We start from the raw sequence: 56,250 nt of genomic DNA, 5'->3' as shown, positions 1-56,250 counted from the left end.
TGGTGGAATACATCCAGTACTACAACCAGGAGCGCATCAAATTGAAATTGAAGGGCCTGAGCCCGGTACAGTACCGGGAGCAGGCCCAACAGGCCCAATCGGCCGCCTGACCCCTGTCCAAGTCTCGGGGGTCACTTCACCTTGGGGGCTTGGGCGCGCCATCCATGGCGCTTACACCACCGCAAACCCACCTCGCCCGGCCTCTGACAGGCTATAGGCGTGCCAGCCGCGCGATGAAAGAATGAAAAAGCGAAGCCCGCGCTGCGCGCGTGAGTCGAGCGTGGCTCGACTCTACAAGGGCTGCGTGCGGGTATGGGTCTACGCTGCGGCTGTCAGGTCCGCCTTGTCGCGAGCCGAGCACCGCAGGTCCGGCGAGGGCGAAGAGGCGCGGGTGTCTGAGCGCAGCGAGTTCCGCGCCGCCCCTCGGCGGACCGAGGAGCGCAGGGTACCGGCGCGCAGCGCCGGCTCGCGGATGGCGGCGTGTTTCTTTGGTTACTTTCTTTGCACGAGCAAAGAAAGTGACGAGCCCACTCATCGCAGGGAAGCGACGGCGCCGACCAAGCACCCGGCGCCGCCGAACCGCCGTCAGCGCAGGCGGTCCAGCGCCTCAACCAGCTCATCCGCCAGCGGCGCGTTCAGCACGTATGGGCTCTTGCCGTCATCCAGCGCGAACTCCAGCGAAGCCGCGTGCAGAAACAGGCGCTTCAGCCCGATCTGCTCACGAAGCCGCTTGTTCACCGCCGGATCGCCGTACTTGTCGTCACCGGCCACCGGGTGGCCCAGATGCTGGGCGTGCACGCGGATCTGATGGGTGCGGCCAGTCTCGATGCGCACCTCGCAGTACGAATGGCCGCCGCGGCGCTCCAGCACCCGGAAGTGGCTGATCGATTCCTTGCCGATCGCGTTGACCTGCACATGGCGCTCGCCGCCCTGGCGCAGGCCCACGTGCAGCGGCGCGTCCACCGTCATCACGCCATCGGGCATGCGCCCGGCCAGCAGGGTCAGGTAGCGCTTGCGGATGCCAGCGCCATGGTCTTCACGCAGCAGGGCCTGCAGTTCACTCAGCGCCGAGCGCTTCTTGGCCACGATCAGCAGGCCGGAGGTGTCGCGATCCAGCCGATGGACCAGCTCCAGGGTCTGCCCCGGGCGCAGCGCGCGCAGGGTCTCGATCGCCCCGAAGCTGATGCCGCTGCCGCCATGACTGGCCACGCCAGAGGGCTTGTTCAGGGCCAGCAGGCGGGCATCCTCGAACACGATGGCCTGCTCCAGGCGGCGCATGAACGCCTCAGGTGGACCGGCCTTGTCTCCCTCCTCGCTGAGACGCACGGGTGGTACACGCACCTCATCGCCCGCCTCCAGCTTGCGCTCGGCCTTGGCGCGACCGCCGTTGACCCGCACCTGGCCACTGCGCACCAGCTTGTAGACCAGGCTGCGCGGGGCCCCCTTCAGCTGGCCGAGCAGGAAGTTGTCCAGGCGCTGGCCGGCACGGTCGGCGGGAACGGTGATCATGCGCACGGAAGGCTTGTCGCCTGCGGGCTTGGTGGGGTCTTGGGCGGTCATCAGGCTGTTTATTCTGTTACACTCGGGGGGCGAGATAAGGGATTGATTTCGTTGGAAGTTACTCAGGGCCAGAAGCCCAGCTTCCGACGAATCCGGCACAGTGCGCGACCACCGCCCGCGGGGCGGCCATGTTAGCGGCTCACCGGCCTTCCCGGCCATCGCCGGATGCCTGACACGCAACCGTGCTGAACATGTCCCGCGTGGCGCTCCAGCCTGGCTGACAGCTGCCTGCGGCCCTGCAACACCCAAAACCCATAAGAGTGAAGCGCTCCCGCGGCCTGCCGTGGTGTCGTAGCGCTGGAAACCCAAGCCGCCCTCCCCGCGCTTGCGCGAATGGGCGGCGAGCCGTGTCCAGAGGCGAAACCCCATGGCGTTCCGCGCGGTAGCCGCTTGCGAGGAACGCAACAATGAAGCGAATGCTGATCAACGCAACGCAGGCTGAAGAGCTGCGTGTTGCCATCGTGGATGGCCAGTCGTTGTATGACATCGACATCGAGCAGCCGTCGAAGGAACAGAAGAAGTCCAACATCTACAAGGGCCGGATCTTCCGCATCGAGCCCTCGCTGGAAGCGGCCTTCGTCGAATACGGCGGTGGCCGCCATGGCTTCCTGCCGTTGAAGGAAATCTCCCGCGACTACTTCCAGGCCGGCGTCGACCACAACAAGGCCGGCATCCGCGAACTGCTGAAGGAAGGCCAGGAGATCGTCGTCCAGGTCGACAAGGAAGAGCGTGGCAACAAGGGCGCCGCCCTGACCACGTTCATCTCGCTGGCCGGCCGCTACATGGTGCTGATGCCGAACTCGCCCAGCGCCGGTGGTGTGTCCCGCCGCATCGAGGGCGAAGACCGGGCCGCGCTGAAGGACGCGCTGGACAAGCTGAACATTCCCGACGACATGGGCGTGATCATCCGTACCGCCGGCGTCGGCCGCGATGCGGAAGAACTGCAGTGGGACCTGGACTACCTGCTCAACGTCTGGCGCGCCATTGCCGAAGCCGCGCTGAGCAAGCCCGCTCCGTTCCTGATCTACCAGGAATCGCGCCTGATCGTGCGCGCCCTGCGTGACTACCTGCGCGCCGACATCGGCGAGATCCTGGTGGACACCGAGGAGATGTACGAGCACGCCCGCGAGTTCATGCAGCAGGTGATGCCGCAGACCCTGCGCAAGCTCAAGCACTACAAGGACGACATCCCACTGTTCAACCGCTTCCAGATCGAGTCGCAGATCGAAGGTGCATACGAGCGCAACGTGCGCCTGCCGTCGGGCGGCTCGATCGTGGTCGACCAGACCGAAGCACTGACCGCGGTCGACGTGAACTCCTCGCGCGCCACCAAGGGCAGCGACATCGAGGACACCGCGTTCCAGACGAACCTGGAAGCGGCCGAGGAAGTGGCCCGCCAGCTGCGCCTGCGCGACCTGGGTGGCCTGGTGGTCATCGATTTCATCGACATGGCCTCCAACAAGCACCAGCGCGAGGTCGAGAACCGCTTGGCCAACGCGCTGAAGTACGACCGGGCCCGCGTCCAGGTCGGCCGCATCTCGCGCTTCGGCCTGCTGGAAATGAGCCGCCAGCGCCTGCGCCCGAGCCTGGGCGAGTCCAGCCAGATCGTCTGCCCGCGCTGTGACGGCCACGGCCGCATGCGCAGCGTCGAGTCGCTGTCGCTGTCGATCATCCGCGTCGCCGAAGAGCATGCGATGAAGGAGAACACCGGGCAGGTGCTGGTGCAGGCCCCCGTGGAGATCGCCAATTACCTGCTGAACGAGAAGCGCAGCGCCCTGCGCGAGATCGAGCAGCGCCACGAGGCGCCGATCGTGATCGTGGCCGACGAGCAGCTGCATACCCCGCACTACACCGTCACCCGCCTGCGCGAGAACGAGTTGGGTGAAGAAAGCAGCAAGCCCAGCTACCAGCGGGGCACCCCGCGCAAGCTGCCGGTGCACGCGCTGACCAAGGGCCAGCTGAACATCCCGCCGCCGGCGGTGACCCAGGTCAAGCACACCTCGCCCGCCCCGGTTCGCGAGGAAGTTGAGCCGGCCAAGGCAGCCCCGGCCCCGGTCGCGGTCGCACCGACGGCCCCGGCCCCCAGCGGCGGCGTGATCGGCTGGCTCAAGCGCGTGTTCGGTGGCGAGCCGGCCCCGGCGCCGGCGCCGGCCGCTCCGGCGGCGCGTCAGTCGCAGGACGGTGGCCGCAAGGACCGCAACAAGGATCGCAACAAGGACCGCAAGGACCGTCGCGACGACAGTCGTGGCAATGGCAACGCGCAGCAGCAGAAGGATGGCGGCAACCGCAAGGACCGCAGCGAGCAGCGCAAGGACGGCCGCAACGGCAACAACGGCAATGCGCAGCAGCAGCCGCAGCAGGGCAAGCAGAAGGAGCCGCAGCACAAGGATGGCCAGCAGCAGCCGCAGCAGCAGAACAAGCCGCGCAACGAGCAGCAGGGCCAGAACCAGAACCAGCAGCCGAAGCTGAAGCAGCCCAAGCAGCCGCGCCCGCAGCAGCAGGACGGTGACAAGCCGGCCGAGAAGCCGCAGCGCAATGCCGCCGAAGCAGCTGCCGAAGCCGTGACCGCAGCGGCAGCCGTAGCCGCTACGGCCGTCGCCGCCAACGGGGTGAACGCGCTGGAAGCCACCGCGCCGGTGACGCCGGTTGCTCCGGCACCCGCCGCTCCGGTGGAAGCCGCTGCGTCGGCCGACACCGCTGCCAACGCTGGCAGCGCGGCCGAGGTGACTGCGGTTGCCGGCGAGGAGGCTGCAACCGACACCAATGGCGAGCAGGCAGGCGAAGGCGCAACCCGCCGTCGTCGTGGCCGTCGTGGTGGCCGTCGCCGTCGTCGCGGTGGCACCGAGAATGCCGTCGGCAGCGACGCCCTGGGCGATGACCAGGACGATGGTGATGACGGTGAAGATACCGACGGCGCCGAGCCGAGCGTCAACAACACCGCCGGAACCGCTCCGGTTGCTGCGGTGCAGCCGGTCCGTTCGCAGCCGGAGTTCGACTTCGATGACGAAGTCGAGCCGATCGCCATCGAAGCCGGGAAGCCGGCCCGCGCTGCCGCCGCTGCGGTTTCCGCACCGGTTGCGGTGGTGAGCAGCGCCGTGGTCGAAGTCGCCGCCCCCGTCGCGGCTGAAGCGCAGGCGCCGGCCGAGGCTGCTGCGAAAACTGAAACGGTGTCCTCGCCGGTGCAGACCAGCATGCTCGATGCCATCGACGCTGCGACCCCGGTTCAGCCGGTCGCCGACGCCACTCCGGTGGTGGACGCTGCCGCGCCGGTGATCGAAGCAAAGCCGGTTGTGGCTGAAACGACCGCAGTGGCTGAAGCCGCTCCGGTGATCGAAACGAGGCCGGTCGCGGTCGAGGCCGCGCCGGTCGTGGAATCGAAGCCGCAGGTGGTTGAAGCAACCCCGGTGGTTGAAACCAAGCCGGTGGCCAGTGAGAGTGGCCCGGTGGTGGAGGCCGCCCCGGCCGTTGAAGCCACGCCGGTCGTCGAGACTGCGCCGATCGTGGAACAGCCGGTCGCGCCGGTGGCGGTGGAAGCCGCGCCGATCGAGGCCGCTGCCCCGGTCGCCGAAGCCGTGGTGACGCCATCGGTCGATCCGGTCGCCGATGGCCATGCCGACGCCGCAGCGCAGGCTGCAGAAGCCAGGGCCGATGAAGAAGACGAAGAGGCCGCCAAGCGCACGCCTCCGTCGAACTGATCTTGATAGCGTGAAAACGAAACGGCGGGGATCAATGATCCCCGCCGTTTTTGTTTGTGCGTCGGGCCGAACCGTGCCCACCAAGGTTGGCACCTACCCAAGCGTGCCTGCGTCAGGGTTTCGGCGCGAACTGCAGGCGGGTCCACACGCCGTAGTGGTCCGAGGCCCAGCGACCGCTGTCGTCGGGCTGGTCGAACAGGATCTTCGCCTCGCGTGCGACCATCTCGTCCTGCTGGAAGAAGATGTGGTCGATCCGCGACGGCGCCTGGTAATAGTGACGGTTGAGCGTACTGACCGCGGACAGATCGGTGTTGACATGCACGCTGCCGTAGCTGTCGCCGTAGTGGCTGCGCAGCTCGCTCAGGTCGCCGGCATCCACCAGTGCATTGAAGTCGCCAGCGATCACCACCGGTGCACCGGCCGAGGTTGCAGTGATGAAGCGCAGCAGGTCTTCGACCTGGGTGCGACGGATGCGCTGCCCGTTCTCGTCGCTGCGCTCGTTCAGATGCGTGGCGTAGATGTTTACCGGCGTGCCGTCGACGTCGATGCGCAGGTGGGCCACGGTGCGGTAGTCGTCCAGCGGCTGCAGCAGATGATCGCCCTGAGCGAGGATCGGCCGCCGGGTCAGCAGCGCATTGCCGTAGCGCTTGGGTGCCGCGACCGGATCGGTGGACACGAACACATACCTGTAGCCGAGTTGGCCGGCCAGCCATTGCGCCTGGTTTCGCACGTTGCGGCGCTGGATCACTTCCTGCAGGGCAACCGCATCCGGCTGCAGGCGCTTGAGCTCGGCCAGGATGGTGCGGCGCCGGCTCGGCCAGTCTTCGCGGTCGTGGTGCAGGTTGAAGGTGACCATGCTCATGCCCGGCGCGCTGGCAACGTCGGGCGCCACAGTCGTGCCAGCCGGTTCAGCCGCCATCATCACGCCCGGCAATGCCATTGCAATGGCCAGCCCCAGGGCGCGCACCGACGTGCGCACCTTCGCCCGCTGCTGCTTCATCGTTACTGTCCCTTGCGCTCGGCGCGGCGCACTGCGCTCGGCACGTCGATCTCGATCCGCGCCGGCAGCTGGTGCACGTGCAGTTCTCTGTTGACCCACTGGGCCGCTTCACCGTTGATGCTCGCCTCGCCCGGGTCGCCGGCATACGGCCACGGCAGCACCACACCACCGACCGGCGGCACCAGGCCCGGTTGCACCTCCAGCACCAGCTGCTTGTCGCTGCGCTGCAGGCGGTAGTTCAACTGCCCCTGCGGCGTGCGCAGGCCCTGCACGGCAATGCCCTCGCCCTGCAGCCACGCGGTCGGCACGCCGGCGGCCAGTACCAGCGCATCGTCCAGATCACGGTTGTAAGCGAACATGTCCAGCGCAGAGCGCACGAAGTCCGAAGCCACCCAGGCGTGCGGCAGGTCACCGACGAAGAACGGCTTGCGCGGCGTGCGCGAGACCACTTCGGCCCACTGGTTCCAGGCCTGTGGCGCGCGGTCCCTGAAGAAGAACTCGGTGGCCTGCCAGGCGCGGTCGCGCCAGCCCAGGCGCACGAACGCTGCCACGTTGCGCCATTCGTACGGGGTGTAATCCTTCCACTCGCGCTTGCCATCGCGACGGGCAACGAACTCGTTCCAGTAGCGCTCGAAGGTCGCCTGCAGCGCCTGCTGCGGCAGCCGGCCCTGCTCGCCGCCGGGGGCAAGCGCGATCGTGGTGGAGGTCGCGTCGAAGTCGCCCAGCTCGGCCGAGCCCGGCAGGTAATCGATCTTGTGCTGCTGCATCGCCGACAGCAGCGAGGCCTGCAGGTCAGCACGGAACTGGTCGCGCGATTCGGCGATCTGCATCGCCTCGACCTTGCCCAGCTGGGTCGCCAGCAGCGCCGCGTCCTTGTAGCCGCGCAGCGCCCAGAAGTTGTCCCAGTAGGAATGCATCGGCTTGGCCGAATAGCCTTCATGGCTGATCGAGGCCGGCATCATCCCGTAGAACGCCGGGTTGCGCGCGCGGTTTTCCTCGGTGCGCTCGCTGGCGCGCAGCTGCTCCATGTAGTGGTAGGCGCCCTGCACGTGCGGCCACATCAGCTCGGTGAACGTGCTGTCGCCGGTGTAGCGCCCATACTCGGCGATGCTGTAGATCAACTCGCCATGGCTGTCGTTCTCCGGCACCGGGTCGCTGCCGCGCGCGTCGACGCAGCACGGCACCTTGCCGTTTTCGAACTGGTACGGCGCATACCAGTTGATGTAATCGCGCACCGCATCACTGCGCCCCATGCGCAGCAGGCCCTCGGAGATCATCGCGCCGTCGCGGATCCAGCTGCGCGCATACGACCGCGTGCCCGGCTGCAGGCGCGGTCCGACACGCGAGATCAGCATGTGCGCCACCGCCGTGCGCAGGGTGTCGACCAGTGGCTGGCCTGCAGCAGGCACCTGCAGCGAAACCACGCCCAGCTTCTTCCGCCATTGCTCGGCCACCTGCGCCTGCGCCTTGGCCACATCCAGCGCCTGCGGCGCCCAGCCACCGGTCTGTGGCAGCACCACCGCCACCTCACGGTTCTGCCCGGGCTCCAGCCTGATCGTGTACACCAGCGCACCCGACGCCATGCCGGTGCTGTCCTTCACCGCCGTGGTCGCCGGGTACGTGCCGCTTTCCAGATGCATCGCATCGAGCTTGCCATCGAACGTACTGGCAAAGCGCGCGTCCGGTACCTGCAGCGGATAGATCCGCGGCTCACCGTTGACCCGAACCAGCTGCTCACCTACATCCAGGGCATCAATCCGGCTGAAGCCTCCGACGGTATTAAGGAACTGGGTGGGCGGATTGACCTGCCACGGCCGTATCGCCAGTGCCAGGGTGTATTCGTGCGCGACCTTGTCCGGATTGCTCAGCCGGTAGCGGCCGATCAGCTGCGCACGCTCGGGCGTGCCCTGCACGAAACCGGTCACCGAGAGTCCGGCCTTCTCATGCACCCAGTCGACGGTGGCGATCGGCAGGTAGTGATCCTGCAGCGACTGAGTGATAGCCACTTTCGACCAGTCCAGCAGCTTGCCGTCCAGGCGGATGAACGGCTCGATGCTGAAGCTGCCCTTGGCCGGCTCCAGCGCGCCATCTTCGCTGATCAGCGCCTGCTCCTGGCCACCATCGAGGCCGAGCAGGGTCCAGTAGGGCTGTTCGCCCACATACGCGCGCGGCAACGAACCGCGCGGCAGATCGGCGGCTACCGAGGACAGGAAGGCATTGGGCGTGGCGGCGAACGCCAGCGGCTTGAGTGCGATGTCACGGATGCCGTAGCGCCAGTTCGGGCCATCGCGCAGATCGAAACGCACGTAGCGCGCGTCGGTATCCGGCAGGGCAAGCCAGTCGCGGCCACCGGCACCGCTGGTCACTTCGCGCACGATGCGCCAATCCCGGCCATCCTCGGACGTCCGCACGGTGTAGCGATTGGCTTCCAGGTTCGGCAGCCAATCGATCACGACACCGCCGATCTCGCGGCTCTTGTGCAGGTCCAGGCTGATGGTCTGCTGCTTGACGCCACCGCTGATCCAGAACGTGTCGCTCTTGCCGTCGATCATGCGGTCCTGCAGCGCGGTGGCGGTATCGGCAATCACCGACGGCACCAGCGCCGAATCATCCTGCGGTGGCAGCCCCTGCAGGGTCAGCCTGTCGAAGCATACGGTGCCGCGGCCGCCGACCTTGCTGTAGATCGTGAACTCGACGGCGGCGCTGCGCGCCATCTCCTTCTCGGGCGAGGGACCCCACGCCTTGTCGATCTGGCGGCGGCGGTACTCGACCGGCGTCCAGCCCTTGGGGAAACTGTAGCCGGGCCGATTGACCCACCAGACGTTGTCGCCGCTGGCATCGATCAACTTGAACTGCAGGTCGTTGCCCGGTGAATCACCGCGCAACTGGAAGCCGAAACGGTAATTGACCGGGTATTCGATGTTCAGCGCGCGGCGGATGCCGACGTAGCCGGAGACATCGTGGAAGTCATAGTCCAGGCACAGCGCGCGGCCGCCGCCAGCGCCACTGACCGGGCGCAGCGAACCGCTGACCTGGTCGGACAGCACCAGCTTCCAGGCCGCGACGTCGTCGAAGTCGTCCAGCACCTTCGGTGCCGGCAGCGCCGGTGGCGCGGCGATCGCCAGGGAGGTCCACAGCAGGCCCAGTCCAACGGCGATCGCTCGCTTCATCCCTTGACGCTCCCCAGCAACAGACCTTGGATGTAGTACCGCTGCAGCACCAGGAACAGCGCCAGCACCGGGACCACGGTGACCACCGCGCCGGCCATCATCATTTCCACGTCCATGATGTGCTCGCGCGAGAGGGTGGCCAGCGCCACCGGCAAAGTGTAGTGCTCCTGATCGGTCAACACGATCAGCGGCCACATGAAATCGTTCCATGCGCCCATGAAGGTGAAGATCGCCAGGGTCACCAGCACCGGCTTGAGCATCGGCAGCACGATCTGGAAGAAGATGCGCAGCTCCCCTGCCCCGTCGATACGCGCCGCTTCCAGCAATTCGTCCGGAATCGAACGCGCGTACTGGCGTACCAGGAAGATGCCGAACACGCTGGCCAGCGCCGGCACGATCACGCCGCCGAAGCTGTTGACCAGGCCCAGCTGCTTCATCAGCAGGAACAGCGGCAGCATCGCCACCTGCGCTGGAATCACCAGCGCCGCCATCAGCACCTGGAACAGGCGCTCGCGGCCGACGAAGTTGAGCTTGGCGAACGCATAGCCGGCCATGGTGTTGAGCAACAGCGAGCCAAAGGTGATCGCCAGCGAGACGAGCAGACTGTTGGCGAAGTTGCCGCCCATGCCAGTGCGCGCGAACAGCTCATGGTAGTTGTGCGTGGTGATGCTGGAAGGCAGCAGCGGCGGCGGGAAATGGCTGGCCTCGCCCTGCGGCATGAACGAGACCGAGAGCATCCACAGCAGCGGTGCCAGGCTGACCAGGGCCAGCACCAGCAACGCACCATTGATCAACCACGGGTACCAGCGCGACTGGCCGATTTCACGACTCATACCAACTGCCTCTTGCGGCCGAAACGCAGCATCACGGTGGTCACCGCCAGGATGATCAGGAACAGCAGGAACGCCACGGCGGAGGCGCGTCCCAGGTTCCACCACTTGAAGCCTTCCTCGAACATGAAATACAGCACGCTGACGGTGCTCTGCAGTGGGTCGCCGCGGGTCATGACATACGGCTCGGCGAACAGCTGGAAGTAGCCGGACACGGTAATCACGCCGACCACCAGCAGCACCGGGCCGAGCATCGGCAGGGTGATGTGCAGGAACTGCTTCCAGCGCGAGGCGCCGTCGATGCGCGCAGCCTCGTACAGGTCATGCGGGATCGCCTGCAGGCCGGCCAGGAAGATCACCATGTTGTAGCCGAAGTTCTTCCACACCGCGAACAGCATGATGGTCGGCATCGCCCAGTTGGGATCGCCCAGCCAGTCGATCGGGCTGATGCCCAGGTGGCCCAGGCCGTAGTTCACCAGGCCGTAGCTGGTGTGGAACAGGTAACGCCAGATTACCGCCACCGCCACCAGCGTGGTCACCACCGGCGCGAACAGCGCGGTGCGGAACAGCGCCTTGAAGCGCGCGGCCGGCGCGTTGAGCAGCATCGCCGCGCCCAGCGACACGCCGATCGACAATGGCACCCCGATCAGCACGAAGTAGGTGGTGTTCCACAGCGACTTCCAGAACATCGGTGTCTGCAGCAGGTCGATGTAGTTGCCGAGGCCGACAAACCGCAGGTTGCTGCTGTCAGCCAGGGCATACAGGTCGAAGTCGGTCACGCTCAGCGCCAGCGCCGAAGCCACCGGCAGGCCGAAGAACACGCCCAGCACGATCAACGAGGGCCCGGCGAAGATCCAGCCGGCAAGCGAAGTACGTTTCATTGCGCGCTCCCGGCGGCTACGGCACTGCTGGACTGCGACGACGGTGCGCGCTGCTGCAGGCGTTGTTGTTCATGCATCCAGCGGCGCTTGGCCAGCACCTTGTCCACGCGCTGGTCCAGTTCTTCCACGGCCTTGTCCTGCGGCAGGCCACCGCGCACCACCTTCTCGGTGACGATGCGCATTTCCTGCACGATGCGCTCCCATTCGAGCACCTTCGGCGTCGGCTTGACCCGCTCCAGCTGGTCACGGAATGCCGCTGCCAGCGGATCGTTGGCCAGCGACGGTGCGTTCCAGGTACTGCGGCGCGGCGGCAGGTCGCCGATGATCGAATGGAAACGCGCCTGGATCTGCGGCCGCGACAGGAACTCGATCAGCTTCCACGACGCTTCCTTCTGCTGCGACTTGCGGAAGATCACCAGGCTGGTGCCACCGGCGATGCCGGCGCCGGGGCCGTCCGGACCCGGTAGCGCCGCGGTGCCCCACTGCCCTTCCAGTTCCTTCGGCTGCAGCTTCTTGAACTCGCGGATGTTCCAGGGGCCGGAGATGTAGAACACGTTGAAGCCGCGGAAGAACTCGTCCCAGACGTTGGAGATCTGCGTCTCGGACATCTTCGGCGCCCAGCCCTGCTCGAACATGTTGGCGTAGAAGGCCAGCGTGCGGCGGAACCCCGGGCTGGCGAAATTGCCGCGGGTGTCATCGTCGCGCAGCAGCGGATCGGGTTGCTGCAGTGCCAAGGACAACTGCTGCTCGAACTCATTGATCGGCATCAGCACCGCATAGCGGTTCGGACCCTGCATGCGCTTGATCGCCGCCATCTGCTCGTCCCACTCGGCCCAGGTACGCGGCGGGTGGTCGTAGCCGGCCTTGGCCAGCAGGTCCTTGCGGTAGTAGATCAGGCGTGTATCGACGTACCACGGCACGCCCACCAGCTCGCCGTGGATCACGTTGGTATCCCAGATGCCCTGGAAGTAGTCCTTTTCATCAACGACCGCCGAGTGATCGACGAACGGCTGCAGCGGTGTCAGCGCATCGAGCTCGGCGAACTCGGGCACCCAGGTGTTTCCGAGCTGGCAGACATCCGGCAGGCCATCGGCAGCGAACGCGGTCAGCAGTTTCTCGTGCGCTGCCGTCCACGGGATGTTCTGCACATCCACCTTGATGCCGGGGTTCTCGGCCTCGAACTCGTGGATCAGCTCGCTGACCACCTCGGCTTCGCGACCCATCGCCCAGAAGCGCACGGTGGTGGTTCCAGGCTCGGTGCGGGCGCAGCCGGCCACGGCCAAAGCGGCCAGGGCGGGCAGCGCCCAGCGGCGCAGGCGGTCGATCCAGTTCGGCACCGGGTTACTTCCCCTGCCCTGTGTTGCGGTTGGCATTGTTTTTCTGTTCCTGCGCGGCAGCCGCGCGTGATTCGGCGATACCCACCGCGCGTGCCGCCGCGGCCTTTTCGTCCTTCTGCAGCTCCAGCGGCTGGAACGCGCCTTCCGGCGCCAGCCAGCCACCGCTGAACCCTGCCCGCTCCAGTCCCTTGCGGATGTAGGGGTTCTTCTTCATCACCTCCCACACGAAATCGTTGCGGTAGTTGGCGATCATGGTCAGGATCGGTCCCTGGTCGATGGCGATGTAATCGCTGGCGACCCAGCCGCGATCCGGCACCAGGCGGCCGGTCTTGATAGGGATGTCGTAGTTGAAGCTGGGGTTGAATGAATCCAGGAAGCCGTAGCTGGAATAGATGTAGTCGCCGTAGCGCTTGTGCATTTCCAGCGTGGCCGGGATCACCTGCTCCGGCGCAAACACCACCGAGGCGATCGCAGCAGTCGGGGCGATGGTGCCGTCATCGAAATTCTCGCGCAGCCCAGCGCCGCGCGAGGAGTAATGGCGGAACTGGCGCTGCTCGCCGCGGTACTCCTGCGTGGTGTTCTGCGGGCCATCGCTGGCGGTCAGGCCCCACACATTCTCGCCATACTCCTTCCACTGCATCGGGTTGGCGATGGCGTATTCGCGCTGGGCCAGCGCAGCCGAGCGGCTGTTGAGGAAATAAGTGCTGCCGCGCTCGCGCATGTATGCGTCCTGGATATCGCGGAAGTCGATCCAGACGTGGCTGTACTGGTGGCCGAACAGCGGGCCGAAGGACAGGTATTCCTGGCCCTGGTAAACACCCCAGTCGTTGTCGTAGGTGCGCGTCCACACCGTCCACGCATCCGGGCTGACCGGGTGCGTGGGCGACCCCAGGGCAAGGATGTAGACCATCATCGCCTCGTTGTAGCCCATCCAGTCGTGGTCGATGAAGCCGCTCTCGGGGAACCAGCCCATCGAGATCAGCGGCGCACGCTGCTGCAGCCACGGCCAGTCCACCTTCTTGTACAAGGTGTCGGCGATCTGGCGGATCTCCTTCTCGCGCGGATCATCGCCGTCGTAGTACGACTGCGCGAACAGCACGCCCATCATCAGCAGTGCGGTATCCACCGAGGACAGTTCGACCCAGCTGTCGTAGCGACGGCCTTCCTGCATGTCCAGGAAGTGGTAGTAGAAGCCCTTGTAGCCGGCCTTGCCGGTGCGCTGCGGGCCCATCGGCACATCGCGGAAGAACTTCAGCGTGGTCAGCGTGCGGTCGATGGCCTGGTTGCGGCTGACCCAGCCGTTTTCTATGCCGATCGGATAGGCAGTCAACGCGAAACCGACCGAGGCGATGCTGGCGAACGGCCGTGACGGGTAGCGGTCCGGGGTCAGGCCGTTCACTTCGTTGGTGGTGTCCCAGAAGAACTGGAAGGTGCGGCGTTCGATGTCATCGAACAGCGGCGGAAGCTCCGGCTTCATCGGCCGCGGCGGTGCGTCGGCCTCGATCAGGATCACCGGCGGGCGGGGCTTGGCAGGTTCCTGCTGGGCCGGCTGGCAGGCGGCCACGGCCAGGCTCAGCGCTGCGGCGGACAACAGATGGCGTGCCTGCATGGCGCGGTTCCTCCGGTGGTCTGATCGATGGGAAAGCATACCGTCCAATGATCTGAAATCGTTTACAAGGTGCGTTCTTAAAAAAACCACGAAAAACGTGGCTTGACACCGCGATCATTGCCCACGCCGCTGCCCCCTGGCCGGCAGCGGCGTGGGCAATGGACCGGCACAGGGCCGGCCATTGCCGTTTTCACCGATGCCGCCAGCGAGCCGGCGGCATCGGGTCATGCATCACCGCCCGGGCTTAGAAGCGGAAGCCCACTTCGGCCTTGACCTGGCGCGGAGTACCGATGATGTCGCCGGTCTCGTTGTAGCTGGCCTGCAGCTTGCCGTTGGTCTTGACGTAGTTGTAGGTGGAGAAGTTGTCGAAGTTGAACACGTTGATGATGTCCAGGCGGGCGTACAGCTCGGTGTTGCCCGCCAGCTTGAACGTCTTCGTCGCCTGCAGGTCGACCGAACGGTAGCCGAAGATCTTGCCACCCACCAGGAACTTGCCGGTGGCGTTGGGCACGGCCGCCTGCGGGGTCGGCAGGGTGTAGCCGCTGGCCTGCATCACCGGGTACCAGTCGTTGACGGCGGTCGGGGTGGCCAGGGTGATCTTGCCACCGAAGGTGATGCCCCAGAAGCCCGCGTAGGAACCGGTCACCACCAGGCGGTGGCGCGGCGCGCCGTTGGAGCGGATGGTCGGGTAGTCACCGATCAGGCCGCGATCGAACGCATACTTCTCGTTGATGTCGCGGTTATGGCGCGCAGTGGTCCAGGTATAGGCGATCGAGGTGCCCCAGCCGCTTTCCTTGGTGAACGGCTTCTGTGCCGACAACAGGACCTGGGTGGCGCGGGTCTTGATGCCCTGCTGGCCGATGATCAGGCTGCCGAAGCCCGGCACGTTGCAGCTCCAGGCCTGGCTCAGGCCTGCGGAGGTGCCGCCGCACAGGCGCGGATCATCGAAGAACTGGCCGGTCGGGTAGCGGTTGCCCAGGGTGAAGGCGAAGCCGTCGTAGCTCAGGGTACGAGCGATGGTGGCATCGGTCAGCCAGTCGCCGATCTGGTTGCTCATGCCCAGGCTGAACTGATCGGAGTACGGCGCCTTCAGCTTGTTGTTCAGCAGGTCAACCTCCAGCCCGGCATTGCTGGTCGCGCCGACCAGTGCCTGCAGGTTGCCGATGCCGTTGAGCAGGTTCGGATTCCAGTCATAGCAGGCGGCCTGGCCGTTGATGCAGGTGTTGGTGGCCGGGTTGCGGAAGTAGATGGTCGGCTGCGGCAGGGCCAGCTTGGTGGTTTCCAACTGCAGGTTGTCGAACAGGTCACGGTCGTAGGAACGGCCGGCACCACCGTGGATCACGTGCTGCTCGTCGGCATTGATGTCATACGAGAAGCCCAGGCGCGGCTGCCAGGCATCCTTGAACGCCTTGCGGTTGTGGCCGTTGCTGATGTAGTCGCTGATGTCCAGGCCGCCCAGTGCCAGCGAATCGGCATAGGTCTGGCCGGCGGGCGCGCGCGGATCCTGCGAATAGATGGCGTCGACCACCTGCTGCGGGGTCACGAAGTCCAGGTAGGACGGGGTCTTTTCGTAGTCCCAGCGCAGGCCGATGTTCAGCTGCAGGTGGTCGTTGACCTGCCAGTCGTCCTGGATGAACACGCCGTACTGCTTGGACTTCGAACGCACTTCGCCGGACACGCCGGACACGCCGGTCACCGGCTTGACGAACTGCGCCTTGTACGGAATCGAATCGGGGAAGTCCGGATCGCCCAGCGAGTAGGTGAAGGTCGGGTTGATCTGTGCCGCATCGGATGCGTACAGATCGATCGCCTTGTACTTCACGCCCATCTTGATGGTGTGGTCACCGGCCCACTGGATGCCATCCAGGGTCAGGTTGTCTTCGATCGACCAGCCCTTCTGGCCCTTCACCTGCGAATCCAGTGCCGAGGCGCCACCGATCTTCACGATGGTGCGGTCTTCGGGGCCGTCCGGTGCGGTGTAGGTGATGCCGTTGGCCAGCGTCAGCGGGGTCGGGTTGTTGAACGAGTCTTCGTGGGTGACCATCAACTCGTTGTAGTAGCGCTCACCGCTGTGGTTCCAGCGCAGGGCGTAACGACGGTCGGTGTTGACCACTTCACGGCCGGCTTCCGGCGAGGTCTGGCCACTGAACTGCGACTGGGTTTCGTCGCGGTCCTGGAAGGTCAGCTCGATGCGATCGTTGTCGGTCGGCTCGAAGTCGATCTTGCCGAAGATCAGGTCCTGCTGGAACGGCTGGCTGGCCGGGCCAAGGCCGGCGGCGCCGGCCGGCGGCAGCAGGCCGGCAGCGCCGGTGACCGCGCCATCCGGCGCGATGGTGACCGGCAGGTCGAAGCGCTTGGCTTCGTAGGTCACGAAGAAGTGCGCCTTGTCCTGGACGATCGGGCCGCCCAGGGCGAAGCCGTATTCCTTCTCGGCCGAGACCATCTTCTCCTTGCCACCCTGGCGCTCGGCCGGGGTCTTGGCACGCATGTCTTCATCGGTGTAGCGGTAGAACGCCTCACCCTTGAACTCATTGGTGCCGGACTTGGTTGCAGCCGTCACCGCGGCGCTCGACACCTGGCCATACTCGGCCTTGTAGTTGCCGCTGATGACCTTGTATTCGCCGATGGCCAGCTGCGGGAACGGGTTGCCGGCGCTACCGGACTGGCCGGCCACGCCGCCGCCCTTGACGTAGCTCTTCTGGCCCACGCCGTCGATGTACACGTTGGTGCCATCGGCATTGGTGGCGCCGCCGCGCAGCGAGGTGTTGCCCTTGGCGTCGCGGGTGAAGATCAGGCCCGGCACCGCGTCGGCGAACTCCAGGAAGTTGCGCGACACCTGCGGGGTGGTCTGGATCTGCTGCAGGCTGACGGTCTTGCCGACTTCGGAGGTGCGCACTTCCTGCAGCAGGGTCGGCGCAACAACGTTGACGGTGTCCAGGTTGGTGGCCGCGGTCGAACCCTGGGTGCTGCTGGCGGCACCGGCAAAGTTCAGCGTCGCGGTCGAGGCCACGGTGACGGTGACCTTCTGGGTCTGGCCGTTGGCGACCACGTTGTAGGTGCCCGGATCCAGGCCCATCAGCGAGTAGCTGCCGTCGGCGCGGATGGTGCCACGGCGGACGGTACCGGTGGCCACGTTGGTGGCGGTCACTTCGGTGCCTGCCTGGGCGCCGGCAACCTGGCCGCGCAGGCTGGCGTTGGCCGACTGCGCCATGACGTTGGGGGCGGCAGCCAGCATCAGGCAGCTGACCAGTGCGGTGCTCAGCAGCCGGCGCGCCGGCATGCGGAAGGTGGTATGCATCATCAACTCAATCTCCGGGTGGCGGTAACCGCTTGCGCGGTCCCTGCGATCAATCAAAAAAGAAGGAACGCCTCTGGCTTCAACGGCCGGATGGCGGAGTGGTGGAATCGCGAACAATCAAGCGGGGAACCAGGGTCTGCTTGTCCCCTGCCCCATCCGTGGAGGTGCCGTCCATCAACTGCATCAGACGCGTCATGGCCCGGTCGCCGAGCTCGGCGATGCTGACCTGCATGGTGGTCAGCGACGGGTGGACGAAACGCGCCAGTGGAATGTCATCGAAACCCGCCAAGGCAACATCGGCGGGCACACGGACGCCGGCCTGGGTGAATGCATACAGGCACCCCAGGGCCATCATGTCGTTGGCGGCGAATACGGCATCGGGCAGCGCTCCGGCTGCCAGCAACTCCTGACCGGCACGATGGCCGGAAGCTTCGTCGAAATCACCGGGCAACTCGATGCCTTCGGCGCCACCGCCAAAAGCCACCAGCGCGTCACGGAAGCCGCGCAGGCGCTCGCGCGCGTCGAAGTTGAGATCCGGGCCAGAAATGAAAGCGATGCGACGGTGGCCGGCGTCCAGCAGGTGGCGGGTCATCGCCATCGCACCTGCGTGGTCATCGATGCTCAGCACCGGGTGGTCCTGCCCGGGCAGATAGGTATTGATCAACACCGTCGGCAGCGACTGCGGCAGGTTGTCGGTCAGGAAGCCCGGGCTCTCGGCGTAGGGCGAGAGCACAAGCAGGCCGTCGACGCGGCCGCGCATGGCACGCAGGGCCGCGCCCTGCTGTTCCTGGTCGCCGTGGTAGCTGGACACCAGCAGGTGCTGGCGGCGGTTGCGGGCCACGCCGTCGATGCCGCGCATCAACTCGGAGAAGAATTCGCCGTACAGGTCAGGCAGCACCACGCCCACCGTATTGGTGCGGCGGCTGCTCAGGCTGCGGGCGGCGGCGTGCGGGGTGTAACGCAACCGTGCGGCCACCTCCAGCACAAGCTGGCGGACCGGTTCGGCGACATTTTCATGCCCGTTGAGCGCGCGGGAAACCGTGGCCACGGAGACCCGGGCTTCGCGTGCGACGTCTTTGATTGTGATAGCTGCCTTGTTCACGAAGCCGCCCTCCACGGCTTGGACCTACCAGCATTGGCGCGGAATGTAAGCGTTTCCATCTGGGCTTGTAAACAGTCCGTTAGGCGAATGTCCCGAAATGGACATGAAAACCTGTCCGTGGCGAGGCCCATGAAGGACCCGCCAGGACAGCGTGGGACAAGGGCTCAGCCCTGTTCTGACGGGGTCTGCGCGCGGATGGACAACGCGTGGATATCGGTCTCCATCATCGACCCCAGCGCGGCATAGACCGCGCGGTGCCGGGCCAGCGGACCCAGCCCGGCGAAGCGCTCACTGACCACATGCACGTTGAAATGGCCGCGGCCATCGCGTGCACCGGCATGACCGGCGTGACGATGGCTGTCGTCTTCGATTTCCAGCACGCTGGGGGCCAGCGCCTGCTGCAGTGCGTCACGCATCCGCTCGATCCGCTCCGCGTTCACGGCAGGACCTTGCGGAACGGCCGCACCTGCACATGGGTGTATACGCCGGCGGCGACGTACGGGTCGGCATCGGCCCAGGCCTGGGCCTGCGGCAGCGACTCGAACTGTGCAATCACCACCGAACCACTGAAGCCGGCCGGGCCCGGGTCTTCACTGTCCACCACCGGGCACGGCCCGGCCAGCAGCAGGCGCCCCTCGTCGCGCAGCGCATGCAGGCGCGCCAGGTGTTCCGGCCGCGCCTGCAGCCGCTGCGCCAGCACGTTCTGGCCGTCATACCCTTCGATCACATACCACACCGGCATTTCCTCGCTTGCGTTGTCGGGTGCGCAGATTCTAGCCAATGCGCTCCCTGCCCCGGCCCGGCTGGACACTGGCGCGACAAAGGCTTACCCTAGACTCCATTGCACGTGGTGGATGCAGCAGCCCGTCGGTTTTGCGGCCAACGCAGCCCCCGACGACCGTCCCGCTGCTTCAAACCGGACCATCCGGCCGGGCCACGTAGACGACCTCCCCGTAGTTCTGTCGCTGCCGTCTCCTGCGGCGCGTCCTGCTGTTTGATATGTGTGGAATCGCGCCGATCCCGGCGTGTCTGGTGCCCTGGGGCGCCGTGGCGTTGGCCCGGCGAACCCGGTGCCGCGACTGGTCCGTTGCAATCCTGATGTCCATTAGATGACTTCCGAACTCGCGCTTGACGCGAACCCGCCAACCCGGCCGCCCGCCCCCCAGCAGCAGGAAATGCCGCTGGCCGTGGTGCATGGGCAACCGGTCCTGCAGATCCCGCAGGACCTGTACATCCCGCCGGACGCGCTGGAAGTCATCCTGGATGCCTTCGAAGGCCCGCTGGACCTGCTGTTGTACCTGATCCGCCGCCAGAACCTCGATGTACTGGACATCCCCGTCGCCGAGATCACCCGGCAGTACGTGGAATACATCACCGTGATGCGCGAGCTGCGCTTCGAGCTGGCGGCCGAGTACCTGGTGATGGCCGCGATCCTGGCCGAGGTGAAGTCGCGGATGCTGCTGCCGCGCCCGGTCAGCGAGGAAGGCGATGAGACCGACCCGCGCGCCGAGCTGGTGCGCCGGCTGCAGGAGTACGAACGTTTCAAGCAGGCCGCCGAGGACATCGACGCCCTGCCCCGTCAGGACCGCGACACCACGGTGGCGCATGCTTTCATGCCCGAACGCGCCACGGTGAAGCTGCCGCCGCCGGTGGACCTGAAGGAAATGCTGCTGGCTTTGCACGACGTGCTCAAGCGCGCCGAGCTGTTCAGCGGCCACGCCATCAAGCGCGAGGCACTGAGCGTGCGGCAACGCATGGGCGAGGTACTCGGCCGCCTGGAAGACGGCAGGTTCTATCGCTTCGAAGGGCTGTTCACGGCCGAAGAAGGCAAGCTGGGCGTGCTGGTCACGTTCCTGGCGGTGCTGGAGCTGGCCAAGGAACAGCTGCTGGACATCGTCCAGGAAGAACCGCTGGCGCCGATCTACGTCAAGTCGCTGGCGGCCGGCAACACCAACGCCCCGCTGCAGTTCAGCAGCGAGTTTGACGACAACGACGCCGCCAATGCCAATGAGTGAGCGCTGAGTGCCGATGGACCAATCGCTGATCGACCGCATTGTCGAGGGTGCCCTGCTGGCCTCCAGCCAGCCGCTCACCCTGGCCCAGCTGAAGGACCTGTTCCCGGAAGATGAGCCCGCACCGCCGGGCAGCATCGAACGTGCGCTGGAACGGCTGCGCGAGGCCTGCGAAGGACGCGGCGTGGAACTGGTCGAGGTCGCTTCGGGCTTCCGCTACCAGGTCACCAGCGAAGTGCATGGCTGGATCAGCCGGCTGTGGACCGAACGCAAGACCCGCTACACCCGTGCCACCCTGGAAACCCTGGCGCTGATCGCCTACCGGCAGCCGATCACCCGCGGCGAGATCGAACAGGTGCGCGGCGTGGCGGTCAGCAGCAACATCATCCAGGCACTGGAAGAACGCGAATGGATCCGCGTGGTCGGCCACCGCGACGTGCCCGGCAAGCCGGCACTGTTCGGCACCACCAAGGGCTTCCTGGACTACTTCGGGCTGAAGCGGCTGGACGAACTGCCGCCGCTGTCGGAACTGAAGGACCTGGGCGAGCTGGAACCGCAGCTGGCGCTGGACCGCGATGCTCCGGCCGTTGCCGGCGCCGACGGCCCGGACGTCTCGGCCGACGGCGCTGCCGCCAACGACGACGCCGGCCTGGCCGGCAGTGACACCCCCGATTCCGCCGATGCAGCGCCTGCGTCGGCCACCGATGAGCAAGCACCTTCGCCCCTCGATGATGGGCACCCCGATTCCGCGCCGGGCGAGCGCGCGGTGCCCCTGAACGAACGCGAAGACAACGCCGTCGCGATGACGACCGTGGCTGTTGACCAAGCCGATTCCGAACCAGAGGCCGACCTCGAAACCGTCGGCCGGAGCAAAACTGATGAGTGACACCCCCCGTAACAAGCTCTCGCTGAAGCGCGAAGCCACCTCCGAACAGTTCAAGCTGGAAGAGCGCCTGCACAAGGTGCTGGCCCAGGCCGGCCTCGGCTCGCGCCGTGCGCTGGAACAGCGCATTGCCGAGGGCCTGGTCAAGGTCAACGGTGAAGTCGCGCAGACCGGCATGTCGGTCAAGAGCGGCGACAGGATCGAACTGGACGGTCGCGGCTTCGTCGCCACCGCCCTGTCCGAACCGTCGCGCGTGCTGGTCTACAACAAGCCTGAAGGCGAAGTGACCACCCGCGAAGATCCCGAAGGCCGCCCGACCGTGTTCGAATCGCTGCCGCCGCTGAAGGGCGCGCGCTGGATCGCCATCGGCCGCCTGGACATCAACACCACCGGCCTGCTGCTGGCCACCACCGACGGTGAACTAGCCAACGCCATGATGCACCCGTCGTTCGAGGTCGAGCGCGAGTACGTGGTGCGCGTGCGTGCGCCGGAAGGCGAGGAAAAGGTCTCCGACGCCATCGTCGACCGCCTCAGCCGTGGCGTCGCGCTGGAGGACGGTCCGGCCAAGTTCGATGAGATCGAACGCATCGGCGGCACCGATTCGCACGACTGGTTCCGCGTCGTGGTGAAGGAAGGCCGCAACCGCGAAGTGCGCCGCCTGTGGGAATCGCAGGGTTGCCAGGTCAGCCGCCTGAAGCGCACCCGCTACGGCAAGGTTAGCCTGCCGCGCGAACTGGCCCGTGGCCATTCGGTGGAACTGGGTACCGCCCAGGTGGAAGCGCTGCGTGCGCAGCTGAAGCTGGAAGAAGGCGCACCGTCGGCGCTGACGCTGCAGCCGGTGATCGGCCAGCGCCGCGCCGCCAAGACCACCGTGCGCGTGCGCGAAGGTGGCCGCGGCAATGCCTACGTCAATGGCCACAACACCGCTGACGAAGGTCGCGAGCTGCGCCGTTTCGACAACGTCCGCGAAGACCGCGGCCGTGGTCGCGGCGGCAAGGGTGGCGGCTTCAAGGGCGGCCTGACGGTCAGCGGTGAAGCGGCAGCCAAGCAGTCGCAGAAGCCGTTCAAGCAGCGCGCCCCGAAGAATGATCGCTCGCTGCCGGAAGGCAATCCGGCGGCATTCCGCACCTGGTACGTGCCGGATGGCGTAAGCACCGGCCCGAGCGGCCATCGCAACGCCGGTCCGGGCGCGCGCGGCCCCGGTGCCCGTGGTCCGGGTGCAGGCGGCCAGGGTCGTCCGTATGGCAAGCCGAAGGGTCCGGGTGCAGGCGCCGGTGGCGGCCAGGGCCGTGGCGGTTTCGGCGGTGAAGGCCGTGGCGGCGCAGGCGGCCAGGGTCGTCCGGCCGGTGCCGGCAACCGCTCGCAGGGCCAGGGCAACAGGCACCCGTACGGCCATCCGGGCAATGCCCCGAACTTCCCGTCCGACCACGCCACGCCGGGCTTCAACCCCTACGGCAGCCCGAAGCCGGCGCACGGTGCGCGTCCGGGCGGTCGTGGTCCGGGCGGCGGCAACCGTGGCCCGGGCGGCAATCGCGGCCCTGGCGGCCCGGGTGGGAACCGTGGTCCGGGCGGCCCCGGTGGCAACCGCGGTCCGGGCGGCCCGCGCCGCAGCGGCCCGCGCGGCGGCTGATCACCGGCCCGACTGAAATGAAAAACCCCGGCTCCGGCCGGGGTTTTTCTTTGAAAAGGGGACGGAGGGGATTAAGTCGTTTTTGCCACGGCCTGTATCAAAGGGGCGAAAGCGCCTTAATCCCCTCCGTCCCCTTTTGCGTGGCGCTGGAACGCGGCGGGCGTGGTGCCGGTCATGCCGCGGAAGAAGGCGATGAACGGGCTCTCGGCGGAGAAGCCGGTGTCCTGGGCCACATGCGCGACGCGATGACCGAGCAACAGCAGCTCCATGGCCCGCATCAGGCGCCATTGCTGGCGCCAGGCCTGATAGCCCATGCCTGTATCGTGTTGCATCAACCGGCCAACCGTACGCGCGCTCAGGCCGGTACGCGTGGCCAGTTCGTGCAGTTCGGGCGGCAGCTGTTCGGCCAACGGCAGGCAACGTGCAATGCGCGGATCACGCGGCAAAGGCAGGTCCATCGGCGCCACCGGTGCAGCAGCGATTTCCAGCACGCACAACGCCAGTTGGTGGTGCGCGCGCGGCGACTGCCAGTCATGGTCGAACGGCGCCTGCGCAATCGGCTCCAGCAAGGCCTGCAGCAGCGGCCCCACGCCGATGATCGCTGGTTGCCGGGGCAGCTGGGCTGACAGGGTGGCGTCGAAGTACAACGAACGGTAGTCGACCGCCTGGCGCATCTGCGCGCGATGGCGTAGCCCACCGGGAATCCACGCGGCGCGCGCGGGCGGCAGCAGGCTGATGCGATCACCGTAGGTGAGGCGCGTGCAGCCCTGCCGGGTGTAGAGCAGTTGCGCGCGTGCATGCTGGTGCCAACCCGAGTCGTGATCCGCCAGTGATGCTGCGATCCCCAGCACCGGAGCGCTCCAGGCATCGGCGTCGAAGTGCGTGTGCGGCTGCAACCAGGCCATGTCTGATTTCATACATTCGATGACAGGATAGACAGGGTGCGTCATTGCAGTCGCGACCACAATGCGCAGCCCCGTTTCTGGAGCGCCCGCATGTCGCGCCGCCTGTTGTTGCTCACCATTGCACTGCTGATGTTTCCGCAGTTGGCACAGACCCTGTACAGCCCGGCCCTGGCCGATCTGGCCAAACGCTTCGCCCTGCCGCCGGGTACCGCCAGCCAGACCATGAGCCTGTATCTGTTCGGCTTCGCTGCAGGCGTGCTGCTGTGGGGGCGCCTGGCCGATCGTATCGGTCGTCGCCCGGCCCTTCTATGTGGCTTGGGCGTCTTTGCCGTGGCTGCACTGGGCGGCCTGCTCGCTGGTAGCTTCGGCCAGGTGTTGCTGGCCCAAGCGCTGGCCGCGGTTGGCGCCGCCGCCGCTTCGGTGGTCACCCAGACCGTGCTGCGCGACCACCTGCAGGGACCCGCGTTGGCGCAGGCATTCTCCTGGATCGGCATGGCCCTGGCCCTGAGCCCGGCCATCGGCCTTGCACTGGGCACGCTGCTGGTCGCCGTCCATGGCTATGTCGGCGTACAGTCCGGCCTGCTGCTGACCGCTGCCGTGCTGGCAGTCGCATGCCTGGCTGGCCTGCGCGAAAGCCGCCCTGCACATATCCCGCACACGCCCATGCTGCCGCTGCTGCGGCAACTGCTGTGCGATCGCTGGATCTGGTCACACGCATTGCTGGTGATGGCTTTCAACGTAGCGATGTACAGCTGGTACGCGCTCGGTCCTTTCGTATTTGCGCGCCTGCACTGGCCCGCCGCCTGGTTCGGCGCCAGCGGCGCGTTGCTGGCATTGGGCTCGGCACTGGGTGCATGGGGCAATGGCCGCCTGTTGCGTGCCGGCGTTGCCGCGGCCACGCGCATCCGCACCGCCGCAGGCCTGGTTCTGACGGGAGGACTGCTGGCTGCGCTGCTGCATGATCACCCTGCCGTGATCGCGGCGATGGTGCCGGTGGTGACGGGCTTCGGCCTTGCCATTCCCAATGTGCTGGGCCAGGCCCTGCGCGGCTACCCACATTGTCTTGGCAGCGCAGGCGCACTGTTCGGCCTGCTCTACTACCTGTTGATCGGTGCGGCAATGGCGTTGGTCGGTGCAGTGCAGCTGCTGGCCCCGACGCTCATCGTGTGTGGCCTGCTGGCCTTCTGGCTGCAGCGGCGGCGTCCCGCTGCGACCTAGGAATTGCTGCAAAAACAGCGCACTGTGCGCGGCTTCCGGGAACGGCTTTGATTCGCTGGCTATCGTGCGCGCTGTCCCACACAAGACCGATGCCCATGATCACCATCACCGCCGAACAGGCCCGCGCCAACGCTGACGCCGCCAAGCGCCCGATCGAACTGTTCTACCGCGACCTCGACAACGCCATCCAGGCCGCCTCGGAAAATGGCCGTCGCTACATCGTGTTCGGCTTCAGCCAGGTAATGGCCAGCGAGCAGCTCGTCGAAGACGCGGTCGCACAATTGCTGAAAAATGGTTTCGATGTCGAACGGCTGTTGAGCGATTCCGAACAGCACTACATCCGCATCAGCTGGGGAACTGCCCAGCCGACGCGCCTCAGCGCCGGCTGATGGTGAAGGCGGCGCCGTCCACGCCCAGGTCCCAGCCCTTGCCGGTACCGGACAGGGCCAGCGAGATGTCGCCCTTGGTCATCACCTGCGCGTTGCTGGATTTCACCGCACCCGCATGCGCACCCACCGACGCGTAGGTACCCAGCAGTTCGTTGACGCTGACCGCACCGGTGAAGCTGCCACGCCCATTGGTGATCTTCGACTTGCCCACGGTCAGGCCCCCGCCCTTCACTTCGATACGCACCGGCATGCTGGCGCCATTGGCGCAGGTGACCGTGCCGGTGCCGGAAGCGGTCTTGTAGATCAGCGACCAACCGGACAGGTTGTAGCGCAGCTGGCAATCGAGATTGCCGGCGGCGTGTGCAGCTGGGGCCAGCGTTGCAGCAGACAGGGCCAGCAGCAGGGCGAGAGGCTTGTTCATGGCGGCACTTCCAGTTCGGTCGGACTGCCGGCGAATCTAGCAGCGCGCGCGTGCAGATTGGATGCAGGCGCGCGCGCTGGTGCGGCGGTGTTCAGGCCGTGGCTCAGGCCTGTTCGTCCAGGTGAAAGGCATCGGCATCGAGCATCGCCGGGAAGCGCGCACGATGTGCGGCCAGTGCTTCGGCCGAAATGGTGGTGGTCACCACCTGTTCGCGTTCGCGGATCTCCACCTGCGGCTGGCCGAGGAAGTCGATCACCGCGCTGTCGCCGGCGTAGTGCAGCTGGTTGCCGTCCACGCCGACGCGGTTTACCGCCGCCACGAAGCAAAGGTTCTCGATCGCGCGCGCACGCAGCAGGGTCTTCCACGCATAGGCGCGCGCCGACGGCCAGTTGGCCACGAAGATCTGCAGGTCGAAATCCAGCTGCTGCGGGCGTTCGACGTTGTAGCGGTTGCGGCAGAACACCGGGAAGCGCAGGTCGTAGCAGACCTGCGGATTGATCCGCCAGCCCTTCCATTCCACGCTCAGGCGCTCACGGCCAGCGGCATAGCGCTCGTGCTCGCCGCCGTAACGGAACAGGTGGCGCTTGTCGTAGTACTGCAGGTTGCCATCGGGGGTGGCGAACAGCAGGCGGTTGTACACGCCCTCGCCGTCGCGCAGCTGCACGCTGCCGATCACCGCCGCACCCAGGGCCCGGGCCTGTTCGCGCGCCCAGGCCACGGTCGGGCCGTCCATGCCTTCGGCCTGGGCAATGGCGTCATTGGAGAAGCCACTGGTGAAGGTCTCCGGCAGGATCACCAGGTCGGTGGTGCCGGCCAGCGGTGCGAGCAGCGCGCCGTAGTAGGCGCGGTTGCCGGCCGGATCGTGCCAGCGGGTGTCACCCTGGACGAGGGAAATGCGCAGGTCCTGCATGTTCACGCCTCCGCTCAGAGCAGGCGCAGGCGTTCGATCGCCGCGTCCATCGTTGCTTCATTCTTCGCAAAGCACAGGCGCACCAGGCGCTGGCCGGCCGGCGGCGTCTCGTAGAACGGCGACAGCGGGATGGCGGTCACGCCCTTCTCGATGGTCAGCCACTTCACGAACTCATGGTCCGGCAGGTCGCTGATGGCCGAGTAGTCGACCAGCTGGAAGTAGCCGCCCGGGACCGGCAGCGCCTTCAGGCGGGTACCGGTCAGCTGCTCGCGGAAACGGTCGCGCTTGGCCTGGTAGAACGCGCCCAGTTCCAGGTGGTGTTCGGGTTCGTCGCGGATCATCGCGGCGAAGCCGTACTGGGCCGGGCCGAAGCTGGTGAACGTGTTGTACTGGTGCACCTTGCGGAACTCGGCGGTCAGCAATGGCGGCGCCACGGCGTAGCCGATCTTCCAGCCAGTGCAGTGGTAGGTCTTGCCGAAGCTGGAAATGACGAAGGTGCGCTCGCGCAGTTCGGGATAGCGCAGCGCCGACTCATGGCGGCGACCGTCGTAGATGATGTGCTCGTACACCTCATCGGAGACCAGGTAGATCTGCGTGCCGCGCAGCAGCTCGGCCAGCGCCTGCATGTCAGCCTCGTCCAGCATCGCACCGGACGGATTGTGCGGGGTGTTGACCATCAGCATGCGGGTGCGCGGGGTGATTGCCGCGCGCACGCGGTCCCAGTCCACAGCGAAGGTCTGCGGGTCCAGCGGCACGTGCACGGCCTTGGCACCGGCAAGCTCGATCGCCGGCTCGTAGCAGTCATAGGCCGGGTCGAGCACGATGACTTCCTCGCCGGCGCGCACCACCGCGTGGATGGCATTGAAGATGGCCTCGGTGGCGCCACTGGTGACGGTGATTTCGGTGTCCGGATCAATGGTGGCGCCGTACAGGTCCAGCGACTTCTGTGCGATGGCCTGGCGCAGCGGCGCCACGCCGGTCATCGGCGGGTACTGGTTGAGGCCGGCAGCCATCGCCTTGGCCGTTTCATCGATCAGGCGCTGCGGCGCGGAAAAGTCCGGGAACCCCTGGCCCAGGTTGACCGCGCCATGTTCGGCAGCGACCTGGGACATCACGGTGAAGATCGTGGTACCGACCTTGGGCAGCTTGGTGGTGGGTTGCATCGGCCTGGACTGTGGAGAACAAGGGCCCCCGAGTTTACGCAATCCGCGCGTCGGTAGTGCCGGCCGCTGACCGGCAACCTCGGCTGGCAGATGGCGAAATTGCCGGCCAGCGGCCGGCACTACCATGTGAATTCACCGCTACAATTGCCATCGCACTCCGGCATGAAGACCCCTGCCCCTTGAACACCCCTGCATTGCTGGCCGCCAGCGGCCTGAGCTTCTCCCGCAATGACGAGCCGGTGTTCGGCCCGCTGGACTTCCATGTGGACGCCGGCGAGGCACTGCTGGTGCAGGGTGGCAATGGCGCCGGCAAGACCACCCTGCTGCGCGTGCTGGCCGGCCTGGCCCGGCCCGGCGCCGGCCAGGTGCGGATCGACGGCAAGCCGGCGAGCAACGCCGAACGTGCACGCTACGTGGCCTACCTCAGCCATCTGCCGGCCCTGAAGCCAGACCTGGACACGCTGGAGAACCTGCACTTCCTGTGCGGCCTGCATGGCCGGCGTGCCCGGCAGATGCCCGGCAACGCACTGGCGATCGTCGGCCTGGCCGGCTACGAGGACACCCTGGTGCGGCATCTGTCGGCCGGGCAGAGGCGGCGGCTGGCACTGGCGCGCATCTGGCTGTCGCCGGCGCCGCTGTGGCTGCTGGACGAGCCCTATGCCAACCTCGACCTGGAGGGCATCACCCTGGTCAACCGGATGATTTCGGCGCACCTGCGCGCCGGTGGCGCTGCGCTGGTCACCACCCACGGCGCCTATGCCGCACCGCCGGTGCGTACCCGCCAGCTCGACCTCGGCGGTGCCGCATGATCGCGCCGGGTACCGAACCGGGCCTGTGGCAGACCGCAGGCGCCCTGCTCAAGCGCGACCTGCGCCTGCTCTGGCGCCGCCGCGGCGACGCGCTGCAACCGCTGCTGTTCGCGGTGCTGGTGGTGGTGCTGTTCGCGCTGGCGCAGGGCCGCGAGCCACAGCTGCTGGCCGCCACCGCCGGCGCGGCGCTGTGGCTGGCCGTGCTGCTGGCGGGACAGCTGTCGCTGGATTCGCTGTTCCGTTCCGATGCCGAAGACGGCTCGTTGGAACAATGGCTGCTGGCGCCGGTGCCGCTGGCCTGGCTGGTGCTGGTACGCGTGCTGCTGCACTGGGCCACCACCGCCCTGCCGTTGATCGTGGTCAGCCCGCTGCTGGCCGAAATGCTGCATCTGCCGCATGACCAGCTGCCGATGTTGCTGGCATCGTTGCTGCTGGGAACGCCGTTGCTGAGCCTGATCGGTGGCGTGGTCGCTGCACTGACCGTCGGCATCCGGCGCTCTGGTATTCTCGTGGCGTTGCTGTCGTTGCCGCTGTACGTGCCCGTGCTGGTGTTCGGCGCAGGCAGCCTGGCGGCAGCCGGGCGCGGGCAGGATCCGGTCGGTGCGCTGCTGATGCTGGGCGCTGGCCTGCTGGTCGCGCTGGTGCTGGCTCCGCTGGCCACTGCTGCTGCAATACGTATTTCTCTGAGTTGACCGAGCTGAGAGCCAATCCACCCCTGCTGGATAGCCGCCACGCATGAATCCGATTGTCCGCTGGTTCCACCAACTCGGTTCGCCTCCCACGTTCGATCGTTTCGCTGCCCGCTGGTCGCGGGTGTTCTACCTGGTTGCGGTGCCGGTGCTGCTGGTCGGCATGTGGCAGGCGCTGCTGGTGGTGCCACCGGAAGCCAAGCAGCTGGACAGTTTCCGCATCCTCTACATCCACGTCCCCAGTGCCTGGATGAGCCTGTTCGTGTTCGCACTGATGGCGCTGTACGCGGCCATCGCGCTGATCTGGCGGATCAAGGTCTGCGAGATCCTGGCCATGGCCTGCGCGCCGATGGGCGCCGGTTTCACCCTGATCACCCTGCTGACCGGCAGCATCTGGGGCAAGGGCACCTGGGGCACCTGGTGGGACTGGGACCCGCGCATGACCAGCGAACTGGTGCTGCTGTTCCTGTACCTGGGCGTGATCGGCCTGTACCACGCCATCGAGGACCGCCGCAGCGCCGCACGCGCGGCCGGCCTGCTGGCCATCGTGGGTGTCAGCCTGCTGCCAGTGATCCGCTATTCGGTGGACTGGTGGGGCGGCCTGCACCAGCGCCAGTCCATCAACGTGTTCGGTGAATCGGCGATCAGCAGCGCGATGATCGCGCCGCTGTGGTGGATGGTGATCGGCACCAAGTTCTGGTTTGCCGGTTCGGTGCTGGCCAAGGCGCGCTCTGACAATCTCGACCGCGAGGCCGGCAAGGCCTGGGTCGGTGGACGTGTCGGTGCCGAACGCCCTGTCCCGGAGGCCCAGCCATGACCCACCTTCCCTATGTGATCGGCGCCTACGCCGTGTTCGTACTGGTGCTCGGCGCCGATGCCATCGGTTCGTGGCTGCGACTGCGCGTGGCACGCCGGCTGGCACTGGCCCGCCAGCAACGCCAGCAGACCCGGGCGGGCAGGCAGGACGCAGCGACGCCGCTGTCGACGGAGCTGGAACGATGACGCCGGTACAACGCCGCCGCCTGGCCTGGGTACTGCTGGCACTGCTCGCCTCCGGCGTGGCCACCGCGCTGGTGGCGATGGCACTGGAGCGCAACATCGCCTACCTGTACACCCCTTCGGAAGTGCTGCGCGGCGATGTCGATGCGCAGTCGCGCTTCCGCTTGGGCGGCATGGTGGTGAAGGGCTCCTTCAACCGCCCGGTCGGCTCGCTGGAGGCGCGCTTCGAAGTGACCGACGGCGATGCACAGCTGGCGGTGGCCACCTCGCGGATCCTGCCGGACATGTTCGCCGAAGGCACCGCGGTGGTCGCCAGTGGCCGCCTGCAGGACGGTGTCTTCGTCGCCGACGAAGTGCTGGCCAAGCACGATGAGAAGTACGTGCCGAAGGAAGTGGCCGACAAGATGGGCGATGCCCATCGCAAGCACGACGTGCCGGTGACGGCCCCCGAGGTGCGCTGAGTGCTGCCCGAACTGGGTCAGATCCTGCTGTTGTGTGCGTTGCTGGCCTCGCTGCTGCAGGCCGGCCTGCCGCTGGTCGGTGCGCATCGCAACAACGCGGCATGGATGGCAGTGGCGCGGCCTGCCGCCTTCGCGCAGCTGCTGCTGTTGGCCGGCGCGTTCGCGGCGCTGACCGCCGCGTTCGTGCAGCAGGATTTCTCGGTGCGCTACGTGGCCGAGAACTCCAATTCGCTGCTGCCGATGATCTACCGCTATTCGGCGGTGTGGGGTGCGCATGAGGGCTCGCTGCTGATGTGGGCGCTGGTGCTGGCATTGTGGACCGGCGCGGTGGCGCTGTTCTCGCGGCACCTGCCAGCACCGGTGCAGGCGCGCGTACTGGCGGTGATGGGCATTGTCAGCGTCGGCTTTCTCGCCTTCCTGATCTTCACCTCCAATCCGTTCCTGCGCCTGAACCCGGCACCACTGGAAGGCCGCGACCTCAACCCGCTGCTGCAGGACCCGGGGCTGATCATCCATCCGCCGATGCTGTACATCGGTTACGTGGGTTTCGCGGTGCCGTTCGCGTTCGCGGTGGCCGCGCTTCTGGAAGGCCGCGTCGACGCCCGCTGGCTGCGCTGGACGCGGCCGTGGACCAACGTCGCCTGGGGCTTCCTGACTCTTGGCATAGCGCTGGGCAGCTGGTGGGCCTACTACGAGCTGGGCTGGGGTGGCTGGTGGTTCTGGGACCCGGTGGAGAACGCCAGCTTCATGCCATGGCTGGTCGGTGCGGCACTGATCCATTCGCAGGCCGTCACTGAAAAGCGCGGCACGTTCGGCAGTTGGACCCTGCTGCTGGCGATCGCGGCCTTCGCGCTTTCGCTGCTGGGCACCTTCCTGGTGCGCTCCGGTGTGCTGACCAGCGTGCATTCGTTCGCCGCCGATCCGTCGCGTGGCCTGTTCATCCTGGTGTTCCTGTCGGTGCTGGTCGGCGGCAGCCTGCTGCTGTACGCGCTGCGCGCCAGCCAGCTGAGCGTGGACGCCGACGATCCGCGCCGTGGCTTCACCGCCGCCTCGCGCGAGACCCTGCTGCTGGCCAACAACCTGCTGCTGGCCACCGCCTGCGCGATGGTCCTGCTGGGCACGCTGTACCCGCTGCTGGCCGATGCGCTGTCGCTGGGCAAGATCTCGGTCGGCCCGCCCTACTTCGGCAGTCTGTTCCTGCTGCTGATGGCGCCGATGATCCTGCTGCTGCCGTTCGGCCCGCTGGTGAAGTGGCAGCGCGACCAAACTTCGCGTGCATTCGCGCTGCTGGCGCCATGGCTGGGGCTGGCCGTGCTGCTGGGCGCGCTGGCCTGGTGGCAGGCGCCGCAGAACGGCTGGAAGGCCGGCATCGGCGTCGCCGCTGCGGCCTGGGTCGCACTCGGCACCGCACGCTTCGTCTGGCAGCGCCTGCGTGGCAATGGCCGCTTCACCGCCGAGATGCTCGGCATGATCGTCGCCCACGCCGGCATCGCCGTGTTCCTGGCTGGCGCGCTGCTGGTCGAAGCGCTGAACGTGCAGCGTGAAGTGGCGCTGGCACCGGGCCAGCATCTGGTGGTCGGTCGCTACGAAGTGCGCTTCGAGGGCGTGGACCATCGCGAAGGCCCCAATTTCATCGCCGACCGCGGTCACCTGCGGGTGTTCCGCGACGGCCGCGAACTGGCCCTGCTGCACCCGGAGAAGCGCCAGTACGCCAGCGGCGGCCAGGTGATGACCGAGGCCGGCATCGATGCACGCTTCGACGGCGATGTCTACGTGGCATTGGGCGAGCCGCTGGGCAACAATGCATGGGCGGTACGGGTGCACATCAAGCCGTTCGTGCGCTGGATCTGGCTGGGCGCGCTGTTGATGGCCCTGGGCGGATTCATCGCCGCCGCCGACCGCCGTTTCCGTCGTCCGTAGGAGTTTCCATGTCCGAGTCCCCTGCCCCGCGCCCCTCCCGCCCGCTGCCGCCGGTAGCCATCGTGATCGGCGTGCTGTTCTTCTTCGGCCTGCTCGGGCTGATGATCTACGGGGTGATGAAATCGGGTGACCCGCAGCGCGACGTGCTGCCGTCTGCGCTGATCGACAAGCCGGCACCCGCGTTCGCGCTCCCGGTGCTGCACGATCCGGAGATGATCGTGCACAGCGACGACCTGCGCGGTGCGCCCTACCTGCTGAACGTATGGGGCAGCTGGTGCGCGGCCTGCCGCGAGGAACACCCGGTGCTGACCCGCTTCGCGGAAAGCAAGCGCGTGCGCGTGATCGGCTACAACTGGAAGGATGATCCGAAGGACGCGCTGCACTGGCTGGAGCAGCTGGGCAACCCGTTCATGGTGGTGCTCAGCGATGTTGAGGGCCGCACCGCGATCGACTGGGGCGTGACCGCTGCGCCAGAAACCTTCCTGGTTGATGGCAGTGGCATCGTACGCTGGAAGTACAGCGGAGCGATGACCCAGCGCGTGGTCGACGAGAAGCTGATCCCGGCACTGGAGAAGATCGAGAAGGCCCAGGGCAGTGCCGGCAACACCCTGCATACGGCGCCCTGAGCCGATGCGCTGGCTGCTGGCGCTGCTGCTCCTGATGCTGCCGCTGGCCGCGCTGGCCCAGCAGCCGCTGCACGATCCGCAGCCGCTGCAGTTCCGCGATGGTGCCGAGGAACGCCGCTTCCATGACCTGGCCGCGCAGCTGCGCTGCGTGCAGTGCCAGAACCAGTCGCTGGCCGACTCCAACGCGCAGATCGCCCAGGACCTGCGCCGGGAGGTGCTGCAGTTGATGCAGCAGGGCCACGACGACGCACAGATCAAGCAGTTCCTGGTCGCCCGCTACGGTGAGTTCGTGCTCTATCAACCACCGTTGCAGCCGGGCACCTGGCTGCTGTGGGGCGGCCCCCTGCTGGTGCTCGGCGCCGGTGCACTGGTGGTGCTGGGCATCGTCCGCCGACGTGGACGCACCGTCGGCGCGGCGCCGGCCGGCAAGGCCGATGAAGGAGACGAATGGTGAACCATTGGCTGCCGGTGCTGGCCGGCCTGGTTGCTGCGCTGATGGCAGCACTGGTGCTGTGGCCGTTGCGCCACCACGGTCGTCGCGGTTTCGTGGTCGGCGTGTTCGCACTGGGCGTGGCCGGTGCCTGCCTGTACCTGCTGGTCGGTGATCCGCGTGCAGCACAGCTGCAGCCGACGCCGTCGGTAGCCACCCTGCGCGATGGCGTGCAGGCCCTGCAGGATGCACTGAAGCGCGACCCTCAGCGTGCCGATGGCTGGGCATTGCTCGGGCGTTCGCAGGCAGAACTGGGCAATGCCTCAGCTGCGGCAGACGCCTTCGCGAAGGCCGCCGAATTGGCACCGGATGATCCTGGCGTGCTGGTGGAAGCCGCGCAGGCGCGCGCGCAGGCTGATGCCGGCAAGCAGTTCGATGACACCGCGATGGCCTGGTTGCAGCAGGCACGTACACAGGCCCCTGACGCCGAGCGCGCCAGCTGGCTGCTGGGCATCGCCCTGCGCCAACGCGGAAAGAATGCCGAGGCCGCGGATGTGTGGAGCGGCCTGCTGCCGCGACTGGAACCGGGTGCCGCGCAGGCGCTGCAGGCGCAGATCGCGATTGCCCGCGAGGCCGCAGGCCAGGCACCGGACGCGACGGCAGTCGCTGCACCGGCGCTGTTGCAGGTGCGTGTGCAGCTGCCTGCGTTGAAGCGCACCGAGTGGCCGGCCAGCACCCAGGTATTCGTGCTGGCCCGCGCCGTGGGTGGACCGCCGATGCCGGTGGCCGCACGCAAGCTGCCGCTGAGCGGATTCCCGGACACGGTCGGGCTGGGCGACGGTGACAGTCCGATGCCAACCGCACCGCTGTCGGCCCATCGCGAAGTGGAAGTGCTGGCACGCATCTCACGCACCGGCAGCGCCAACCGCAGCGAGGACGACCTGCAGAGCGTTCCGGTGAAGGTAAGCCTGCCGCATGAAGGCGTGGTGGAACTGCGGTTTCCCTGACTTGTAGAGCCGAGCCCACGCTCGGCTGCGATTGGCTTGCCGGCGCCCGCCAGCCGAGCATCGGCTCGGCTCTACAGCAGATCCACGCCATGCGTGGATACGACGGTCCGGTCCGCGTCCACCCGCTGCTGGAATCCAGCGTGTCGCCAGCTGCACATGCGGCCCCGCTAGAATGGCTGCATGACCGAATTCATCCCGCCCGGCACCCGCTTCCACGCCCTGCCTTCGCCCTTCTCGTTCAAGCGCGGTGGCGCCCTGCACGGCGCGCGCGCGGCCTACGAGACCTGGGGAACGCTGGCGACTGACGCCAGCAATGCGATCCTGATCGTGACCGGCCTGTCCCCAGACGCGCATGCAGCGGCCAACGAGGCCAACCCGGCACCGGGCTGGTGGGAAGCGATGGTTGGCCCCGACAAACCCATCGATACCAACCGCTGGTTCGTGGTGTGCGTGAATTCGCTGGGCAGCTGCAAGGGCTCGACCGGTCCTGCCTCGCTCAACCCGGCCACCGGCCAGCCGTATCGTCTCGACTTCCCCGAGCTGTCGATCGAAGACGGCGCGCGCGCCGCCATCGAAGTCGTGCGTGCGCTGGGCATCGAGCAGCTGGCCTGCGTGGTCGGCAACTCGATGGGCGGCATGACCGCGTTGGCCGTGCTGATGCTGCACCCGGGCATTGCGCGCAGCCACGTCAACATTTCCGGCAGCGCGCAGGCGCTGCCGTTCTCCATCGCGATCCGCTCGCTGCAGCGCGAGGCAATCCGCCTTGACCCGCGCTGGAATGGCGGCCACTACGACGACGACGCGTATCCCGAGTCCGGCATGCGCATGGCCCGCAAGCTGGGCGTGATCACCTACCGTTCGGCACTGGAATGGGATGGCCGCTTTGGCCGCGTGCGGCTGGATTCGGACCAGACCGACGACGATCCGTTCGGCCTCGAATTCCAGGTGGAAAGTTACCTGGAAGGCCACGCACGGCGCTTCGTGCGATTCTTCGATCCCAACTGCTATCTGTACCTGAGCCGCTCGATGGACTGGTTCGACCTGGCCGAGTACGCCGATGGCGATGTGCTGGCCGGGCTGGCGAAGATCCGGGTGGAGAAGGCGCTGGCCATCGGCGCCAACACCGACATCCTGTTCCCGGTGCAGCAGCAGCAACAGGTCGCCGATGGCCTGCGTGCCGGAGGCGCTGACGCCCATTTCATCGGATTGGAGTCACCGCAGGGTCACGACGCCTTCCTGGTCGACTTCGATCGTTTCGGCCCCGCCGTGCGCGGCTTCCTCGACGCATTGTAAGTGGCGTGGCGGCGTAACCTCGCACTGGCCGCGTTCGGCGCGTTGATCGCGCTGATGATCAGCGGCGTGCTGCCGCTGTGGCTGGGCGGCTGGTGCCTGCTGGCCAGTGCGGTGTCGTTCGGCCTCTATGGCCATGACAAGCGCGCGGCGCAGCGAAAGCAGTGGCGTATTCCCGAGCGCACCCTGCAGCTGCTGGCCTTTGCCGGTGGCTGGCCGGGCGCGCTGCTGGGCCAAGCGCTGTTCCGCCACAAGCACCGCAAGGCCGCATTCCAGTGGGTGTTCTGGCTGTGCGTGCTGGCCAACGTGGCCTCGATCGCGGTGATGCTGCGCGAGTTCTCGCGGTAACCGTTCGAATGGGTAGTGCCGGCCGCTGGCCGGCAACGTCATGATGTTCGACGCGGATGCGTGGTTGCCGGCCAGCGGCCGGCACTACCGGGGTGTTTTCACGCTTCGCGCTCCAACACCCCATCACGCAACCGGTACTGCGCATCGACCACGCCTTCGGGCAGGTCGTCGTGGGTGATCATCAACAGGCTGCGCCCGTCCAGCAACCCGGAAAGGTCCTGCAACAACGCGCGTGCGGTATCCACGTCGAGGCCTTCGGTCGGTTCGTCCAGCAGCAGGATCGGCGCATTGCGCAGCAGCGCGCGCGCCAGTGCCAACCGCCGCGCCTGGCCGGCTGACATCGTCGCGCCGTTCTCGCCCACCCAGGCCTGCAGGCCGCCGTTGCGCTCGGCCCATTCGCCCAGACGCACGCGGCGCAGCACCGCCCACAACGCGGCGTCGCTGGCATCGGGATCACCAAGGCGCAGGTTCTCGGCCACGCTGCCGGCAAACACCGGCGCGTTCTGCGGCAGCCACGCCAGTTGCCGGTGCCAGTCAGCCTGGGCGAAATCACGCAGATCGCGGCCACCGTAGGTCAGCCGTCCCTGCTGCGGATCCCACAGCCGCAGCAGCAGGCTGGACAGCGTGGTCTTGCCGCTGCCGCTGTCGCCGCGAATCGCGATGCGCTCGCCCGGCGCCAGGGTCAGATGCAGGCCGGACAGCACCGGCCGCGCCGCACCGGGCCACTGGAAATGCACGTCATCCCACTGTACGCGCGCGGCCTGCGGTACCGGCTGCGGCGCCTGCGGATCGTCCACCGTCGGCGGTTGCTCGACGATGGCCTGCAACCGCTCGGCGGCAATGCGCCCGGACTGCAGCGACTGCCAGGCCAGGCCCATGCCGGCCCACAGCTCGATCAACGCCACGGTCAGGAACACCAGGCCCGCGGCCATCTCCGGCGCGATGCGCTGCTGTTCGGCCGCATGCAGGGCCAATGCCAGCATCGCCACCAGCCCCAGCCCGGCGACCAGACCGTGCAGCGTCGAGGCCGCGATCAGGCGCCAGCGGCGGCGGCGATCACGCGAGGCCAGCTGCTTGGCAGCTACGCGTACCTTGAGCTGCCAGGCCGCATCGGCGTGCAGCGCGGCCAGGTCACCCGCACCTTCCAGCCCTTCGAATGCAGCGGTACGCAATGCGGCACGATGCGCGGCACGGTCGGCCTCCTCGTCGTCATGGCCACGCACGCCCAGCCACGGCACGCCGAAGGCGATCAGCAGCGCCAGCACCGCCATCAGCACCGCAGCCGACGGCAGGATCAGTGCCGCCGAAACGATCGCGACCAGCGACAATCCGCCCAACGCCACCAGCAGCCCGATCGCACGCACCAGCAGGCCGTCCACTTCACCGATATCGCCGAGCAGGCGCGCCAGAAGGTCGCCGGTGCGCGTAGCCCCCAACCGTGTGGGTGCCAGCGGCAACGCGCGGCGGAAGAACCACACGCGCAGGTCGCGGGCGATGCGCAGCGTGGCGTCGTGGCCGACCAGCTTCTCGAAATAGCGCGACACGATGCGCGCCATCGTCAGCCCGCGTATGCCAGCGGACGGTGAAAAGAAGTTGAAGCCTTGGCCGAGGCCGGCCGCGCCAGCCAACGCGGCGGCGGTGAGGAAGCCACCGGACAGACCTAGCAATGCGGTGCCGGCCAGCATGGTGGTCCACAGCAGCAGCACGGTGAGCAGCAGGCGCGGCCGATGGCGCAGGAACACCGCGCGCAGCGAATCAGGCGAACGGCTCATGCGCGCACCGCCTGTGCCGGCTCGACCAGGCGGCCTTCCGGCAACAGCAGGCAACGGTCGGCCCAGGCGATCACCGCCGGGCTGTGGGTGGCGACCACCACGCTGCGGCCACGTGCATAGGCGGCCAGGCTGCGCAAAAGCGCCGCTTCGGTATCGGCATCGAGGAACGCGGTGGGTTCGTCCAGCAGCAGCACCTGCGGATCGCGCAGCAACAACCGGGCCAGGCCGATACGACGGGCTTCGCCGCCGGACAGGCCGAAGCCACGTTCGCCGATCACCGTGTCCAGGCCCAGTGGCAGGCGCTGTGCGAACTGCAGCACCTGCGCGGCCTCGGCCACCGCACGAAGACGCGCATCGCTGGCACCCGGATCGGCCAGGCGCAGGTTGTCGGCAATGCTGCCGTGGAACAGGTAGGGGCGCTGGCTGGCATAGGCCACCTGCACACCGGGACGCAGCTGCAGCTTGCCGGCGCGCGGCGGCAGCCAGCCGGCCAGCGCTTCCAGCAGGGTGCTTTTACCGGAGCCGCTGGGACCAACCAGGGCCAGGCGCTGGCCCGGCTCCAGCCGCAGGTCCAGATCCTGCAGCACATCCTGCGGCGCGCCCAGCGGGCGCAGCACCAGCCCTTGTGCCTGCAGCGGCGGCAAGGCGGCCTCGGCCGGCTCCACCGCCAAAGGTGCAACCTCGTTCTCGATCAGGCCCTGCTCATCGGGCAGCGACTGCAGCAGGCGCTCCACTTCGGCGGCGGCGGCCAGTGCATTGGCGCGATCATGGTAATGCGCGGCCAGCCGTCGCAGCGGCGCATAGAATTCCGGTGCCAGCAGCAGGCAGAACAGCCCCGCACCCAGCGTCGGCACCGCTGCATGCAGCGACATCATGCCCAGATAGCTCAGGCCCAGGTACAGCGCCACCATCGCCACGCTCACCGAGGCGAAGAATTCCAGCACCGTGGACGAGAGGAAAGCGATGCGCAGAACCTTCAGGGTGCGCACGCGCACGCCTTCGGCAGCCGCCTCGATCCCCTCCAGCTCAGCTTCGCCGCGGCCATACAGGCGTAGCAGGCCCAGGCCCTTGATCCGGTCGGCGAAATGGCCGCTCATGCGTGCCAGCTCACCCAGCTGCGCACGGCCGGCCGCTTCGGCGCCCCAGCCCACCAGCATCATGAAAAATGGCACCAGCGGCGCAGTGAACAGCAGGATCAGCGCCACCACCCAGTCGACCCAGGCGACAGCGGCCAGGATCAGTAGCGGCACCACCACCACTTCAGTGCGCACCGGCAGGAAGCCGCTGTAATAGCTCTCGATCGCATCACCGTGATGCAGCATCAGTTCGCCCAGTTCGCCGGTGCGGCGCTGCCGCAGCCACAGTGGGCCGTGGCCCAGCAGGCGTGCGAACACGCGTTCGCGCAATGCCAGGCGTGCGGCGTCGGCCACGTCACCGGCAGCCGCCTGGGTGGCGCTGCCCAGCAGCGTGCGCAGCACCAGGATCACCGCCAGCCCACCCAGCGCTGGCAGTCCCGAGGCCAGCGGCACGCGCTCCACCAGCACCTGCTGCACCAGCCAGGCGATGGCGGCAGCTTGGCCGATCAACAGCGCGCCGGACAGGCTGATGCACAGCGCGGCCAGGCGCTGGCGGGCCCGGGCGGAGCGTGCCAGGTCGGCCAGCCAGGCCGTGCGCACACGCCGCTGGCGGGCGGTTTCAGCTTCCGGGGACAGGCCGTCAGGGGTCGTTTCGGCAGCGCTCAAGAGGTCTTCACGGGCAACGGGGGAGACACGGCATTGTAGGCGCAGGCAATAGCCCGCCCCTGCGGCCGGCGGTCGCAGTCTTCATCAGGTTGGCATACGATCAACCGGGGCACCTGTTCATACATTGATCTGGATCAAGGCTGTTTGAAGTAGTCGGTCACATCATTCACGTCGTAGACCACCCTTCCCGCCACCTGCAACGGCACTATCCAACGAGGTAGCCAGGCCATGATTGATCAGACAGTCGTAGAACTGTCGCGGCTGCAATTCGCGCTGACCGCGATGTACCACTTCCTATTCGTACCGCTCACCCTCGGCCTGTCCTTCATGGTGGCCATCATGGAGAGCGTGTACGTGATGACCGGCAAGGAGATCTGGCGCAGGATGACCCTGTTCTGGGGCGTCCTGTTCGGCATCAACTTCGCCATGGGCGTCGCCACCGGCATTGTCATGGAGTTCCAGTTCGGCATGAACTGGTCCTACTACAGCCACTACGTGGGTGACATCTTCGGTGCGCCGCTGGCGATCGAAGGCCTGATGGCCTTCTTCCTGGAAGCCACCTTCGTCGGCCTGTTCTTCTTCGGCTGGAATCGCCTGAGCAAGGTCAAGCACCTGATGGTGACCTGGCTGATGGCGTTGGGCACCAACCTGTCGGCGATCTGGATCCTGGTCGCCAATGGCTGGATGCAGAACCCGACCGGTGCGGTGTTCAACACGGAAACCATGCGCATGGAAGTGGTCGACTTCATGGCGGTGGTGTTCAACCCGGTGGCGCAGGCCAAGTTCGTGCACACCGTCAGCGCCGGCTACGTGACCGGTGCGGTGTTCGTGATGGCGATCAGTGCCCTGTTCCTGCTGCGCAACAAGCACAAGGACCTGGCCCGACGTTCGTTCGCGGTGGCCGCGGCGTTCGGCCTGCTGTCCTCGCTGTCGGTGGTGGTGCTGGGTGACGAGAGTGGCTACGCCGCCAGCGAACACCAGAAGATGAAGCTGGCCGCGATCGAAGCGATGTGGGAGACCGAGCGTGCGCCGGCCGACTTCACCGCCTTCGGCATCCCGAACCAGGACACCCACCAGAACGACTACGCGGTGAAGATCCCCTACCTGATGGGCCTGATCGCCACCCGTTCGTTGAACCAGCCGATTCCGGGCATCCTGGAACTGGTCGAGCGCGCCGAACACCGCGTGCGTGGCGGCCAGCTGGCCTACGGCGCGCTGGAACGCCTGCGTGCGAACAAGAACGACGTCGAAGCACGCGAGATGTTCGACCGCCACTGGCAGGACCTGGGCCACGGCCTGCTGCTCAAGCGCTATCGCGATGACATCCTCAACGCCACCCCGCAGGAGATCTCGCAGGCGGCGATGGACACCGTGCCGCGCGTGATGCCGCTGTTCTGGACCTTCCGCGTGATGGCCGGCCTGGGCTTCTACCTGATCGCCTTCTTCGCACTGGCCTTCTACTACTCCTGCCGCAACAACTTCCAGGACAAGCGCTGGTTCCTCAAGCTGGCCGTGTGGACGCTGCCGGCACCGTGGATCGCGATCGAGTGCGGCTGGTTCGTGGCCGAGTATGGTCGCCAGCCGTGGGCGGTCGATGGCGTGCTGCCAACCTTCTATGCGGCATCGGGGCTGGCCCTGCATGAAATCGTGCTCACCCTGGCCGGCTTCACTGCCATCTACACCGCGCTGATCGTGGTCGAGATCAAGCTGATGCTCAAGGCGATCCGCAAGGGTCCGGACGAGCTGCTGCCATCGCTGCAGTCGCCCCAGCCGCATGCTTCCCACAATGCCTCGGCGCCGGTCGCCGGCCAGGCCTGAGGCAGGAGAACCAAGATGGATTTCATTCTTCTGGACTACACCACGCTGCGCGTGATCTGGTGGCTGCTGCTTGGCATCCTGCTGATCGGTTTTGCCGTGATGGATGGTTTCGACCTGGGCGTGGGCACCCTGCTGCCCTTCGTCGCCCGCACTGACGCCGAACGCCGCCGGGTGATCAACACCATCGGCCCGGTCTGGGAAGGCAACCAGGTGTGGCTGATCCTGGGTGGCGGCGCCATCTTCGCCGCCTGGCCGCCGCTGTACGCGGTCAGCTTCTCTGGCTTCTACCTGGCGATGTTCGTGATCCTGTTCGCCCTGATCCTGCGCCCGGTCGGCTTCAAGTTCCGCAGCAAGATGCCCAGCGAACGCTGGCGCAACACCTGGGACTGGGCGCTGTTCATCGGTGGCTTCATCCCGGCGCTGATCATGGGCGTGGCAGTGGGCAACGTGCTGCTGGGCGTGCCGTTCCATTTCGATGACAGCATGCGCATCTTCTACACCGGCTCGTTCTTCGGCCTGCTGATGCCCTTCGCGCTGCTGGCCGGCCTGCTGAGCGTGTCGATGCTGGTCGCCCACGGTGCCGCCATGCTGGTGATCAAGACCGACGGCGCGGTGGCCGAGCGTGCCGCCCGATTCGGCAGCATCGCGGCGATCATCGCCTTCGTGCTGTTCGCAGTCGGCGGCGCCTGGGTGGCCTTCGGCCTTCCGGGTTACCAGATCACCTCGCAGGTGGTTACCGATGGCGCCACCAATCCGCTGCTGAAGACCGCCGAACTCGGCGCCGCCGGTGGCTGGATGCGCAACTACAGCGCGATGCCGGCCACGATCCTGGCCCCCCTGCTCGGCCTGGCCGGCCTGCTGGCCAGTGCGGTGCTGCTGCGGGCCCGTCGTGGTGGCCTGGCCTTCATCGCCTCCGGTGCGGCCATCGCCGGCATCATCCTGACCGTCGGCTTCGCCATCTTCCCGTTCCTGCTGCCGTCCTCGAGCCAGCCCACCTCCAGCCTGACCGTGTGGGATGCCTCGTCCAGCCACCTGACCCTGTGGATCATGCTGCTGGCCACGGCGGTGTTCCTGCCGATCATCCTCGCCTACACCACCTGGGTGTACCGCGTGCTGAAGGGCAAGACCACCTCCGAAGAGATGGGCAACAACCCCAACGCGTATTGATTGCTTGCACGTGTGCCGACCAACGGTCGGCACCTACCCGGAATGAAGGAGACTGATCATGTGGTATTTCGCCTGGATTCTCGGTGCCGGCCTCGCCTCGACGGTGGCCATCCTCAACGGCATGTGGTTCGAAGCCCGCGAGCAGAACCGCATCGAGAACGAAAATCGTCGCTGAGATGTAAAAAGACCTTGCCGCCTTGGCCTTCACACGGTATCTTAGGCGGCTCCTTCGGGGTGTAGCTCAGTCTGGTAGAGCGCTACGTTCGGGACGTAGAGGTCGCAGGTTCGAATCCTGTCTCCCCGACCACTTCGGTGGTCGCATTGAAGCCTGGTGATGTCGCCCAGGCTTTTTTGTTCCCTGAAGTGGCACCGCTTTTGCGGTGTGAAGAAAACAGCGTTCACCCCTTGCCGCCATCGGGATGAATCGCTAGAATAGGCGGCTCCCTTCGGGGTGTAGCTCAGTCTGGTAGAGCGCTACGTTCGGGACGTAGAGGTCGCAGGTTCGAATCCTGTCTCCCCGACCACTTCGGTGGTCACCAAGAAGCCTGGAAGACATCACTGTCCTCCGGGTTTTTTTGTACCAGGCGCCAGGCCTCCCGCATGACGGGACCTTGCCAGGCAGCGCACGTACAATGGCCGCGCTGCCGGCCCGCCAGCAGCCCCTCCCCCACCTGCCGCTTCGGCGTAGACCGATGCCGGCGCTGCATGCCATTGCCCCGGCGTGCGACACCTGCAAGGACCACCGATGAGTTCCTCCACTTCCGATTCGCCGTCGCTGCTGCACGGTCGTGTCCTCGCGTTTGCCGCGATCCTGCTGGCAGCGGTCAACCTGCGCACTGCGGTCACCTCGATCACCCCGCTGCTGGACGTACTCGGCCAGCAGTTCGGCTTCGGCACCACCATGACCGGCGTGCTGGGCATGCTGCCGACCGCCTCGTTCGCGGTGTTCGGCGTGGCCACGCCGACGCTGGCGCGGCGCCTGGGCCTGGAGCGCACCACGCTGCTGGCGATGGTGATGGCGATGGCTGGCCTGCTGCTGCGCTCCAGCGCCGGCAACGTCGGCACGCTGCTGCTCGGTTCGGTGCTGGCACTGGCCGGCATGGGCATCGGCAACGTGGTGGTGCCGCCGCTGGTGAAGCGCTACTTCGCCAACAAGGTCGGCACCATGAGCACGCTCTACATCAGCGTGCTGCAGCTGGGCACCATGCTGCCCGCATTGCTGGCGGTACCGGTGGCCAACACCGCTGGCTGGCGCGTGTCGCTGGGCATGTGGGCACTGCTGGCACTGGCCGCAGCATTGCCGTGGCTGGTTCTGGCCAGGCGCGCACCGAAGCCGCAGGCAGATGCCATCGACCCGACCGCACAGCCGCATGGGAAAGTCTGGCGCACCTCACTGGGCTGGAGCATGACGCTGATGTTCGGCATGACTTCGCTGATGACCTATTCGATGTTCACCTGGCTGCCACGCATCGTGGTCGAGGCCGGCGGCACACCGGCCTTTGGTGGCGTGATGGTGGCGGTGTTCTCGGCGCTCGGGCTGCTGCCGTCGCTGGTCATTCCATCCATGGCAGTTCGCATGCAGAACCCGTTTCCGCTGGTGCTGATCGGCTTCTTCTCGTTCGTGATCGCCTTCACCGGCCTGCTGCTGGCACCGATGAAGGCCCCTCTGCTGTGGGCGTGCCTGCTCGGCGTCGGTCCATCCACCTTCCCGCTGGCGCTGACCCTGATCAACCTGCGCACGCGCACCCCCACCGGCTCGGCGGCACTGTCCGGCTTCATGCAGGGCGTGGGTTACAGCTTCAGCTGCCTCGGGCCGTTCCTGGTCGGCTGGCTGCATACGGTCAGCAACGGCTGGACGATCCCGTTCAGCTTCCTGTTCGGCTGCGCCACCCTGATGCTGTGCGCTTCCTGGGTGGCCTGCAAGCCGCGCAAGCTGGAAGACCTCTGGTAAGCCGCATGGGGCCAGCAACCGGCCCCACCTACCGCTCGTCAGCCCGTTTGCGCATTTTGACGCCGGGCTGACAATTCCGGGCGGATAGTGCCCACGAATGCCCATCCTTGCCGCGTGCCGGCATCGGGCATGGGGGCGGCAGCGCCGCCCAGGCCACCACTCGGTGCGCGGGGGACTCTCGTTTCAGACAAGACATTGCAGGTCGCTGTCCTGGTTCCGCCCATCCCTGCTGGATGGGAGTTCGCGAGGGGAGTGACGCAGGCCACGGCCACCCCAAAATCTGGCATGTGATGTGCGTCACATTTTTCAGGTTGTCTGGTTCGGAAGCCAAGGGGGTCCCCAATGGTTGTCCACCGCCGGCTGGCGCTCTGCGTCGGCCTTGCCTGTACCGCCCTGGCCTGGGCCAGCAGTGCTGCCCCGCCCGACCGCGAGGCGGCCCTGGCCGAGATCGGCCGCTACCGCGACCAGGCCCGCTGGCTGGATGCCCTCGGCGCCATCGAGCGCGCCAGCCAACAGCAGCCCAACGACGATCTGCTGTTCAAGCTGCGCGTACTGACCCTGGGCGACATCGGCAATGCGTGGCGCGCCTGGGAGCTGTATCAGCAGCGCCCGCAGCTGTTCGACGCTGCACAGAAGCAGCGCATCGAAGGCGACTACCTGGCCAAACTGGTGGTCTGGAGCCTGGCCTACAGCAGCAGCGAAGACAGCCGGCTGGAAGAGGCCGAATCAACCCTGGCGCGCATGCAGCGCTACCTGGGCGCCGAAGGCACTCCACCCGCGCAGGCGCCGCTTCGCGTCCGCATGGACCGGCTGATCCTGCTCAACCGGCTGGGCCGCCATGCGCAGGTGCGCGAGGAAGCCCGCGCACTGCAGGCCGAAGGCCATGCCCTGCCCGACTATGTGCTGCCTGCGGTCGGCGATTCGCTGATGGGCACCCTGCATCCGGAAGAAGCCATCCCGGTGCTGCAGGCGGCCGTCGCTGGCGATCCGGCGCGCGACGCCTCGCATTCGGAACTGGCCTACGCCTACCTGGAAAGCGAGCAGCAGGAAAAGGCGATCGACCTGCTGCAGGCATGGCGCGACAAGGAACCAGCGTGGCGCTGGAGCAATGGCAAATCCCCATACGCGAACTGGTCGCGCTACGAAGCTGACCTCAACCTGGCGATGGTACGCGCCTACAGCGGTGACCTGCCCACCGCGCAGCGCGACCTGGAATCAATGGTGGAGATCGCACCGGGCAACGGTGGACTGCAGAGCGCGCTGGGCAGCGTCTACATGATGCGCGGATGGCCACGCATGGCACTGCAGCGCCAGCAGATGGCACATGCGCTGGACCCTCGCGACATCGAGCCGCGGCTGGGCATGGAGGAGGCCTACGTCGCCCTGCAGCGCGATGACCTGGCAAGGCCACTGCACGACGATCTTGTCGCACGCTACCCGACCCAACCCGCCGTCGAACGCATGGACCAGGCCTGGCGGGCGCATCGCGGTTGGCAGCTGAAGGCATGGACCGACATTGGTCGCAGCTCCGGCGGTGGCGGCACCTCGCCGCTGGGCAACAACGACCGTCACTACGGGGTCGAAGTGCAGACACCGGTACTCGACGACCGCTGGCGGTTGTTCGCCTTGGCCGACAGGCGCTCGGTCGACTTCCAGGACCAGCGCATTGACCCGCTGTGGCTGGGCGCGGGCGTACGCTACCGCTTCGGCCAGCTGGATGCGGAAGCGGCGGTACTGCGCGCCAACGACCACATTGGCGATACCGGCCTGCGCATCGGCGTGGGTTGGCAGTTCAACGATTACTGGCATGCCGGGCTGGTGGCCGCACGCAATGACCCGGAAGCCTCGATGCAGGCGCGCGTGGCGGGCATCACCGCTGACAGCGTGAGCGCGCAGGTCGACTACCGGCGCAGCGAGCTGACCCACTGGATGTTCGGCGCCAGCCGCTTCCGCTACGACGACGGCAACCACCGCGAGCTGTTCAGCACCAGCATCGAACAGCGCCTGCTGACCCGCCCGCGCTGGTTGATCGACGGCCTGGCCAGTGCTTACACCAGCCGGGGCAGCCGCGACGACGCGCCCTACTTCAACCCGAAGCGCGACCGCATGGTCGAGATCGGGCTGCGCATCGACCAGCAGCTGTGGCGGCACTACGAGCGCCACTTCCGGCACCGCCTGACGGTCTCGCTGGGTGACTACTGGCAGGACGGCTTCGGCAGCGCTCTGGTCCCTTCGGTGTCCTACATGCACGAATGGCAGCTGGGCCAGGGCCGCGTGTTCGAGTACGGCGTGCGCTGGTCGCGGCCGGTCTACGACGGCCACCGCGAGCGTCATATCGGCTTCGAAGCCGCACTGCGCTGGGGAGAGTGACATGGCCCGCATCCTGCGACTGATCGTGCTCCTGCTGCTGGCCGCCACGCCGCCGGCGTTCGCGCAGCAGGCCCTGCATCTCGATGCCACTGACAACGGCCTGCTGATCCTCAGCTACCACGACATCCGCGACCGGGTCGCGGCCAAGGGCGATGCCGATACCTATGCGGTGAGCACGCAGAACTTCGCCGCACACCTGGACTGGCTCGGCGCGCATGGTTATCACCCGGTCTCGCTGTCGCAGGTGATCGACGCCTCCCAGGGACGCGCCACGCTGCCACCGAAACCCGTACTGCTGACCTTCGATGATGGCCTGCGCAGCGTCTACGACAAGGCGTTCCCGCTGCTGCAGGCGTACCGCTACCCGGCGCTGGTGGCAGTGATCACCGATTACGTGGACATGGCACCCGGGCGCACGATCGACTATGGCTACCGGCCGTTCGGCCACGATGACTTCGTTACCTGGGCGCAGCTGAAGCAGATGCACGACAGCGGCCTGATCGAAGTGGCCAGCCATACCGACGACCTGCACCACGGAGTGCTTGCCAATCCGCAGGGCAATTCGACGCCAGCGGTGGTCACCCGCATCTACCGGCCGGCCACGCGCAGCTACGAGAGCGAGGCGCAGTACGAGCAGCGCCTGCGCGCCGATCTCGGCCGCAGCGTGCAGCGCATCCAGCAGCATCTGGGCGTGCGCCCGCGCGCCATTGTCTGGCCGTACGCGGCCTACAACCAGTTGAGCAACGACATCGCCGAACAGCTGGGCATGCCGGTGTCCTTCGATCTGGAAGGCCGCAGCACGCCAGTGGCCAGCGACCTGCATGGGCTGGCGCGCTTCCTGGTCAGCGACAACCCGACCGTGGAGGGCCTCGCCTACGAGCTGCGGCGCGACGTTGCGCTCGACGGCATCCGCGCGTTGCAGGTCGACCTGGATGATGTATACGACCCGGACCCGGCGCAGCAGGGGCGCAACCTCGATGCGCTGATCGAGCGGGTCAAGCGCATCTCGCCCACCCACGTCTACCTGCAGGCGTTCGCCGATCCGGACGGCAACAACACCGCCGATGCACTGTACTTCCCCAACCGGCACATGCCGATGCGCGCGGACCTGTTCAGCCGGGTCGCCTGGCAGCTGAAGTCGCGCGCGGGGGTGAAGGTTTACGCATGGCTGCCGGTGCTCGGCTTCGAGCTGCCCGACCCCGTGCAGCGCAAGGCACTGGCGATCCACAACGGTGATGCCGACGGCATGTACCGGCTGGACTTCACCAATCCGAAGGCACGCCAGATCATGCTCGACATCTACGAGGATCTGGCCGTCAATTCGTATTTCGAAGGCCTGCTCTTCCATGATGATGGCTACCTGCGCGACACCGAGCTGCCCACCTTGTCGGCCGGTACGGACGGCAGCGCACGCACACAGGCGCTGATCGACTTCACCCTGGCCCTGCGCGACAGTGCGCAGCGTTGGCGGCCGAAGCTGGCCACGGTGCGCAACCTGTACGCGGAGCCGGTGCTGCGTCCGCAGAGCGAGGCCTGGTTCGCGCAGCGCCTGGACCTGTTCAACAAGGCCTACGACCAGACCGCACTGATGGCGATGCCGTGGATGGAAGGCAGCAGGCATCCGGAACGCTGGCTCGACCAGCTGCTGGCCGCGGTGCGCGCGCACGATCCCCAGTTGCAGCACACCCTGTTCGAACTGCAGACCGTCGATTGGCGCAGCGGGCAACCGATTCCCGCCGAGCGGCTGCGCGCGCAGATCCGCCAGCTGCAGGCGCAGGGCGTGCACCACTTCGCCTGGTACCCGGATGACTTCATCGCCGGCCAGCCTTCCACCCATGATGCCCGCGCGGCGATGTCCGCCGGCAACTTCCCGTACCCGGAGAAGTGACATGGACATGCATCCGCTGCTGCAGGTCCTGTTCCAGTTCGCCTTCTACTACCCGATGGTGATGGCGTTCTTCTGGATGTCGGGCGGCCTGTATTACTACTTCCGGCGCGAACGCCATTCGCGCCCACGCAACGACCCGCCGCTGATGGTCGATCCACCGTTCGCGAGCCTGTTGATTCCCTGCCACAACGAGTCCGCGAACCTCGACGACACGCTCGGCGCGGCGCTGGCACAGCGCTATCCGGCCGACTACGAGGTGATCGCCATCGACGATGGCAGCAGTGATGACACCGGCGCCCGGCTCGACGTGCTGGCGGCGAAGCATCCGCGGCTGCGCGTGCTGCACCTTGACCGCAACCTCGGCAAGGCCAACGCGCTGCGCATGGGTGCGCTGGCGGCCCGCTCGGAGTACCTGGTGTGCATCGATGGCGACGCGATGCTGGAGGAGCACGCGCTGCACTGGATGATCTGGCACCTGGTGAGCGGCAACCGGGTCGGCGCGGTGACCGGCAATCCGCGCATCCGCAACCGCTCCACCCTGCTCGGACGCCTGCAGGTGGCCGAGTTCTCGTCGATCATCGGCATGATCAAGCGCGCGCAGCGCGTGTACGGGCGCATCTTCACCATCTCCGGAGTGATCGCAGGCTTTCGCCGCACCGCCCTGCACCAGGTCGGCTGGTGGTCGGACGACATGGTGACCGAAGACATCGACATCAGCTGGCGCCTGCAGCGGGCGCACTGGGACATTCGCTACGAACCCAACGCACTGTGCTTCATCCTGATGCCGGAAACGCTGAAGGGGCTGTGGAGGCAGCGGCTGCGCTGGGCCCAGGGTGGCGTGGAGGTGATGCTGCGCCACGCCCGCTCGCTGCTGCACTGGAAGGAGCGGCGCATGTGGGGCGTACTGCTGGAGTACGTGCTGAGCGTGATCTGGGCTTACACCATGTTGTTCATCGTGGTGCTGTGGGCGCTGGGCAAGTTCATCGAACTGCCGCCGCAGCTGCATATCGCCAGCCTGCTGCCGCAATGGCATGGCGTGATCCTGGCCCTGGTCTGCCTGATGCAGTTCGCCAGCAGCCTGATCATCGACCGTCGTTACGAAACACAGATTGGACGCAACTACTTCTGGGTCATCTGGTACCCGATGGCGTACTGGCTGATCAGTCTTTCCACCACCCTGGTGGCGTTGCCGAAGACCCTGCTGCGCCGTCGCAGCAAGCGCGCCACCTGGACCAGTCCCGATCGGGGGATCCGATGAACGCACAACGCCCGTCCAACCGCTTCGACTCGCGGATGATCCGCAAGCCGCATCGCCAACCACGCTTCCAGCGCACCGCCTGGGGCTTCGTCACCCTCGCGTTCTGGGGGTTCTACTTCTACCTGTGGGCACCGTTGGTGACCCTGTTCTCGTGGCTGATCGGCGGCCAGCTGGCCTGGCAGCAGCTGTACGAACGGCAAAGCCAGTTCGACCCCTATGTGCTGGTGGCACTGCCGCTGATGCTGCTGTGTGCCAGCGTGCTGCTGATCGGCTGGGCCGAGTACAACCGCGCGCGCTTCCGTGGCCACGAGCGACGCCTGCCGCGACCACTGGCCAGCCTCAATGAAGTCGCGGCCGATCTGGGTGCCAGCACCGGCCTTGCCGAGCGCCTGCTGGGCTGCAAGGCCGCCACGCTGCACATGGACGATCACGCGCGGCCGATCGGTATCCGCCGCGAGGTGGTGTGACGCCCCGGTAGTCGCCGACCCGGGTCGGCGCTTGCTTTGGTAGCTGCCGATCCTGGTCGGCGCTTGGGCCTGGTGGGCGCCGACCTTGGTCGGCACCGGGGTCTACCGCGAAGTGCATCCGCGCATCGCGTGGATCTACGTGCGCGTCTGCCCTTCGCCGCGCACGACAAATCGTTCGACGGTGAGTGCTTCCAGGCCCATTGGACCGTACGCATGCAGGCGCGTGGTGGAAATGCCGATCTCGCTGCCCAGGCCCAGCTGGCCACCGTCGGAGAAGCGCGACGAGGCATTGACCATCACTACCGCCGAGCGCAGCGCAGTGACGAAGCGCTCGGCATGGCCGGCGTCTTCGGTGGCGATCACTTCGGTATGGTCGGAGGTATAGGCACGGATGTGCGCGATGGCCGCCTCGAGGTCATCAACCACGCGCACGGCCAGCACCAGGTCGAGGAACTCGGCAGCGTAGTCGTCTTCGCTGGCGGCGGTGCTGCCTGGCAGCAGCGGCTGCGCGTTCGTGTCGGCGCGCAGCTCCACGCCACGCTCACCGAGCGCCTGCGCCACGCGCGGCAGGAAGGCTTCGGCCACATCACGATGCACCAGCAGGGTTTCCAGCGAGTTGCAGGCCGACGGACGGCTGCATTTGCCGTCCACCAGAAGGTCGATGGCTTTGCCGAGGTCGGCGCTGGCATCCACGAACAGGTGGCAGACACCCTTGTAGTGCTTGATCACCGGCACCCGCGCATGCTCGGCAACGAAGCGGATCAGGCCTTCGCCGCCGCGCGGAATCGCCAGATCGATCAGTTCATGCAGCTGCAGCAGTTCCAGCATTGCTTCGCGGCGCAGGTCGGTCAGCACGGTCACTGCCGCCGCCGGTACGCCATTGGCCTGCAGGGCGCCGGCCAGCGCCTGGGCGATGGCGGTGTTGGAGTGGATCGCTTCGGAACCACCGCGCAGGATCACACCATTGCCGGCCTTCAGGCACAGCGCGGCCGCTTCGGCGGTCACGTTCGGGCGCGCCTCGTAGATCATCGCGATCACGCCCAGCGGCACGCGCACCTTCTGCACGCGGATGCCGTTTGGACGCACATCGTCGCGGGTGATCTGGCCGACGGGATCGGGCAGCGCGGCGACCTCTCGCACGGCTTCGGCCATCGCGAACAGGCGTGCCGGGTCCAGCGCCAGGCGGTCGAGCATGGCACTGCCAATGCCTTTCTCGCGCGCAGCGGCAAGGTCGCGCGCATTACCGGCCAGGATCAGCCCGGCATTCACTTCCAGTGCCTGGGCCATCGCCAGCAGCAGCGTGCGGCGCGTCGCACTGTCGAGGCCGGCAACGGTCTGGGCCGCGTCACGGCAGGCACGCGCCTGCGCTTCGATTTCGCTCATCGGCGAGTCCTTCAATCCGGTCATGGCAGCACCAGGTCGTCGCGATGGACGACGCTACCGCCGTAGTTGTAGCCCAGCACGGCCTCGATGTCGCGCGAATGGCGGCCGGCGATCCGGCGCACATCATCGGCCGCGTACTGGCTGACTCCGCGCGCCACGCAGACGCGGCCCTGTGGCGCGTTCCAGCACACCTGCACCATGTCGCCACGGCGGAACATGCCCTCCGCGCCGGTGATGCCGCCGGGCAGCAGCGAGGCGCCCTTCTCGCGCATCGCCTGCGCCGCGCCGGCATCGATCACGATAGCACCCTCGACCAGCGGCGCGTGCCGCAGCCAGTGCTTGCGGGCCGCCTCACGGCTGCGCGCGGCGTGGATACGGGTACCGAACAGGCGGTCCTGGGCCAGCGCGCGTACCACGTCACCGCTGCGGCCATTGAACAGATAGGTTTCGATGCCGAGACGCCCCGCCTTCGCTGCCGCTTCCAGCTTGGTCCGCATGCCGCCGGTACCGGCGCGCGAGCCGGCGCCGCCGGCCATCGCCAGCACCTCGTCACTCAGTTCCGGCACGTCGTGCAATGGCCGCGCATCGGCCACGGTGCGCGGGTCGGCGCTGTACAGTCCGTCGATGTCGGTGGCAATGAACAGCGCATCGGCATCAACCAGCGCGGCCACGGTGGCGGCCAGGTTGTCGTTGTCGCCGAGCTTGAGTTCGTCCACCGACACGGTGTCGTTCTCGTTGACCACCGGCAACGCGCCCAGCCGCAGCAGTTCGTTGAGCGTGGCGCGTGCGTTGAGGTAGCGGCGGCGGTTGCGCAGGTCGTCATGGGTCAGCAGCACCTGCGCCACCGGGCGCTCGAAGAAGCGCTGCCAGAGCCCGATCAGCTGGGCCTGGCCAAGCGCGGCCAGCGCCTGCCGTGCCGCCATCGCCGCGCCGGGCTCATCGGCCCGCGGCAGGATCGCCCGCCCGGCCGCAACCGCACCGGACGACACGATCACCACCTCACGTCCGGCCAGTACATTGGCAGAAACGAACTGTGCCAGGCCCAGCGCGTGGCGGGGCGACAGGCCGCCGCCATCGGCGGCGAGCAGGCTGCTGCCCACTTTCAGCACCGCACGCCGCCACGGCGGCAGCGCCTGTTCCGGGAACGGCGAAGCGACGTGGCTGGCATGCAGAGTCATCAGTCAGGGCCTCAGCGGGTGTTCCATTCGTGCACGGTCAGGTCGGAGGCATGCATCGTCACCAGCGGATCGGTGGCGACGATGGCCTGCGCCTGCGCCAGGCTGTCCACGTTGCACAGCACATAGGCGCCACCACTGCCGTCGGCGAAACCACCAGTCAGCTGCAGCTTGCCCTGCGCCTGCAACGCATCGAGGAAATCGCGGTGCGGCTGCACCGCTGCATCGTTGAAGTCCGGCCGGCGCATCGCCATCACCAGGTAGACAGTGCCCGCCATCAGGACAGCGCCTGCCAGCGCGCGCGCAGTTCGTCCAGGCGCAGGTCGGCGGCCGAACCCGGCGACACGCGCGCGGCGAGGCTGCCTTCCGGGGTACGCCCCTGCCCTGCACTGTCGGCACCGGCAGCTGCGGCCTTGTAGGCCTCGCGGAACGGCACGCCAGCCACCGCCGCTTCCACCGCAACGTCGGTGGCATACATGCCCGAATCAATCGCCGCGCGCAGCTTGTCGTCACGCCATTCCAGATTGGCCAGCAGCGCCGGCAGCAGTTCCAGCGCGGCCAGGCCACGGCCGAAGCCGTGGAAGATGGCCCCCTTGGACGACTGCAGGTCGCGATGGTAGCCGGACGGCAGCGACAGCAGCTGCTCGATCTCGGTGCGCGCAGCGGCGACGCTGGCGTGGGTGGCACGCATCAGCTCGATCACGTCCGGATTGCGCTTGTTGGGCATGATCGAACTGCCGGTGGTGTACTGCGCCGGCAGCGCGACGAAGCCGAACTCGGCGCTGGTGAACAGTGACAGGTCCCAGGCAATGCGGCGCAGGTCCAGCGTGGCGCCACCGAGCGCTTCCAGTGCAGCCAGCTCGAACTTGCCACGCGACAGCTGCGCATAGATCGGCGAGATCTGCATGCGCGCGAAGCCGAGCGCCGCCGTGGTGTGCTCGCGGTCCAGCGGCAGGTTCACGCCGTAGCCGGCAGCGGTACCCAACGGATTGGCGTCGACCAGCGCATGGGTATCGCGGGCGCGGATGGCGTTGTCGATGAAGGCCTCGGCCCAGCCCGCCCACCACATGCCGGCCGAGGACACTACGGCGCGCTGGATGTGGGTGTAGCCGGGAATCGGCAGGTCCTTCTCGGCCTGTGCGCGGTCCAGCGCAACCTTGGCCGCTTCGGCGCTGAGCTGTGCCACGCGCTGCAGCTTCTCCTTCAGCCAGAGGCGGGTGGCGACCAGGATCTGGTCGTTGCGGCTGCGGCCGGTGTGGATCTTGCGGCCGGCATCGCCGAGGCGTTCGGTCAGGCGCGCTTCGATCGCCGAGTGACCATCCTCGTACTGGGTATCGAGCACGAAGCGGCCTTCGCGGAAGTCCTGCGCCAGGATCTCCAGTTCGCGCAGCAGTTCTGCCAGTTCATCGGCGCTGAGGATGCCGATGTGCTGCAGGCCCTGCGCATGCGCGGCGCTGGCAGCGATGTCATGCAGGAAGAACTCGCGGTCGAGGATCACGTCGTCGCCGGCGAGGAAGGTCTGGATCTGGGCGTCGACGGCGACGCCGGGCTTCTGCCAAAGAAGGTCTGCCATGGGGGCTCCGGAATGCGTATTCAGTGCGGGATCGACGTCAGTTCGTCGATGCCAAGCGCGAGGTTGAGGTTCTGCATGGCCTGGGTGGCCGCGCCCTTCAGCAGGTTGTCCAGGGTCGCCACCACGACGACCCGCTTGCCGCCCGGCGCGAGCGTGAAGCCACCGACCTGGGCACCGTGTCGGCCGGCGATACGGCTGACCCACGGCGCTTCATCCACCACGTCGATCAGGGGTTCGCCGGCATAGGCCTGCTGGAAGCGCTCGACGATCTGTTCGCGGGTCTGCACGCGGTTCAGCCACAGGTTGGCGGTAAGCGTGATGCCCCGGAAATGCGGCGCGACATGTGGCATGAATTCAACAGCCACACCCAGCTGCACCGACACCTCCCGCTCATGCACGTGGTTGGTCAGCGCGTAGGGCATCAGGTTGTCGGCCAGCAGTTCGACGTTGTTCTTGTCCGACGGCGTGGTACCGGCGCCGGAGTAGCCGGAGACACCGAAGCACTGCGGCGGACCGGCCAGCAGGTCCAGCAGCGGATGCACCGCCAGCTGCATCGCCGTGGCATAGCAGCCCGGGTTGCTGATGTGCTTCTGGCCGTTGTAGCGGCCGCGGGTCAGCTCCGGCAGGCCGTAATACCAGCTGTTGTCGAAGCGGTAGTCGGCCGAGAGGTCGACGATGACGGTGTCCGCCTTCGCCGCCTCCAGCGCGGCCACGAACGGCGCGGCCAAGCCGTTGGGCAGGGCCAGGATCACCGCATCCACGCCCTTGGCCGCCACTGCGTCGGCGTCCAGGTTTTCGTACTGCAGCTCGCCCTGGAATTCCGGGTGGTGGTCGGACAGGCGCTGCCCGGCGCGCTCGCGCGAGGAGACGAAAGCCAGTTCCAGCCGCGGATGGGCGGCCACCAGCTTGATCAGCTCGGCGCCGGTATGGCCGCGGGCACCGACGATGCCCAGGGTAAAGGTCGAATCGTTCATGCGTGACTGTCCAGGCGGTACTGCAGGTGGCGCTTCACGCCCTGCCATTCCGCATCGATGATGGAGAAGATGACGGTATCGCGCGGCGTGCCATCGGCATGCCGCTTGTGGTTGCGCAGC

49 protein-coding genes and 2 tRNA genes (1 of these 51 running past the window's edge) are annotated in these 56,250 nt (G+C 67.0%); 28 read left to right on the top strand and 23 right to left on the bottom strand.

Annotation, left to right across the window (positions count from 1 at the left end; genetic code table 11):
* A partial coding sequence (locus tag AC5P65_RS07185) for an IS3 family transposase (RefSeq protein ID WP_288037892.1) occupies window positions 1–110 on the top strand: 110 nt, incomplete at its 5' end.
* A 475-nt stretch (window positions 111–585) separates the two neighbouring features.
* Here AC5P65_RS07185 and AC5P65_RS07180 read toward each other — a convergent pair.
* The gene (locus AC5P65_RS07180; RefSeq protein ID WP_031269982.1) at window positions 586–1,560 is read right to left on the bottom strand and encodes an RluA family pseudouridine synthase; all 975 of its coding nucleotides are present in this window, start codon (window positions 1,558–1,560) and stop codon (window positions 586–588) included.
* Window positions 1,561–1,967: 407 nt separating this feature from the next.
* On the opposite strand from AC5P65_RS07180, the gene AC5P65_RS07175 reads away from it, so the two are divergent.
* Window positions 1,968–5,255: an Rne/Rng family ribonuclease gene (locus tag AC5P65_RS07175; protein WP_111097841.1), complete on the top strand. Its 3,288-nt coding sequence runs from the start codon at window positions 1,968–1,970 to the stop codon at window positions 5,253–5,255.
* A gap of 112 nt (window positions 5,256–5,367) precedes the next feature.
* Here the strand turns inward: AC5P65_RS07175 and AC5P65_RS07170 are convergent, their stop codons facing one another.
* From AC5P65_RS07170 to AC5P65_RS07125, 10 genes are all read right to left on the bottom strand, one after another.
* Window positions 5,368–6,255 carry an endonuclease/exonuclease/phosphatase family protein gene (locus tag AC5P65_RS07170; RefSeq protein ID WP_019660456.1) on the bottom strand — a complete coding sequence of 296 codons (888 nt, stop codon included), beginning with the start codon at window positions 6,253–6,255 and terminating at the stop codon, window positions 5,368–5,370.
* Between the two features lie 2 nt (window positions 6,256–6,257).
* Window positions 6,258–9,425 (bottom strand): discoidin domain-containing protein, encoded by a 3,168-nt coding sequence (locus AC5P65_RS07165; RefSeq protein ID WP_111097842.1) that lies wholly within the window; start codon window positions 9,423–9,425, stop codon window positions 6,258–6,260.
* Window positions 9,422–10,258, bottom strand: coding sequence for a carbohydrate ABC transporter permease (locus tag AC5P65_RS07160; protein WP_111097843.1), 837 nt, complete (start codon window positions 10,256–10,258; stop codon window positions 9,422–9,424). The genes AC5P65_RS07165 and AC5P65_RS07160 overlap by 4 nt, the downstream gene beginning before the upstream one ends.
* Window positions 10,255–11,136, bottom strand: a complete 882-nt coding sequence (locus AC5P65_RS07155; protein WP_005410323.1) for a carbohydrate ABC transporter permease — start codon at window positions 11,134–11,136, stop codon at window positions 10,255–10,257. The genes AC5P65_RS07160 and AC5P65_RS07155 overlap by 4 nt, the downstream gene beginning before the upstream one ends.
* Window positions 11,133–12,509 carry a sugar ABC transporter substrate-binding protein gene (locus tag AC5P65_RS07150; RefSeq protein ID WP_194445152.1) on the bottom strand — a complete coding sequence of 459 codons (1,377 nt, stop codon included), beginning with the start codon at window positions 12,507–12,509 and terminating at the stop codon, window positions 11,133–11,135. Before AC5P65_RS07150 ends, AC5P65_RS07155 begins: the two co-directional genes overlap by 4 nt.
* Window positions 12,478–14,082 carry a glucoamylase family protein gene (locus AC5P65_RS07145; protein WP_019660460.1) on the bottom strand — a complete coding sequence of 535 codons (1,605 nt, stop codon included), beginning with the start codon at window positions 14,080–14,082 and terminating at the stop codon, window positions 12,478–12,480. The genes AC5P65_RS07150 and AC5P65_RS07145 overlap by 32 nt, the downstream gene beginning before the upstream one ends.
* Window positions 14,083–14,326: 244 nt before the next feature.
* On the bottom strand, window positions 14,327–17,383 hold the full coding sequence (locus tag AC5P65_RS07140) for a TonB-dependent receptor (protein ID WP_111097844.1): 3,057 nt from the start codon (window positions 17,381–17,383) through the stop codon (window positions 14,327–14,329).
* A gap of 76 nt (window positions 17,384–17,459) precedes the next feature.
* On the bottom strand, window positions 17,460–18,497 hold the full coding sequence (locus AC5P65_RS07135; protein ID WP_019660462.1) for a LacI family DNA-binding transcriptional regulator: 1,038 nt from the start codon (window positions 18,495–18,497) through the stop codon (window positions 17,460–17,462).
* A 149-nt stretch (window positions 18,498–18,646) separates the two neighbouring features.
* The gene (locus AC5P65_RS07130) at window positions 18,647–18,898 is read right to left on the bottom strand and encodes a BolA family protein (RefSeq protein ID WP_032953611.1); all 252 of its coding nucleotides are present in this window, start codon (window positions 18,896–18,898) and stop codon (window positions 18,647–18,649) included.
* Window positions 18,899–18,918: 20 nt separating this feature from the next.
* Window positions 18,919–19,218, bottom strand: a complete 300-nt coding sequence (locus AC5P65_RS07125; RefSeq protein WP_111097876.1) for a YciI family protein — start codon at window positions 19,216–19,218, stop codon at window positions 18,919–18,921.
* 373 nt (window positions 19,219–19,591) lie between these two features.
* On the opposite strand from AC5P65_RS07125, the gene AC5P65_RS07120 reads away from it, so the two are divergent.
* Genes AC5P65_RS07120 through AC5P65_RS07110 form a run of 3 tightly spaced genes read left to right on the top strand, consistent with a single transcriptional unit; the run spans window position 19,592 to window position 23,007 of the window.
* Window positions 19,592–20,497 carry a segregation and condensation protein A gene (locus tag AC5P65_RS07120; protein ID WP_111097845.1) on the top strand — a complete coding sequence of 302 codons (906 nt, stop codon included), beginning with the start codon at window positions 19,592–19,594 and terminating at the stop codon, window positions 20,495–20,497.
* A gap of 13 nt (window positions 20,498–20,510) precedes the next feature.
* A complete protein-coding gene (scpB, locus tag AC5P65_RS07115) occupies window positions 20,511–21,380 on the top strand; it encodes an SMC-Scp complex subunit ScpB (RefSeq protein WP_019660466.1) in 870 nt (289 codons plus the stop codon).
* Complete coding sequence (locus tag AC5P65_RS07110) at window positions 21,373–23,007, top strand: pseudouridine synthase (RefSeq protein WP_180832193.1); 1,635 nt, start codon at window positions 21,373–21,375, stop codon at window positions 23,005–23,007. The genes scpB and AC5P65_RS07110 overlap by 8 nt, the downstream gene beginning before the upstream one ends.
* 116 nt (window positions 23,008–23,123) lie before the next feature.
* On the opposite strand, the gene AC5P65_RS07105 is transcribed toward AC5P65_RS07110, so the two are convergent.
* Entirely contained in the window at window positions 23,124–23,912 is a 789-nt protein-coding gene (locus AC5P65_RS07105) for an AraC family transcriptional regulator (protein ID WP_021203002.1), read from the bottom strand.
* Window positions 23,913–24,002: 90 nt separating this feature from the next.
* On the opposite strand from AC5P65_RS07105, the gene AC5P65_RS07100 reads away from it, so the two are divergent.
* Both AC5P65_RS07100 and AC5P65_RS07095 read left to right on the top strand, forming a co-directional pair.
* Complete coding sequence (locus tag AC5P65_RS07100; RefSeq protein ID WP_111097847.1) at window positions 24,003–25,130, top strand: MFS transporter; 1,128 nt, start codon at window positions 24,003–24,005, stop codon at window positions 25,128–25,130.
* 95 nt (window positions 25,131–25,225) lie between these two features.
* Window positions 25,226–25,519 (top strand): hypothetical protein, encoded by a 294-nt coding sequence (locus tag AC5P65_RS07095; protein ID WP_111097848.1) that lies wholly within the window; start codon window positions 25,226–25,228, stop codon window positions 25,517–25,519.
* Here AC5P65_RS07095 and AC5P65_RS07090 read toward each other — a convergent pair.
* The 3 genes from AC5P65_RS07090 to AC5P65_RS07080 form a co-directional block, all read right to left on the bottom strand.
* Window positions 25,506–25,940 carry a hypothetical protein gene (locus AC5P65_RS07090; protein WP_111097849.1) on the bottom strand — a complete coding sequence of 145 codons (435 nt, stop codon included), beginning with the start codon at window positions 25,938–25,940 and terminating at the stop codon, window positions 25,506–25,508. The genes AC5P65_RS07095 and AC5P65_RS07090 overlap by 14 nt on opposite strands.
* A gap of 103 nt (window positions 25,941–26,043) precedes the next feature.
* Window positions 26,044–26,850, bottom strand: a complete 807-nt coding sequence (locus AC5P65_RS07085) for an amidohydrolase (protein WP_111097850.1) — start codon at window positions 26,848–26,850, stop codon at window positions 26,044–26,046.
* Window positions 26,851–26,864: 14 nt separating this feature from the next.
* A complete protein-coding gene (locus AC5P65_RS07080; RefSeq protein WP_180832192.1) occupies window positions 26,865–28,013 on the bottom strand; it encodes a pyridoxal phosphate-dependent aminotransferase in 1,149 nt (382 codons plus the stop codon).
* Window positions 28,014–28,024: 11 nt separating this feature from the next.
* On the opposite strand from AC5P65_RS07080, the gene ccmA reads away from it, so the two are divergent.
* The 11 genes from ccmA (at window position 28,025) to AC5P65_RS07025 (ending at window position 36,592) form a co-directional block, all read left to right on the top strand.
* Window positions 28,025–28,822 carry a heme ABC exporter ATP-binding protein CcmA gene (gene ccmA, locus AC5P65_RS07075; protein WP_495215532.1) on the top strand — a complete coding sequence of 266 codons (798 nt, stop codon included), beginning with the start codon at window positions 28,025–28,027 and terminating at the stop codon, window positions 28,820–28,822.
* Window positions 28,819–29,514, top strand: a complete 696-nt coding sequence (gene ccmB, locus AC5P65_RS07070; RefSeq protein ID WP_180832191.1) for a heme exporter protein CcmB — start codon at window positions 28,819–28,821, stop codon at window positions 29,512–29,514. The genes ccmA and ccmB overlap by 4 nt, the downstream gene beginning before the upstream one ends.
* A 43-nt stretch (window positions 29,515–29,557) precedes the next feature.
* Window positions 29,558–30,328: a heme ABC transporter permease CcmC gene (ccmC, locus tag AC5P65_RS07065; protein ID WP_180832190.1), complete on the top strand. Its 771-nt coding sequence runs from the start codon at window positions 29,558–29,560 to the stop codon at window positions 30,326–30,328.
* Entirely contained in the window at window positions 30,325–30,513 is a 189-nt protein-coding gene (gene ccmD, locus AC5P65_RS07060; RefSeq protein WP_019660476.1) for a heme exporter protein CcmD, read from the top strand. The genes ccmC and ccmD overlap by 4 nt, the downstream gene beginning before the upstream one ends.
* Window positions 30,510–30,971 carry a cytochrome c maturation protein CcmE gene (gene ccmE / locus AC5P65_RS07055; RefSeq protein WP_180832189.1) on the top strand — a complete coding sequence of 154 codons (462 nt, stop codon included), beginning with the start codon at window positions 30,510–30,512 and terminating at the stop codon, window positions 30,969–30,971. The genes ccmD and ccmE overlap by 4 nt, the downstream gene beginning before the upstream one ends.
* Entirely contained in the window at window positions 30,972–32,891 is a 1,920-nt protein-coding gene (locus AC5P65_RS07050) for a heme lyase CcmF/NrfE family subunit (RefSeq protein WP_180832188.1), read from the top strand. It begins immediately after the preceding gene.
* Window positions 32,892–32,899: 8 nt separating this feature from the next.
* On the top strand, window positions 32,900–33,517 hold the full coding sequence (locus tag AC5P65_RS07045) for a DsbE family thiol:disulfide interchange protein (protein ID WP_180832187.1): 618 nt from the start codon (window positions 32,900–32,902) through the stop codon (window positions 33,515–33,517).
* 4 nt (window positions 33,518–33,521) lie between these two features.
* Window positions 33,522–33,971, top strand: a complete 450-nt coding sequence (locus AC5P65_RS07040) for a cytochrome c-type biogenesis protein (protein ID WP_180832186.1) — start codon at window positions 33,522–33,524, stop codon at window positions 33,969–33,971.
* The gene (locus tag AC5P65_RS07035; protein WP_227853546.1) at window positions 33,965–34,954 is read left to right on the top strand and encodes a tetratricopeptide repeat protein; all 990 of its coding nucleotides are present in this window, start codon (window positions 33,965–33,967) and stop codon (window positions 34,952–34,954) included. The genes AC5P65_RS07040 and AC5P65_RS07035 overlap by 7 nt, the downstream gene beginning before the upstream one ends.
* 180 nt (window positions 34,955–35,134) lie before the next feature.
* Window positions 35,135–36,247: a homoserine O-acetyltransferase MetX gene (metX, locus tag AC5P65_RS07030; protein ID WP_180832184.1), complete on the top strand. Its 1,113-nt coding sequence runs from the start codon at window positions 35,135–35,137 to the stop codon at window positions 36,245–36,247.
* Window positions 36,248–36,592 (top strand): DUF1294 domain-containing protein, encoded by a 345-nt coding sequence (locus tag AC5P65_RS07025; protein ID WP_134729923.1) that lies wholly within the window; start codon window positions 36,248–36,250, stop codon window positions 36,590–36,592. It abuts the gene before it with no gap.
* A 98-nt stretch (window positions 36,593–36,690) separates the two neighbouring features.
* Here the strand turns inward: AC5P65_RS07025 and cydC are convergent, their stop codons facing one another.
* Both cydC and cydD read right to left on the bottom strand, forming a co-directional pair.
* Window positions 36,691–38,364: a thiol reductant ABC exporter subunit CydC gene (gene cydC / locus AC5P65_RS07020; protein ID WP_111097858.1), complete on the bottom strand. Its 1,674-nt coding sequence runs from the start codon at window positions 38,362–38,364 to the stop codon at window positions 36,691–36,693.
* Entirely contained in the window at window positions 38,361–40,106 is a 1,746-nt protein-coding gene (gene cydD / locus AC5P65_RS07015) for a thiol reductant ABC exporter subunit CydD (protein ID WP_021204642.1), read from the bottom strand. The genes cydC and cydD overlap by 4 nt, the downstream gene beginning before the upstream one ends.
* A gap of 228 nt (window positions 40,107–40,334) precedes the next feature.
* On the opposite strand from cydD, the gene AC5P65_RS07010 reads away from it, so the two are divergent.
* The 10 genes from AC5P65_RS07010 (at window position 40,335) to pgaD (ending at window position 51,025) form a co-directional block, all read left to right on the top strand.
* Complete coding sequence (locus tag AC5P65_RS07010) at window positions 40,335–41,924, top strand: cytochrome ubiquinol oxidase subunit I (RefSeq protein WP_021204641.1); 1,590 nt, start codon at window positions 40,335–40,337, stop codon at window positions 41,922–41,924.
* 15 nt (window positions 41,925–41,939) lie between these two features.
* Window positions 41,940–43,091 carry a cytochrome d ubiquinol oxidase subunit II gene (gene cydB / locus AC5P65_RS07005; RefSeq protein ID WP_058982786.1) on the top strand — a complete coding sequence of 384 codons (1,152 nt, stop codon included), beginning with the start codon at window positions 41,940–41,942 and terminating at the stop codon, window positions 43,089–43,091.
* 58 nt (window positions 43,092–43,149) lie between these two features.
* Window positions 43,150–43,266, top strand: a complete 117-nt coding sequence (cydX, locus tag AC5P65_RS07000) for a cytochrome bd-I oxidase subunit CydX (RefSeq protein WP_021204639.1) — start codon at window positions 43,150–43,152, stop codon at window positions 43,264–43,266.
* A 55-nt stretch (window positions 43,267–43,321) separates the two neighbouring features.
* A tRNA-Pro gene (locus AC5P65_RS06995) sits at window positions 43,322–43,398 on the top strand.
* A 140-nt stretch (window positions 43,399–43,538) separates the two neighbouring features.
* Window positions 43,539–43,615, top strand: a tRNA-Pro gene (locus AC5P65_RS06990).
* Between the two features lie 221 nt (window positions 43,616–43,836).
* A complete protein-coding gene (locus AC5P65_RS06985) occupies window positions 43,837–45,042 on the top strand; it encodes a CynX/NimT family MFS transporter (protein WP_111102841.1) in 1,206 nt (401 codons plus the stop codon).
* Between the two features lie 342 nt (window positions 45,043–45,384).
* Entirely contained in the window at window positions 45,385–47,412 is a 2,028-nt protein-coding gene (pgaA, locus tag AC5P65_RS06980; protein WP_111102839.1) for a poly-beta-1,6 N-acetyl-D-glucosamine export porin PgaA, read from the top strand.
* A 1-nt stretch (window position 47,413) separates the two neighbouring features.
* Window positions 47,414–49,300, top strand: a complete 1,887-nt coding sequence (gene pgaB / locus AC5P65_RS06975; RefSeq protein WP_164144819.1) for a poly-beta-1,6-N-acetyl-D-glucosamine N-deacetylase PgaB — start codon at window positions 47,414–47,416, stop codon at window positions 49,298–49,300.
* 1 nt (window position 49,301) lies between these two features.
* Window positions 49,302–50,558, top strand: a complete 1,257-nt coding sequence (gene pgaC / locus AC5P65_RS06970; protein WP_180832181.1) for a poly-beta-1,6-N-acetyl-D-glucosamine synthase — start codon at window positions 49,302–49,304, stop codon at window positions 50,556–50,558.
* A complete protein-coding gene (gene pgaD, locus AC5P65_RS06965) occupies window positions 50,555–51,025 on the top strand; it encodes a poly-beta-1,6-N-acetyl-D-glucosamine biosynthesis protein PgaD (protein WP_005410359.1) in 471 nt (156 codons plus the stop codon). The genes pgaC and pgaD overlap by 4 nt, the downstream gene beginning before the upstream one ends.
* A 135-nt stretch (window positions 51,026–51,160) precedes the next feature.
* Here the strand turns inward: pgaD and AC5P65_RS06960 are convergent, their stop codons facing one another.
* The 6 genes in view from AC5P65_RS06960 to AC5P65_RS06935 are tightly spaced (at most 20 nt apart) and all read right to left on the bottom strand, a layout consistent with a single transcriptional unit that may run on beyond the window.
* The gene (locus AC5P65_RS06960) at window positions 51,161–52,432 is read right to left on the bottom strand and encodes a glutamate-5-semialdehyde dehydrogenase (RefSeq protein WP_111102832.1); all 1,272 of its coding nucleotides are present in this window, start codon (window positions 52,430–52,432) and stop codon (window positions 51,161–51,163) included.
* Window positions 52,429–53,586, bottom strand: a complete 1,158-nt coding sequence (proB, locus tag AC5P65_RS06955) for a glutamate 5-kinase (RefSeq protein ID WP_019660494.1) — start codon at window positions 53,584–53,586, stop codon at window positions 52,429–52,431. Before proB ends, AC5P65_RS06960 begins: the two co-directional genes overlap by 4 nt.
* A gap of 11 nt (window positions 53,587–53,597) precedes the next feature.
* On the bottom strand, window positions 53,598–53,861 hold the full coding sequence (locus AC5P65_RS06950; protein ID WP_019660495.1) for a YciI family protein: 264 nt from the start codon (window positions 53,859–53,861) through the stop codon (window positions 53,598–53,600).
* Window positions 53,861–55,156 carry an argininosuccinate lyase gene (gene argH, locus AC5P65_RS06945; protein WP_111102830.1) on the bottom strand — a complete coding sequence of 432 codons (1,296 nt, stop codon included), beginning with the start codon at window positions 55,154–55,156 and terminating at the stop codon, window positions 53,861–53,863. Before argH ends, AC5P65_RS06950 begins: the two co-directional genes overlap by 1 nt.
* 20 nt (window positions 55,157–55,176) lie before the next feature.
* Complete coding sequence (argC, locus tag AC5P65_RS06940) at window positions 55,177–56,130, bottom strand: N-acetyl-gamma-glutamyl-phosphate reductase (protein ID WP_111102828.1); 954 nt, start codon at window positions 56,128–56,130, stop codon at window positions 55,177–55,179.
* On the bottom strand, window positions 56,127–56,250 hold the end of the coding sequence (locus AC5P65_RS06935; protein ID WP_111102826.1) for a GNAT family N-acetyltransferase. Its footprint extends 479 nt past the window's final position; only the last 124 of its 603 coding nucleotides appear in the window; its start codon lies beyond the right edge, outside the window — the gene reads right to left on this strand; it ends in the stop codon at window positions 56,127–56,129. Before AC5P65_RS06935 ends, argC begins: the two co-directional genes overlap by 4 nt.

The sequence above is a fragment of the Stenotrophomonas sp. YJH_SMC_48-3 genome (assembly GCF_059369375.1).
Note: the sequence above shows the minus strand (reverse complement) of the source record. Positions and strands in the feature narration are given on the sequence as shown.

Excerpts from the sequence above, each read along its gene's own strand:
- AC5P65_RS06950 (WP_019660495.1), bottom strand. The coding sequence starts at position 53,861 with ATGGCGGGCACTGTCTACCTGGTGATGGCGATGCGCCGGCCGGACTTC.
- AC5P65_RS06985 (WP_111102841.1), top strand. The coding sequence starts at position 43,837 with ATGAGTTCCTCCACTTCCGATTCGCCGTCGCTGCTGCACGGTCGTGTC.
- metX (WP_180832184.1), top strand. The coding sequence starts at position 35,135 with ATGACCGAATTCATCCCGCCCGGCACCCGCTTCCACGCCCTGCCTTCG.
- ccmC (WP_180832190.1), top strand. The coding sequence starts at position 29,558 with ATGAATCCGATTGTCCGCTGGTTCCACCAACTCGGTTCGCCTCCCACG.
- ccmD (WP_019660476.1), top strand. The coding sequence starts at position 30,325 with ATGACCCACCTTCCCTATGTGATCGGCGCCTACGCCGTGTTCGTACTG.
- AC5P65_RS07165 (WP_111097842.1), bottom strand. The coding sequence starts at position 9,425 with ATGAAGCGAGCGATCGCCGTTGGACTGGGCCTGCTGTGGACCTCCCTG.
- AC5P65_RS07080 (WP_180832192.1), bottom strand. The coding sequence starts at position 28,013 with ATGCAACCCACCACCAAGCTGCCCAAGGTCGGTACCACGATCTTCACC.
- AC5P65_RS07130 (WP_032953611.1), bottom strand. The coding sequence starts at position 18,898 with ATGCGTGACGCACTGCAGCAGGCGCTGGCCCCCAGCGTGCTGGAAATC.
- AC5P65_RS07140 (WP_111097844.1), bottom strand. The coding sequence starts at position 17,383 with ATGATGCATACCACCTTCCGCATGCCGGCGCGCCGGCTGCTGAGCACC.
- AC5P65_RS07090 (WP_111097849.1), bottom strand. The coding sequence starts at position 25,940 with ATGAACAAGCCTCTCGCCCTGCTGCTGGCCCTGTCTGCTGCAACGCTG.
- AC5P65_RS07160 (WP_111097843.1), bottom strand. The coding sequence starts at position 10,258 with ATGAGTCGTGAAATCGGCCAGTCGCGCTGGTACCCGTGGTTGATCAAT.
- cydC (WP_111097858.1), bottom strand. The coding sequence starts at position 38,364 with ATGAGCCGTTCGCCTGATTCGCTGCGCGCGGTGTTCCTGCGCCATCGG.
- pgaB (WP_164144819.1), top strand. The coding sequence starts at position 47,414 with ATGGCCCGCATCCTGCGACTGATCGTGCTCCTGCTGCTGGCCGCCACG.
- AC5P65_RS07100 (WP_111097847.1), top strand. The coding sequence starts at position 24,003 with ATGTCGCGCCGCCTGTTGTTGCTCACCATTGCACTGCTGATGTTTCCG.
- cydX (WP_021204639.1), top strand. The coding sequence starts at position 43,150 with ATGTGGTATTTCGCCTGGATTCTCGGTGCCGGCCTCGCCTCGACGGTG.
- ccmB (WP_180832191.1), top strand. The coding sequence starts at position 28,819 with ATGATCGCGCCGGGTACCGAACCGGGCCTGTGGCAGACCGCAGGCGCC.
- AC5P65_RS07010 (WP_021204641.1), top strand. The coding sequence starts at position 40,335 with ATGATTGATCAGACAGTCGTAGAACTGTCGCGGCTGCAATTCGCGCTG.
- AC5P65_RS07150 (WP_194445152.1), bottom strand. The coding sequence starts at position 12,509 with ATGCCAACCGCAACACAGGGCAGGGGAAGTAACCCGGTGCCGAACTGG.
- AC5P65_RS07155 (WP_005410323.1), bottom strand. The coding sequence starts at position 11,136 with ATGAAACGTACTTCGCTTGCCGGCTGGATCTTCGCCGGGCCCTCGTTG.
- AC5P65_RS06960 (WP_111102832.1), bottom strand. The coding sequence starts at position 52,432 with ATGACCGGATTGAAGGACTCGCCGATGAGCGAAATCGAAGCGCAGGCG.
- scpB (WP_019660466.1), top strand. The coding sequence starts at position 20,511 with ATGGACCAATCGCTGATCGACCGCATTGTCGAGGGTGCCCTGCTGGCC.
- cydB (WP_058982786.1), top strand. The coding sequence starts at position 41,940 with ATGGATTTCATTCTTCTGGACTACACCACGCTGCGCGTGATCTGGTGG.
- AC5P65_RS07105 (WP_021203002.1), bottom strand. The coding sequence starts at position 23,912 with ATGGCCTGGTTGCAGCCGCACACGCACTTCGACGCCGATGCCTGGAGC.
- AC5P65_RS07110 (WP_180832193.1), top strand. The coding sequence starts at position 21,373 with ATGAGTGACACCCCCCGTAACAAGCTCTCGCTGAAGCGCGAAGCCACC.
- ccmE (WP_180832189.1), top strand. The coding sequence starts at position 30,510 with ATGACGCCGGTACAACGCCGCCGCCTGGCCTGGGTACTGCTGGCACTG.
- AC5P65_RS07040 (WP_180832186.1), top strand. The coding sequence starts at position 33,522 with ATGCGCTGGCTGCTGGCGCTGCTGCTCCTGATGCTGCCGCTGGCCGCG.
- argC (WP_111102828.1), bottom strand. The coding sequence starts at position 56,130 with ATGAACGATTCGACCTTTACCCTGGGCATCGTCGGTGCCCGCGGCCAT.
- pgaD (WP_005410359.1), top strand. The coding sequence starts at position 50,555 with ATGAACGCACAACGCCCGTCCAACCGCTTCGACTCGCGGATGATCCGC.
- AC5P65_RS07120 (WP_111097845.1), top strand. The coding sequence starts at position 19,592 with ATGACTTCCGAACTCGCGCTTGACGCGAACCCGCCAACCCGGCCGCCC.
- pgaA (WP_111102839.1), top strand. The coding sequence starts at position 45,385 with ATGGTTGTCCACCGCCGGCTGGCGCTCTGCGTCGGCCTTGCCTGTACC.
- AC5P65_RS07180 (WP_031269982.1), bottom strand. The coding sequence starts at position 1,560 with ATGACCGCCCAAGACCCCACCAAGCCCGCAGGCGACAAGCCTTCCGTG.
- AC5P65_RS07035 (WP_227853546.1), top strand. The coding sequence starts at position 33,965 with ATGGTGAACCATTGGCTGCCGGTGCTGGCCGGCCTGGTTGCTGCGCTG.
- AC5P65_RS07095 (WP_111097848.1), top strand. The coding sequence starts at position 25,226 with ATGATCACCATCACCGCCGAACAGGCCCGCGCCAACGCTGACGCCGCC.
- proB (WP_019660494.1), bottom strand. The coding sequence starts at position 53,586 with ATGACTCTGCATGCCAGCCACGTCGCTTCGCCGTTCCCGGAACAGGCG.
- AC5P65_RS07170 (WP_019660456.1), bottom strand. The coding sequence starts at position 6,255 with ATGAAGCAGCAGCGGGCGAAGGTGCGCACGTCGGTGCGCGCCCTGGGG.
- pgaC (WP_180832181.1), top strand. The coding sequence starts at position 49,302 with ATGGACATGCATCCGCTGCTGCAGGTCCTGTTCCAGTTCGCCTTCTAC.
- AC5P65_RS07145 (WP_019660460.1), bottom strand. The coding sequence starts at position 14,082 with ATGCAGGCACGCCATCTGTTGTCCGCCGCAGCGCTGAGCCTGGCCGTG.
- AC5P65_RS07085 (WP_111097850.1), bottom strand. The coding sequence starts at position 26,850 with ATGCAGGACCTGCGCATTTCCCTCGTCCAGGGTGACACCCGCTGGCAC.
- AC5P65_RS07175 (WP_111097841.1), top strand. The coding sequence starts at position 1,968 with ATGAAGCGAATGCTGATCAACGCAACGCAGGCTGAAGAGCTGCGTGTT.
- argH (WP_111102830.1), bottom strand. The coding sequence starts at position 55,156 with ATGGCAGACCTTCTTTGGCAGAAGCCCGGCGTCGCCGTCGACGCCCAG.
- AC5P65_RS07045 (WP_180832187.1), top strand. The coding sequence starts at position 32,900 with ATGTCCGAGTCCCCTGCCCCGCGCCCCTCCCGCCCGCTGCCGCCGGTA.